The sequence below is a fragment of the Brenneria sp. L4-2C genome (assembly GCF_040240335.1).
GTDB lineage: Bacteria > Pseudomonadota > Gammaproteobacteria > Enterobacterales > Enterobacteriaceae > Brenneria.
Window position 1 is genome coordinate 173,015 of sequence record NZ_JBEIAC010000006.1, and the last position, 55,916, is coordinate 228,930.

At 51.6% G+C, this 55,916-nt stretch carries 56 protein-coding genes and 9 pseudogenes (2 of these 65 running past the window's edge); 46 read left to right on the forward strand and 19 right to left on the reverse strand.

Features of this window, described 5'->3' with window-relative positions:
* From ABRZ26_RS11660 to ABRZ26_RS11680, 5 genes are all read left to right on the forward strand, one after another.
* Window positions 1-608 carry the 3' portion of a DUF3275 family protein gene (locus ABRZ26_RS11660; protein WP_150437319.1) on the forward strand. The gene continues 34 nt to the left of window position 1, outside the view, so only the last 608 of its 642 coding nucleotides appear in the window; its start codon lies off the left edge, out of view; its stop codon occupies window positions 606-608.
* A gap of 78 nt (window positions 609-686) precedes the next feature.
* Window positions 687-1,310, forward strand: coding sequence for a hypothetical protein (locus ABRZ26_RS11665; protein ID WP_150437318.1), 624 nt, complete (start codon window positions 687-689; stop codon window positions 1,308-1,310).
* A 73-nt stretch (window positions 1,311-1,383) separates the two neighbouring features.
* Window positions 1,384-2,487 carry a DUF6094 domain-containing protein gene (locus tag ABRZ26_RS11670; RefSeq protein WP_319604375.1) on the forward strand — a complete coding sequence of 368 codons (1,104 nt, stop codon included), beginning with the start codon at window positions 1,384-1,386 and terminating at the stop codon, window positions 2,485-2,487.
* Between the two features lie 34 nt (window positions 2,488-2,521).
* On the forward strand, window positions 2,522-2,824 hold the full coding sequence (locus ABRZ26_RS11675) for a hypothetical protein (protein ID WP_172290875.1): 303 nt from the start codon (window positions 2,522-2,524) through the stop codon (window positions 2,822-2,824).
* 155 nt (window positions 2,825-2,979) lie between these two features.
* Window positions 2,980-5,211: a DEAD/DEAH box helicase family protein gene (locus tag ABRZ26_RS11680; RefSeq protein ID WP_442878849.1), complete on the forward strand. Its 2,232-nt coding sequence runs from the start codon at window positions 2,980-2,982 to the stop codon at window positions 5,209-5,211.
* A gap of 70 nt (window positions 5,212-5,281) precedes the next feature.
* Here ABRZ26_RS11680 and ABRZ26_RS11685 read toward each other — a convergent pair whose 3' ends face one another.
* Complete coding sequence (locus tag ABRZ26_RS11685; RefSeq protein WP_370541769.1) at window positions 5,282-5,536, reverse strand: DNA polymerase III subunit theta; 255 nt, start codon at window positions 5,534-5,536, stop codon at window positions 5,282-5,284.
* A 543-nt stretch (window positions 5,537-6,079) separates the two neighbouring features.
* Between ABRZ26_RS11685 and ABRZ26_RS11690 the strand changes: the two genes are divergently transcribed.
* Window positions 6,080-6,205 (forward strand): toprim domain-containing protein, encoded by a 126-nt coding sequence (locus ABRZ26_RS11690; protein ID WP_223881673.1) that lies wholly within the window; start codon window positions 6,080-6,082, stop codon window positions 6,203-6,205.
* Window positions 6,206-6,242: 37 nt separating this feature from the next.
* Here the strand turns inward: ABRZ26_RS11690 and ABRZ26_RS11695 are convergent.
* A pseudogene (locus ABRZ26_RS11695) lies at window positions 6,243-6,670 on the reverse strand (IS3 family transposase); the annotation flags it as partial.
* Between the two features lie 284 nt (window positions 6,671-6,954).
* Between ABRZ26_RS11695 and ABRZ26_RS11700 the strand changes: the two are divergent.
* Window positions 6,955-7,769: pseudogene (locus ABRZ26_RS11700) on the forward strand (IS110 family RNA-guided transposase).
* 185 nt (window positions 7,770-7,954) lie between these two features.
* Here ABRZ26_RS11700 and ABRZ26_RS11705 read toward each other — a convergent pair.
* Window positions 7,955-8,107 carry a transposase gene (locus tag ABRZ26_RS11705; protein WP_172290873.1) on the reverse strand — a complete coding sequence of 51 codons (153 nt, stop codon included), beginning with the start codon at window positions 8,105-8,107 and terminating at the stop codon, window positions 7,955-7,957.
* Window positions 8,108-8,459: 352 nt separating this feature from the next.
* Here ABRZ26_RS11705 and ABRZ26_RS11710 point away from each other — a divergent pair, with 352 nt between their 5' ends.
* From ABRZ26_RS11710 to ABRZ26_RS11760, 11 genes and pseudogenes are all read left to right on the forward strand, one after another.
* Complete coding sequence (locus tag ABRZ26_RS11710; protein ID WP_150437313.1) at window positions 8,460-8,963, forward strand: nuclear transport factor 2 family protein; 504 nt, start codon at window positions 8,460-8,462, stop codon at window positions 8,961-8,963.
* Between the two features lie 865 nt (window positions 8,964-9,828).
* Entirely contained in the window at window positions 9,829-10,290 is a 462-nt protein-coding gene (locus ABRZ26_RS11715) for a hypothetical protein (RefSeq protein ID WP_172290872.1), read from the forward strand.
* Window positions 10,287-10,493, forward strand: coding sequence for a helix-turn-helix domain-containing protein (locus tag ABRZ26_RS11720; protein ID WP_094107104.1), 207 nt, complete (start codon window positions 10,287-10,289; stop codon window positions 10,491-10,493). Before ABRZ26_RS11715 ends, ABRZ26_RS11720 begins: the two co-directional genes overlap by 4 nt.
* Before the next feature lie 449 nt (window positions 10,494-10,942).
* A complete protein-coding gene (locus tag ABRZ26_RS11725; RefSeq protein WP_150437311.1) occupies window positions 10,943-11,296 on the forward strand; it encodes a type II toxin-antitoxin system RelE/ParE family toxin in 354 nt (117 codons plus the stop codon).
* 4 nt (window positions 11,297-11,300) lie between these two features.
* Entirely contained in the window at window positions 11,301-11,603 is a 303-nt protein-coding gene (proR, locus tag ABRZ26_RS11730) for a transcriptional regulator ProR (protein WP_150437310.1), read from the forward strand.
* Window positions 11,604-12,096: 493 nt separating this feature from the next.
* Window positions 12,097-12,966: an integrase domain-containing protein gene (locus tag ABRZ26_RS11735; protein ID WP_150437309.1), complete on the forward strand. Its 870-nt coding sequence runs from the start codon at window positions 12,097-12,099 to the stop codon at window positions 12,964-12,966.
* Window positions 12,956-13,210: a hypothetical protein gene (locus tag ABRZ26_RS11740; RefSeq protein ID WP_150437308.1), complete on the forward strand. Its 255-nt coding sequence runs from the start codon at window positions 12,956-12,958 to the stop codon at window positions 13,208-13,210. The genes ABRZ26_RS11735 and ABRZ26_RS11740 overlap by 11 nt, the downstream gene beginning before the upstream one ends.
* A 388-nt stretch (window positions 13,211-13,598) precedes the next feature.
* Complete coding sequence (locus ABRZ26_RS11745) at window positions 13,599-13,736, forward strand: zinc finger domain-containing protein (protein ID WP_150437307.1); 138 nt, start codon at window positions 13,599-13,601, stop codon at window positions 13,734-13,736.
* An 18-nt stretch (window positions 13,737-13,754) separates the two neighbouring features.
* Window positions 13,755-14,993: pseudogene (locus tag ABRZ26_RS11750) on the forward strand (DNA cytosine methyltransferase); the annotation flags it as partial.
* Between the two features lie 221 nt (window positions 14,994-15,214).
* Window positions 15,215-15,499 (forward strand): hypothetical protein, encoded by a 285-nt coding sequence (locus ABRZ26_RS11755; RefSeq protein WP_150437305.1) that lies wholly within the window; start codon window positions 15,215-15,217, stop codon window positions 15,497-15,499.
* Window positions 15,500-15,544: 45 nt separating this feature from the next.
* Window positions 15,545-15,733 carry a hypothetical protein gene (locus ABRZ26_RS11760; protein WP_150437304.1) on the forward strand — a complete coding sequence of 63 codons (189 nt, stop codon included), beginning with the start codon at window positions 15,545-15,547 and terminating at the stop codon, window positions 15,731-15,733.
* A 153-nt stretch (window positions 15,734-15,886) separates the two neighbouring features.
* Here ABRZ26_RS11760 and ABRZ26_RS11765 read toward each other — a convergent pair whose 3' ends face one another.
* Together ABRZ26_RS11765 and ABRZ26_RS11770 are read right to left on the reverse strand one after the other, a co-directional pair.
* Complete coding sequence (locus ABRZ26_RS11765) at window positions 15,887-16,135, reverse strand: type II toxin-antitoxin system VapC family toxin (protein WP_223881679.1); 249 nt, start codon at window positions 16,133-16,135, stop codon at window positions 15,887-15,889.
* 126 nt (window positions 16,136-16,261) lie between these two features.
* Entirely contained in the window at window positions 16,262-16,507 is a 246-nt protein-coding gene (locus ABRZ26_RS11770) for a type II toxin-antitoxin system Phd/YefM family antitoxin (protein WP_150437303.1), read from the reverse strand.
* A 145-nt stretch (window positions 16,508-16,652) separates the two neighbouring features.
* Here ABRZ26_RS11770 and pilL2 point away from each other — a divergent pair, with 145 nt between their 5' ends.
* The 6 genes from pilL2 to ABRZ26_RS11800 are packed head-to-tail and all read left to right on the forward strand — an operon-like array spanning window position 16,653 to window position 21,675.
* Window positions 16,653-17,144, forward strand: a complete 492-nt coding sequence (gene pilL2, locus ABRZ26_RS11775) for a PFGI-1 class ICE element type IV pilus protein PilL2 (RefSeq protein ID WP_150437302.1) — start codon at window positions 16,653-16,655, stop codon at window positions 17,142-17,144.
* An 11-nt stretch (window positions 17,145-17,155) separates the two neighbouring features.
* Window positions 17,156-17,842 carry a TIGR03759 family integrating conjugative element protein gene (locus ABRZ26_RS11780; RefSeq protein ID WP_150437301.1) on the forward strand — a complete coding sequence of 229 codons (687 nt, stop codon included), beginning with the start codon at window positions 17,156-17,158 and terminating at the stop codon, window positions 17,840-17,842.
* Complete coding sequence (locus tag ABRZ26_RS11785; RefSeq protein ID WP_150437300.1) at window positions 17,818-18,333, forward strand: lysozyme family protein; 516 nt, start codon at window positions 17,818-17,820, stop codon at window positions 18,331-18,333. The genes ABRZ26_RS11780 and ABRZ26_RS11785 overlap by 25 nt, the downstream gene beginning before the upstream one ends.
* Window positions 18,334-18,378: 45 nt before the next feature.
* The gene (locus ABRZ26_RS11790) at window positions 18,379-18,876 is read left to right on the forward strand and encodes an integrating conjugative element protein (protein ID WP_150437299.1); all 498 of its coding nucleotides are present in this window, start codon (window positions 18,379-18,381) and stop codon (window positions 18,874-18,876) included.
* Complete coding sequence (traD, locus tag ABRZ26_RS11795; protein WP_150437298.1) at window positions 18,873-20,984, forward strand: type IV conjugative transfer system coupling protein TraD; 2,112 nt, start codon at window positions 18,873-18,875, stop codon at window positions 20,982-20,984. Before ABRZ26_RS11790 ends, traD begins: the two co-directional genes overlap by 4 nt.
* Window positions 20,977-21,675 (forward strand): TIGR03747 family integrating conjugative element membrane protein, encoded by a 699-nt coding sequence (locus ABRZ26_RS11800; RefSeq protein WP_150437297.1) that lies wholly within the window; start codon window positions 20,977-20,979, stop codon window positions 21,673-21,675. The genes traD and ABRZ26_RS11800 overlap by 8 nt, the downstream gene beginning before the upstream one ends.
* Before the next feature lie 2,029 nt (window positions 21,676-23,704).
* Here the strand turns inward: ABRZ26_RS11800 and ABRZ26_RS11805 are convergent.
* A pseudogene (locus ABRZ26_RS11805) lies at window positions 23,705-24,647 on the reverse strand (IS5 family transposase).
* A gap of 653 nt (window positions 24,648-25,300) precedes the next feature.
* Between ABRZ26_RS11805 and ABRZ26_RS11810 the strand changes: the two are divergent.
* The 4 genes from ABRZ26_RS11810 to licT all read left to right on the forward strand — a co-directional run bounded on the left by ABRZ26_RS11810 (window position 25,301) and on the right by licT (window position 29,781).
* On the forward strand, window positions 25,301-26,692 hold the full coding sequence (locus ABRZ26_RS11810) for a PTS transporter subunit EIIC (RefSeq protein ID WP_150437296.1): 1,392 nt from the start codon (window positions 25,301-25,303) through the stop codon (window positions 26,690-26,692).
* A gap of 43 nt (window positions 26,693-26,735) precedes the next feature.
* Window positions 26,736-27,701 carry a Gfo/Idh/MocA family protein gene (locus ABRZ26_RS11815; protein ID WP_150437295.1) on the forward strand — a complete coding sequence of 322 codons (966 nt, stop codon included), beginning with the start codon at window positions 26,736-26,738 and terminating at the stop codon, window positions 27,699-27,701.
* A gap of 2 nt (window positions 27,702-27,703) precedes the next feature.
* Complete coding sequence (locus tag ABRZ26_RS11820) at window positions 27,704-28,738, forward strand: Gfo/Idh/MocA family oxidoreductase (protein WP_223881672.1); 1,035 nt, start codon at window positions 27,704-27,706, stop codon at window positions 28,736-28,738.
* A gap of 206 nt (window positions 28,739-28,944) precedes the next feature.
* Window positions 28,945-29,781 (forward strand): BglG family transcription antiterminator LicT, encoded by an 837-nt coding sequence (gene licT, locus ABRZ26_RS11825; RefSeq protein WP_319604390.1) that lies wholly within the window; start codon window positions 28,945-28,947, stop codon window positions 29,779-29,781.
* 111 nt (window positions 29,782-29,892) lie between these two features.
* Here licT and ABRZ26_RS11830 read toward each other — a convergent pair.
* The 5 genes and pseudogenes from ABRZ26_RS11830 to ABRZ26_RS11850 form a co-directional block, all read right to left on the reverse strand.
* Window positions 29,893-31,042 (reverse strand): annotated as a pseudogene (locus ABRZ26_RS11830) (IS3 family transposase).
* Between the two features lie 236 nt (window positions 31,043-31,278).
* Complete coding sequence (locus ABRZ26_RS11835) at window positions 31,279-31,446, reverse strand: hypothetical protein (RefSeq protein WP_172290870.1); 168 nt, start codon at window positions 31,444-31,446, stop codon at window positions 31,279-31,281.
* A 351-nt stretch (window positions 31,447-31,797) separates the two neighbouring features.
* Complete coding sequence (locus tag ABRZ26_RS11840) at window positions 31,798-32,820, reverse strand: IS110 family RNA-guided transposase (protein WP_150435047.1); 1,023 nt, start codon at window positions 32,818-32,820, stop codon at window positions 31,798-31,800.
* A gap of 95 nt (window positions 32,821-32,915) precedes the next feature.
* Window positions 32,916-33,946: pseudogene (locus ABRZ26_RS11845) on the reverse strand (IS630 family transposase).
* Between the two features lie 82 nt (window positions 33,947-34,028).
* A pseudogene (locus ABRZ26_RS11850) lies at window positions 34,029-34,300 on the reverse strand (helix-turn-helix domain-containing protein).
* A gap of 101 nt (window positions 34,301-34,401) precedes the next feature.
* Here ABRZ26_RS11850 and ABRZ26_RS11855 point away from each other — a divergent pair.
* The gene (locus ABRZ26_RS11855) at window positions 34,402-34,662 is read left to right on the forward strand and encodes a helix-turn-helix domain-containing protein (protein WP_172290869.1); all 261 of its coding nucleotides are present in this window, start codon (window positions 34,402-34,404) and stop codon (window positions 34,660-34,662) included.
* Window positions 34,663-34,672: 10 nt separating this feature from the next.
* Here ABRZ26_RS11855 and ABRZ26_RS11860 read toward each other — a convergent pair whose 3' ends face one another.
* Window positions 34,673-34,999, reverse strand: coding sequence for a helix-turn-helix domain-containing protein (locus ABRZ26_RS11860; protein WP_172290868.1), 327 nt, complete (start codon window positions 34,997-34,999; stop codon window positions 34,673-34,675).
* A gap of 126 nt (window positions 35,000-35,125) precedes the next feature.
* A complete protein-coding gene (locus ABRZ26_RS11865) occupies window positions 35,126-35,527 on the reverse strand; it encodes an H-NS family histone-like protein (protein WP_172290867.1) in 402 nt (133 codons plus the stop codon).
* A gap of 204 nt (window positions 35,528-35,731) precedes the next feature.
* Between ABRZ26_RS11865 and ABRZ26_RS11870 the strand changes: the two genes are divergently transcribed.
* From ABRZ26_RS11870 to ABRZ26_RS11910, 9 genes are read left to right on the forward strand one after another with little or no spacing between them, the layout of a single operon-like run.
* The gene (locus ABRZ26_RS11870) at window positions 35,732-36,046 is read left to right on the forward strand and encodes an integrative conjugative element protein, RAQPRD family (protein WP_172290866.1); all 315 of its coding nucleotides are present in this window, start codon (window positions 35,732-35,734) and stop codon (window positions 36,044-36,046) included.
* Window positions 36,043-36,276 (forward strand): TIGR03758 family integrating conjugative element protein, encoded by a 234-nt coding sequence (locus tag ABRZ26_RS11875; protein ID WP_172290865.1) that lies wholly within the window; start codon window positions 36,043-36,045, stop codon window positions 36,274-36,276. The genes ABRZ26_RS11870 and ABRZ26_RS11875 overlap by 4 nt, the downstream gene beginning before the upstream one ends.
* 39 nt (window positions 36,277-36,315) lie before the next feature.
* The gene (locus ABRZ26_RS11880) at window positions 36,316-36,660 is read left to right on the forward strand and encodes a TIGR03745 family integrating conjugative element membrane protein (RefSeq protein WP_150437848.1); all 345 of its coding nucleotides are present in this window, start codon (window positions 36,316-36,318) and stop codon (window positions 36,658-36,660) included.
* Window positions 36,660-37,019: a TIGR03750 family conjugal transfer protein gene (locus tag ABRZ26_RS11885; RefSeq protein WP_150437847.1), complete on the forward strand. Its 360-nt coding sequence runs from the start codon at window positions 36,660-36,662 to the stop codon at window positions 37,017-37,019. Before ABRZ26_RS11880 ends, ABRZ26_RS11885 begins: the two co-directional genes overlap by 1 nt.
* Entirely contained in the window at window positions 37,016-37,654 is a 639-nt protein-coding gene (locus tag ABRZ26_RS11890) for a PFL_4703 family integrating conjugative element protein (protein ID WP_112092717.1), read from the forward strand. The genes ABRZ26_RS11885 and ABRZ26_RS11890 overlap by 4 nt, the downstream gene beginning before the upstream one ends.
* Window positions 37,651-38,478: a TIGR03749 family integrating conjugative element protein gene (locus ABRZ26_RS11895; RefSeq protein ID WP_319604376.1), complete on the forward strand. Its 828-nt coding sequence runs from the start codon at window positions 37,651-37,653 to the stop codon at window positions 38,476-38,478. Before ABRZ26_RS11890 ends, ABRZ26_RS11895 begins: the two co-directional genes overlap by 4 nt.
* Window positions 38,475-39,884, forward strand: coding sequence for a TIGR03752 family integrating conjugative element protein (locus tag ABRZ26_RS11900; RefSeq protein ID WP_112092719.1), 1,410 nt, complete (start codon window positions 38,475-38,477; stop codon window positions 39,882-39,884). The genes ABRZ26_RS11895 and ABRZ26_RS11900 overlap by 4 nt, the downstream gene beginning before the upstream one ends.
* Window positions 39,884-40,279: a TIGR03751 family conjugal transfer lipoprotein gene (locus ABRZ26_RS11905; protein ID WP_112092720.1), complete on the forward strand. Its 396-nt coding sequence runs from the start codon at window positions 39,884-39,886 to the stop codon at window positions 40,277-40,279. The genes ABRZ26_RS11900 and ABRZ26_RS11905 overlap by 1 nt, the downstream gene beginning before the upstream one ends.
* A 2-nt stretch (window positions 40,280-40,281) precedes the next feature.
* A complete protein-coding gene (locus ABRZ26_RS11910) occupies window positions 40,282-42,975 on the forward strand; it encodes a conjugative transfer ATPase (RefSeq protein ID WP_112092721.1) in 2,694 nt (897 codons plus the stop codon).
* Window positions 42,976-43,131: 156 nt separating this feature from the next.
* On the opposite strand, the gene ABRZ26_RS11915 is transcribed toward ABRZ26_RS11910, so the two are convergent.
* A complete protein-coding gene (locus tag ABRZ26_RS11915; RefSeq protein WP_172290863.1) occupies window positions 43,132-44,061 on the reverse strand; it encodes an AraC family transcriptional regulator in 930 nt (309 codons plus the stop codon).
* A gap of 120 nt (window positions 44,062-44,181) precedes the next feature.
* On the opposite strand from ABRZ26_RS11915, the gene ABRZ26_RS11920 reads away from it, so the two are divergent.
* A complete protein-coding gene (locus ABRZ26_RS11920) occupies window positions 44,182-45,069 on the forward strand; it encodes an SDR family oxidoreductase (RefSeq protein ID WP_112092723.1) in 888 nt (295 codons plus the stop codon).
* Between the two features lie 194 nt (window positions 45,070-45,263).
* Window positions 45,264-45,580 (forward strand): annotated as a pseudogene (locus ABRZ26_RS25100) (transposase).
* A gap of 193 nt (window positions 45,581-45,773) precedes the next feature.
* Here the strand turns inward: ABRZ26_RS25100 and ABRZ26_RS11930 are convergent.
* The gene (locus tag ABRZ26_RS11930) at window positions 45,774-46,682 is read right to left on the reverse strand and encodes an MlaA family lipoprotein (protein WP_112103634.1); all 909 of its coding nucleotides are present in this window, start codon (window positions 46,680-46,682) and stop codon (window positions 45,774-45,776) included.
* A 630-nt stretch (window positions 46,683-47,312) separates the two neighbouring features.
* Here ABRZ26_RS11930 and ABRZ26_RS11935 point away from each other — a divergent pair.
* The 3 genes from ABRZ26_RS11935 to ABRZ26_RS11945 all read left to right on the forward strand — a co-directional run bounded on the left by ABRZ26_RS11935 (window position 47,313) and on the right by ABRZ26_RS11945 (window position 49,783).
* On the forward strand, window positions 47,313-47,963 hold the full coding sequence (locus ABRZ26_RS11935) for a TetR/AcrR family transcriptional regulator (protein WP_112092783.1): 651 nt from the start codon (window positions 47,313-47,315) through the stop codon (window positions 47,961-47,963).
* Window positions 47,964-48,386: 423 nt separating this feature from the next.
* Window positions 48,387-48,851, forward strand: coding sequence for a hypothetical protein (locus ABRZ26_RS11940; protein WP_112092784.1), 465 nt, complete (start codon window positions 48,387-48,389; stop codon window positions 48,849-48,851).
* Window positions 48,852-49,003: 152 nt separating this feature from the next.
* A complete protein-coding gene (locus ABRZ26_RS11945) occupies window positions 49,004-49,783 on the forward strand; it encodes a DUF2145 domain-containing protein (protein ID WP_220087931.1) in 780 nt (259 codons plus the stop codon).
* A gap of 374 nt (window positions 49,784-50,157) precedes the next feature.
* On the opposite strand, the gene ABRZ26_RS11950 is transcribed toward ABRZ26_RS11945, so the two are convergent.
* The 3 genes from ABRZ26_RS11950 to ABRZ26_RS11960 form a co-directional block, all read right to left on the reverse strand.
* Window positions 50,158-50,442, reverse strand: a complete 285-nt coding sequence (locus tag ABRZ26_RS11950; RefSeq protein ID WP_223881710.1) for a transposase — start codon at window positions 50,440-50,442, stop codon at window positions 50,158-50,160.
* A gap of 174 nt (window positions 50,443-50,616) precedes the next feature.
* On the reverse strand, window positions 50,617-50,799 hold the full coding sequence (locus ABRZ26_RS11955) for a hypothetical protein (protein ID WP_223881709.1): 183 nt from the start codon (window positions 50,797-50,799) through the stop codon (window positions 50,617-50,619).
* 27 nt (window positions 50,800-50,826) lie between these two features.
* Window positions 50,827-51,072: a hypothetical protein gene (locus tag ABRZ26_RS11960; RefSeq protein WP_223881708.1), complete on the reverse strand. Its 246-nt coding sequence runs from the start codon at window positions 51,070-51,072 to the stop codon at window positions 50,827-50,829.
* A gap of 283 nt (window positions 51,073-51,355) precedes the next feature.
* Here ABRZ26_RS11960 and ABRZ26_RS11965 point away from each other — a divergent pair.
* A pseudogene (locus ABRZ26_RS11965) lies at window positions 51,356-52,449 on the forward strand (IS3 family transposase).
* Between the two features lie 115 nt (window positions 52,450-52,564).
* Here the strand turns inward: ABRZ26_RS11965 and ABRZ26_RS11970 are convergent.
* Entirely contained in the window at window positions 52,565-54,259 is a 1,695-nt protein-coding gene (locus ABRZ26_RS11970) for a thiamine pyrophosphate-binding protein (protein ID WP_319604377.1), read from the reverse strand.
* 520 nt (window positions 54,260-54,779) lie between these two features.
* On the opposite strand from ABRZ26_RS11970, the gene ABRZ26_RS11975 reads away from it, so the two are divergent.
* A complete protein-coding gene (locus ABRZ26_RS11975) occupies window positions 54,780-55,187 on the forward strand; it encodes a TIGR03757 family integrating conjugative element protein (RefSeq protein ID WP_112092787.1) in 408 nt (135 codons plus the stop codon).
* Window positions 55,184-55,916: the 5' portion of a TIGR03756 family integrating conjugative element protein gene (locus ABRZ26_RS11980; protein ID WP_150437843.1), read on the forward strand. It continues 251 nt past the right edge of the window; only the first 733 of its 984 coding nucleotides appear in the window; its start codon is at window positions 55,184-55,186; the stop codon falls past the right edge of the window. Before ABRZ26_RS11975 ends, ABRZ26_RS11980 begins: the two co-directional genes overlap by 4 nt.

Below are 55,916 nucleotides of genomic sequence, written 5' to 3' on the forward strand. Positions count from 1 at the left end.
CCGGGAAACTGGTGGTCAGAACCATTCACGGGCGAAACGGCGATTTTAACGTTGGCCTGCTGGAAACCGCCATCGGCAGCTTTTCCGTTAAAAACCGCGAACTGGAGCAATATACCGCCGGTATTTATGAAGGCCAGTTTGTGATCGGCAAAATTTACCTGCATTCATGGAGCTACGGCGCAAACTCCGGTTTTGAAATGCGCGTTCGCCTTGATGCCATGAATATTGCCACCGATGAGGCGCTGACGCCCGGCGACGAACAGAAACTCACTCCGCCAGTTAACGATCCGCTGGATGAAGAAGAGCCTGCGCAGTCGCCGCAACCGGAAACGCCCGCGGGAAAAGCAATCGAACCGACGCCAGCAGAAAACACCGCCGCCAGACGCCCGCAATTCGTGGTGCCGACGTCGGCGGAGCAGGAAGACGATGACCAGAAACTGTTTGGCCCGCTCTGGCCGCTGGGCGACATCGTTAAACTCGATGCCACCGCCCCCCGGCAGGTGCTGCGCCAGCAGAAGGCTCGGCTGTCCCGGCTCGGCTACGATTTCAGGGCTCAGGAGCAGCATTTTATTAAAACGGCTGTTCCCGCAGAAGAAACCACGTCGTAATTTCCGCATTATCTCACCCACTGTCGGGTTTTCCCGACTGGGGAAAACCCTGTTAACAACCGAAAGGAGGGTTTTCCCATGGCATCTCTGCTACGACTTAACGAATGTCCCCACATCATGGCTGACGCTTACGTCTGCGACGAACGGCGTTCACTGGCGTTCCTGTCCGTCTGGGGACGCGATACCGCGATTCAGGAACTGCTGGCGCGGATGACGCTCAAAAATGAAGAGGCGTTGACGCAGTTGACGCTGACCGATGTCGCCCTTCATGAACATACGCTGTTTCCCGGCAATACCGATAATCTGGACAAGCGGACGTCACGACACGGCCAGACACGCTTCGGCACGCTGGTGCATCTCTGGTTATTCGATAAACGCTGCCGGATCCCCGACAGAGCTAACCATCAGGCCATTTTATTGACCGCCAAAGACGATCCTCTGTGGCGCCAGCGCGCCTGGGCGCTGCTTCGGGAAACCTGCTCAGTGCCGCTCCTGGACCACTGGCAGACTATCGTGCTGGACATCCTGCAAACCTCACAGATGCTCGCCCCGCTGCCCGGCGGCTATGGCGGCCTGTCCGGCTGGCGGTTGTCCGTCGATATCCCCCTGTTGACTGAACTGATGAGTCAGGCCATTTCACGAGGGGAACTGCGGACTTCATCCGACTCGCCTTTATCATCCGCCCCGCCTCTCGCGGCCTGATGACGCCACGAGCGTACCTTCCCTGCCGGGTACGCTCCTTATCAACATGTCACTTATCACAAGGAAACCCTCTATGGCGCTTATGTTCCCCCGCCTGGCGCGCAATTTTGTGCGCAACGGCTACTTCCCCACCGACGAGGCCACGCTGGAGCGTATTCTCACCGCGCTGACGCCGGATAGTCCCACCGGTACGCTCCGGTTGCTGGATCCCTGCGCCGGCGAAGGCGTCGCCATTACGGAGATCGCCTGCCATCTGGACGAAGAGCGTGTCCAGGCCTGTACCGTGGAATACGATGCAGAGCGTGCCGCGCACTGCGCCACCCTGGCCGATCTGTCACTGCACGGCGATCTGATGGACACGGTTATCTCTCAACAGGCCCTTTCGCTGTTGTTTCTTAACCCACCCTACGGCGATCTGGTCAATGGGAAACAGGAAACCGACCACAAAGGCCGCGCCCGGCTGGAAAAGCTGTTTTATCAGCGCACCCTGGGCAATCTGCAATATGGCGGCATTCTGGTGCTGATAATCCCGTACTACACGCTCGATCGCGAATTCGCGGGCTGGCTGGCAAACAGCTTTACGGATGTGCGGCTATTTTCCGCCGCCACGGATCAGTTTAAGCAGGTGGTGATTTTTGGCCGCCGGATCCGCCAGCATCAGCAACATACCAATGCCGTAAAGCAACTCCAGCGACGTCTGCTGCGTGTCGGGCAAGGTGAGGAGACCGCACCGGCGCTGCCCGATGCCTGGTCAGTACCCTACCGCGTCCCCACCGTCCGACAGACACTGAAACATTTTTACCGCGTCACGCTCGAACCCGTTCAACTCGAAGAGGAAATGAGCCAACTGAAAGGGCTATGGCCTGCGTTCTCCACCGAGCTTTGCCTCCAGCCACAGCCACTACGACCACCGGCAAAACAACTTTCCCGCTGGCATCTCGCACTGGCGCTGGCCGCGGGCGCGATCACCGGCGTGATCACCTCGCCATCGGGCCGCACCCTGGTTGTTCGCGGCGACACCTACAAAGTGAAAGACCGTAAAACCGAATTCACTGAAAACGACGAGGGTGAGATTACCGAGACCATCACGATGACGGATCGTTTCATTCCGGCTATTTCCGCCTGGGATATGACGCCGGGATCAGAAACGTTCGGACAACTGATCGCCATTCGTTAACCCGCCACCATTAATACGTTTAAGGAACTTCATCATGACACATCGATTACTGAGCCTTCCGGCTTTCACGCACAAAACCGTCTTTCCCTGCGGCAACGCTCTGCTCAATGACGATAAAAACGCACTGAGTACGGAAAACCTGCAAAGGCTGCTTCGCCGTCATACGTCAGGCGACTGGGGCGACGTTCCCCGAAAATTACGCCTGACCAATCACTATGCGCTGGAATATGACAACAGCCTGCTGTCCTGTTATTTCCACCCGTTTAATGGCATCCGCATGGTGGTCATCAATACCTGCGCCGATCGCAGCGAGACCGTGATTTCCGTTCACCCCTGAGTTTTATCACTTCACTCACTCTGACGGGACAGCGTTCCCGACGGGGAATGGTCTGTCCCGTTTTTTATGGCCTACCTCCCTGTAGGCCACCCTGCGGGCCGCCGCAAGCGGCGTTAAAAACATTCCCGATGTTTTTTATTTCAAGGAACATGACCATGACCGAGACCTCTCCCTCAACGACTTCGCCCGTTGTTTTTCCACTGAACCAGTTTATCGACGAATTCGGCGACAGCCTGCTGGCATCGCTGAACCAGTCCCTTCCCCCCGTTTATGACGGCACGCCCGATCTGAAAAGGCAGGCCGTCATGGACGCGCTGAAACGCCGCCCGTTCCCGGCACAGGCCGATACCGTACAGGCGGTGGTAAAACTGCTGGTCGATCGCAACGAACATGCCGCCATCATCAATGGCGAAATGGGTTGCGGGAAGACGCTGCTAGCCATAGCCACGGCGGCGGTGCTGTACCGCGAAGGCTACCGCCGCACGCTGGTGCTCTCGCCGCCGCATCTGGTTTACAAGTGGCGGCGGGAAATACTGGAGACCATTGAAAATGCCCGTATCTGGGTGCTCAACGGCCCGGATACGCTCATCAAGCTGATGTTGCTGCGCGAACAGCTTCACGTTCCCGCTACCGGCCCGGAGTTTTTTATATTGGGCCGGGTACGGATGCGCATGGGCTACCACTGGAAACCCGCCTGCGCGGTACGGCGCCGGCAGGGCATCCCCTTAGGCGTTTGCCCCGACTGCGGTCAGCGCATTACCGATACGGACGGCAACTGGCTTGCAGTAAACCACCTGCAACAGGAAGAAAAACCCCGCAAATGCTCGCACTGCCAGACGCCGCTGTGGACGCTGATGCGCCCGAATGCCCTGCCTGATGATTTACAGTCTCAGATGGTGAATAAGGCGTTGAAACGCATCCCGACCATTGGCGATGCGACGGCCAGAAAACTGAAAAATGCCTTTGGCGACGCGTTTCTGGCGTCCATGCTCGGCGATAACCTCTACGAGTTCATCAACCTGATGGACAACAGCGGCGAACTGGTGTTTTCCGACCGGCAGGCTCAGCGTATGGAGCGTGCGATGGCCAATGTTGAATTCGGCTTCGGCGAAGGAAATTACCAGGCCAGTGAATACATCAAGCGCCATTTACCGAAAAACACGTTCGACCTGATGGTGGTGGACGAAGGGCATGAGTACAAGGGCGCAAGTTCGGCACAGGGACAGGCGATGGGCGTTCTGGCCAGTCACGTCAGAAAAATCCTGCTGCTGACCGGCACGCTGATGGGGGGATATGCGGACGACATTTTTTATCTGTTGTTTCGCATATTGACCCGGAGGATGCTGGAAGAAGGCTATCGCCCCGGCCGCAACGGCAGCCTGACCGCCGCCGGCATGCGGTTTATGCACGATCACGGCGTGTTAAAGGAGGTTCTCTCCGAAAACAACCGTGAGGCGCATAAAACCGCCAGAGGGAAAAAAACCGCTGTCCGGGTATCCAAGGCGCCGGGATTCGGCCCAAAAGGCGTGCTGCGTTGCCTGCTGCCCTATACCGTTTTTCTGAAACTGAGTGATTTGGGCCGCGACGTGCTGCCGCCTTATCATGAAGAATTCCGGGAAGTGGCGATGACGGAGACGCAAAGCGATGCTTACACGAAACTGTCCGTCTCGCTGACGACGATGCTGCGTCAGGCGCTGGCAAAGCGGGATACCACCCTGCTGGGCGTGGTGCTCAATGTGCTGCTGGCCTGGCCGGAGTGTTGCTTCCGCCCGGAAGTAGTGAAACATCCGCGTACCCGCGACACGCTGGCATTCGTACCCGCGCTGTTCGATGCCACGGAGGCGACGCCCAAAGAGCAGGCACTGATTGCTCTTTGTCTGGCGGAGAAAGCCGCAGGCCGTAAGGTACTGGCGTACTCCACCTACAGCGGCACCCGCGATACCACCTCGCGGCTGAAAGCCCTGCTGACGCAAGCCGGGCTAAAAGTCGCCGTGTTGCGCGCCACCGTCAGCCCGGAGCAACGGGAGGACTGGGTCGCTGAACAGGTAGACAAGGGCATCGACGTGCTGGTATCGAACCCGGAGCTGGTAAAAACCGGGCTCGACCTGTTGGAGTTTCCCACCATCGTGTTTATGCAGACCGGATTTAACGTCTATACCCTGCTTCAGGCGGCGCGCCGCTCATGGCGCATCGGGCAGAAACGGGCGGTAAAAGTGATTTATCTCGGCTATGCCGCGACGTCGCAAATCGCCTGTCTCGACCTGATGGCACGAAAAATCGCCGTAGCGCAAAGCACCGCGGGCGATGTGCCGGAGTCCGGCCTGGATATTCTCAACGCTGACGGTGATTCGGTTGAAATTGCTTTAGCTAAACAACTGGTTGCCTGATACTCACACTAACCCTGCCATTCCGGCAGGGTTCTTTTTTTCTCTTTTATACATGCGTCGAAATCAGTGATTACGTTTTATTGTTGGTCTCCGCCATTTTCTGATAGGCGAGATCTGTACCTTTAGGCAACGTTTTGCTGATCTCCCTGTAGTGCAGTAATCGCTCGCGCAAATTGGCTCTGTATTGCTCGGGTTGTTCCGCTTCGACCAGTGCCGGGATGACAGGCAAATTCAACCGCTCTTTGTATGCGACGCCGCTCGCAGCAAGATCGACATTAATTTTGTCGCGCGCCTCAGCAGATAAATCCCCCGAGATTGAAATTATTGCTCATAGGGTGTCCCCCTTTGCTGGAAGTTTGCTGAGCTTATTATGACCTTCTGCTGTCGAGAAATCTCTCCAACATGATTGATAACACCCTATCTATTTGTCTGCCAGAGCCGGGAACCATTGCCTGTTGATGACGCTAAACTCGCGCAGACCGTTCCCGGCATTTTTCATCTCTATCCCAAACTGAGTTTCCCCTGTAGCGCACATCCTGTCGTTATTACTCTGACACGACTTTCCTTCCCGTAATACATGGGTTCCCCGCCCGTTCGGGCATCATCCCCTGATGCCCGCTTTTTTTCAGGAGCGACGATGAAATTGTTTTTATGTGAAAAACCGTCCCAGGGCCGTGATATCGCCCGTATCCTCGGCGCGACGCAAAAAGGTAATGGCTGCCTCACCGGCAAAAATATTGCCGTCACCTGAGGATTTGGTCATCTGCTGGAGATGGAGCCACCCGAACGTTATGATGCAAATATAAAAAACGGGCGCTTGAAGATTTACCAGTCATTCCGGCTCAGTGGAAACTGGCGGTGAAAGCAGATGCAAAAAAAACAGTTTACCGTCATCCAGAAACTCCTGAAGAAATCCTCATCCATGGTTATCGCCACCGACGCCGACCGAGAAGGGGAAATGATCGCCCGCGAGATACTGGATGCAAGTCAGTGATCTTGCCCAGTAACGGTGGACATCGCCTTAAGCGAGGTTTCTTTTCAAATTGCACCGGGCTTAGCACGCCGTTGGCGGCTATATCGCCGATGCCGGTTGTCATCAATCTTAATATAGTCGAATACCGTCGATTTCATCTTCTCCCGCGTGTTGAACTGTTCCCCCGTGGATAGCGTCCACTTTCAGACTATGGAAAAAACTTTCCGCACAGGCGTTGTCATAGCCGCCCCCCTTAGCACTCATGCTGCATGTCAGACCATTATCATTCATAACTTCCTGATAGTCATGGGAACAGTACTGGGTACACTATCACTCCGCGCAGCATCTCCCACAGCCACAGCGCCATTTTCAGCACATAACACACCAGTTCCGCTTTCATCAGTTCCGACATCGCTCCCCAATCACCCGCTGTGAATACAGGTCGATAACCACCGCCAGATACAGCCAGCCTTCCGCCGTCCACAGGTTGCGGCATGGAAAGCTGGTAACTGAGCGACCATAGCGTATCTCAGCAGCTTTCCCGCGCCAGGAACACCGCCACTTTTTTCAGGATAGGTTTATCCTCTTCCAGTTCGGAAATTTTGGCTTATAAGACGGCGAATTCCTCGTTTCTGTTCGGATAGGTGGGGCGAATTAGAAAAAGCAACATCCTTCTGATCCTGATAACGTTTTTTTCCAGTCAATGGGATGGACTACCTCCTCCCCCATTGCGGTTAACTGTACGAAATACGTTCAGCAGGAGAGTTACCATGAATATCATATTTCCGGGTATTGATCTGGCTAAAAATGTCTTTCAGCTCTACGGGTTAAACCAGGTCGGTAAGCCGGTTTATTCAAACCGTATCGGCCGAAAAGAATTACTCCAGACGGTGGCTAATATTCCGGTCTGTTTGATTGCCATTGAAGCATCCACAGGGGCATTTTACTGGCAGCGAGAGTTTGAAAAACTGGGGCATAAAGTAAAGGTCATCAACCCTTCATATGTAAAACCCTTTATCCGTGGGCAAAAAATGACGGTAATGAAACACGGGCCATAGCAGTGTCTCTGATGCATCCAACGATGCAGAAAATGGACTCAGTACAAGAATACGCAGAACAATTGCAGAACTCTATGATCTCTTTAACTATATTGGGCGTCATATAAACTTTTTTAATAAAGAAATCGATGCTGTATTCAGGCAATCAGATGCCTGTCAGCGCATTGCCAAAGTTAAAGGTATTGGTCCTAAAACGGCCAAGGCTGTTGTTGCCGCGATTGGCAAAGGAACTGAATTTAAAAATGGTCGTCACTTTGCCGCATGGCTTTGTCTGGTTCCTCGACAGCACTCAAGTGGCGACAGGCAAGTGCTAATGAATATGACTAAAAAAGACGACAAGCATTTACGGACACTTTTTATTCATGGCGCCATGGGTTGCCAAGAATAACAATGATGGCTATCAGCATCAGTGGGTAAAGGAACGGCGAGGGTTTAATAAAACGACAGTGGCACTAGCTAACAAGAACGCGAGAATAATCTGGTCGATGCTGAGAAATGATACCGAATATCAAGCAGCCGGAAGTTAATACCCAGCCAGAAAAGTTGCTGCGTACTGATAAATGGTGACAGGTTGCACCTGCACAATCGGAACCTGATTTTTACACTGGCCTTAGAGGCCGTCCAGTTGTTGAGGAGATTGTGTGCGGATTACCCATTTGGGCACAGGCTTTCCTTATGCCGGATAGATGTAAGCAACAACCCAAAACTAGATTCAGTACTTGCAAAACGGAGATAGTCCATAGATGTAGAATGTGTTCTCTTTGATATCGAACTCCTGTACCATGCGCGCAACGGATTTACCGCTTTCGAACAGTAATGCCACGACGCTGCACTTGAAATCCGGGGTATATTGTTGTCTTGCCATAGTGACCTCGCTTTCGTTAATTGATTTGAAAACAAGATGGGTGCTAAATCAAGGATAGATCACACCGAGGTGTGCGCCGCAACGCCGCCATCGATGAATTGATGAGTCCCGCCCAGCCTCCCGGTTATGCGCCCCCACGGCGTATCTATACCGAAGTAGGCCTCGGACACCTGGTCATGGCGAATTTCGCACCATGAAGAAAACGTACATTCCCCCGTCAACCATCTGACCAGGCTTGGCTTTCTATCCTGACAGGAAGACGCCGCCAAATATATACGACGGAATTGGCCACGATGCTGGTATGATTCCGGTAGGAAAGCCGATATTTTTGTCGAACTGGAGAGCGAACAAGATGAAACCACGATTTATTGTTATTGCTTGCGTGTTCTGCCTGACGATGTCGCTGTCTGCCTGTACCCAGAGGCAAGCCCAGTCACCTGCCCCGACGGAGTTAACGCAAAGCAGTCAAAGAAACCTGGCTCAGGAAGAACAAAACCGGGCGCTGGTGATTGAGTTTTATACCGCCGTTTTAATCAACCACAATGTGGATCTGGCGTATCAATATCTGAGCGAAGATTACATCCAGCATAATCCGTTCATCGCGACAGGCCGGGAAGCGCTTATAACCACGCTCCGGGACTATTTTGCAAGTTATCCGAATGCTGAAAGCCACATCATTCGCACCTCGACCGACGGCGATCTGGTCTATCTGCATGTTTTCGCTAAAAACGATCCGCAAGATACTGGAAATGCTGTTGTCGATATCCTGCGCGTTGACAACGGGAAGATTGTAGAACATTGGGACGTAGTGCAGCCCGTGCCGCAAACCAGTGCCAACCAGAACGGCATGTTTTAATGTACGGACAAGCGTTATTGTCTCCTCGGAAATAGCGCTGGATAATCATTTTAAATAATCGCGCAGTATATTATTCAACGCTGGAAATTGCGGAAAACCATCGCACACAATTAAGTGTGCCGCATAAGATAAAGCTGTATAGCTCTGTATTGAGATGAAATCGTTCAGTTCGGGATATGTTTCAATCTGTTCCGCAAATCCGGACACCATAATCTTAATCATTTGCTCTTGCAGAACTAATATTTCATATTTTTATTATAATCATAAGTATCTTTTTATTTGAATGAATGATAATGTCACCAATCTGTCTTTCTGGCTACACAGAGATCCTCAAAAAAACTCAAAATGTCACTATTAATTTCTTGTAAGGAATATTTGCATATAGAGCCATCGACATTTATGAACATGAGCAGCAATCAAAAAAAACATAGTAACAAGAAAACACAGAGAACCTGACGTCAGGTATTATGAGCGTTTTTTTATATTTTTGATAGGCTACATCGTCACTCAAACCGTTATTTATTAGCTGGTTATAGACTCATCAATAACGTTTTTATTTTCTGCGATCTATCTCTAAAAACCCCGCTTGCTACTGCTAACAGAAAGCAGTATCTTTTAAGCGCATCTGCAAAATCAGGTGCCGGGATTGGTCTCCCGAATTGTTACAGGCGGTATATGACGCGCCTTGCGTCTTTTTTTATACCGTAAATCCAGCACAACTATTGAATTATGGTGGGCTGGGCGGGGGCATCGAAAGATGCGCCGGTTCCTGTAACGCCGGTAAGACCAACTCCGTCCAGTCCACCACCCACAAGATTGGTCTCTTCGGTGGTGGGTTTATTACCCGTTACAGGAGGCTGCCAATATGGCTACAATCCTCACCCAGACTCACCCGTTACTTACCGTTCCTTTCAGCGCCGCCACGGATTTCACCGTACTGGCAGACCGCTGCGAAAAGCTCGCAGAGACTCAGGCAGAAAGCTACGATCCGGCGCTAAAAATGGCACTGTGCGGAAGGCTCGCCGCCGCGCTTGCGCTGTTAAAACCGGGCCTGCGCGATCCTATTCCGCCTCACCTGATAGACTGTCTGACCGTTGATACCTTGCCCACAAACTCTCCTCGTTTTGCCCCTGATGCGGATACGCTTTGCGATTACTGTTTTACCCTGACTCAGCTTCTGCTTTGCCGGATGTTTCCGCCACAAGCGGAAGAACAATTGTGTTGGCTCCTGGCAGAACTGGTTGATTACTTTGCCGCTGAATTGAAAGCTCCGCGCTGGATACGCACTGCTGACGGCGTGAAATGCATTGATGAGGTGACCGCATGAACCAACAGGACTGGCATCCCGCCGATATTATTGCGGCGCTGAAAAAGCGCGGAACGTCGATGGCAGCGGTTTCGCGTAACGCAGGGTTGGCCTCTTCCACGCTGGCGAATGCGTTGACAAAACACTGGCCCAAAGGGGAAAGGCTGATTGCTGAAGCGCTGGGCGTCGCGCCTGAGCAAATCTGGCCTTCTCGCTACCATTGATGTTCCACCGGCGCAGATCCGATACGGGTTCTGCGCCGTTTCCTGTTTATCAGATTGCCAAAAATCGACCAATAATCCTTTAAAAGGGAAAAACAGTTTTCTCTTATCTGCACCTTGTGCTGAGCAGTAATATCCCACCGGCACAAAATGCTTCATGACCTGAGAGAAGCGCCTGATGTATCAGGATGGTCGCCTTTTTACCGGCATCAACCTTTGAAAATGCCGGACCGCATTGCGGTTAAGGTCATTCTCTACTCTGCTTCACCTTCCCGCTGTTTTTGAGGCCTGCGCCGCAAAGCGAAGACGCATTTACACAACATGTAATGATGACTGGAATACGCCTTTAGTTTCCCGGTAAAGAGGAATGCATTTCGCCTTGGGCGACTTCAGTCTCTTCATTATCGCTTTGTACCTATATAGGCTTTACGCTATATTAATAAGGAGGTCCTGTGTGGACGATTAAAACAACGGACATATTTGACGGCTGGTTCAGTTCACTCAGTACCATCGATCGAACCAACGTGCTGGCGTCGCTTATCGTTCTGCGGCAAAAAGGGCCGGGTTTGCCCAGACCTTATGCCGATACGATTAAAGGCTCTCGCTACAGCAACATGAAAGAACTACGCGTTCAGAGCCGGGGCGATCCGATACGGGTGTTTTTCGCCTTCGATCCTTACCTAACCGGCATTCTGCTTTGCGGCGGTAACAAGGTCGGCAATGAAAAACGTTTTTATGACCAGATGATCCCGGTTGCTGACCGGGAATTCACGAATTATCTGAAGACATTAGATGATAAGGAGTAACGCGATGGGCAGAACGCTCGAACAGCTTCTTGCGGATGAAAAACCGGAAGTCGTGGCCGACGCTCAGGCGATGTCGGCGGACATCCTGCTCAACATCCACCTTGCCGAACTGCGTGAGATAGTGCAAAAAACACAGGTTGAAATGGCGCAGGCTCTGGGCATCAGGCAGCCTACCGTTGCCGGTATGGAAAAACCGGGCCGCGACCTGAAACTGTCCACGCTTAAACGTTACGTTGAGGCGACCGGCGGCAAACTGCGCCTTGATGTTGAACTGCCGGATGGTTCTCACTACGGATTTGTACTGTAAATACTGACGCTCCCTGAACCGGAGCGTCAGCTCCCTTATAACGGGCTGCGGCCTGCATTGACGTAGGCTTTGCTGTCGCGTGACCGCAATCCTGCACCAAAATTTCAATTTTCACTCACTGCGCCAGTCCAGTGCGTCACTTTAACCGCGCCGAGCGGGAAAGTGACGCACCAGCGCCATGTTACTGCACCAGACAATTCAACTGCGCCAACGCACGGCGGGATTCTGACACCGTGATTCAACCCACTTTCACTCACAGGAGAACTTGAACCGATACCGGAGGGGGATCAGGACGATCCGGGGGATAACCAGCTAACGCTGGCGGCTGCTCAGAGAGCACAACCGAAGCCCCGCAACACCTCAACGGCTGCCGCCCCGGCGCTCAGGTATCGTTCGCAGCCCCGACGAATATCAGGGGCTATCGGCCTACGCGCCGGGGAAAAGTTGTATCAGATTTTGGAGTTGCGGCAATCATGAAAAGGGGAAAGAGAAAATGGGCATTCTGGAGCAGGAAATGAAAACGCTGGCGCGGCAGGCGGGCGGCAGTCATAAAACCGTCCACGATCGCATGGCGCTGGCGCAGCGATTTTGTGAGCGCTTGCTGGAACAGAATGTACAGATCCGCCGGGTGGAGCAACTGAAAGCCCGACATATTGAGAATTACGTTCGGGAACGACTGGAGCAGGGCATAAAGAAACGCAGCCTGCAAAACGAAATGGCGGCGCTCCGCTGTCTGCTGAAGCAAGCCGGGCGTGATCGATTAGCCACCAGTGAACGGCTGTCCAATAAATCTCTCGGCTTATCCGGCGCATCCCGTAACGGCACCCGGCAGGCCATTACTGCGGAGCATTACCGGCAGGCGCTGGAAACCGCTCGTGAAAAAAACACCGGGATGGCAGCGGCGCTGGAGCTTTCAAGGTTGATGGGATTGCGCTCTCAGGAAGCAGTGCAGTGTGCGCAATCGCTCAGGACGTGGAAACAGGCGCTGGAGCGCGGCGAAACCCGGCTTACCGTGGTGTTCGGCACTAAAGGCGGACGGCCTCGCGAAACGGTAATTCTGGATGCTGGCGCAGTCAGAAAAGCGCTGGAAAATGCGCTGGCTGTGGCAGAGAGCCGCAACGGCAAGCTGATTGACAGGCCCGACCTGAAAACTGCGATGAAATACTGGCACGGTCAGGCGTCGCGTATCGGCTTGACCGGCGCATATTCCCCGCATTCATTGCGCTACGCCTGGGCGCAGGATGCCATTCGTCATTATCTGGCGCAGGGATTCAGTGAAAAAGAGGCGCTGGCGCTGACGGCGATGGATTTGGGCCACGGCGACGGGCGCGGGCGTTATGTGGCGCAGGTTTATGGGTGTTGAAACGATGGATGATTCTTGTCTCTGGTGCAACCTTGCGTTTTCCCGACGGATGGCAACTGGTGCAGTTAGCCGGAATATCGGGTTCTGGCGCAGTGTCGTGTCGGCAGAAAACCATCCTATGGTGCAGATTTTTTATCGTCGCTATGACGATAAGTTTTCCTTTAAAAAACTTCCCGTATTGATAGGTAACGACCTAAAAATATTCTGCCGGAATAATTTTAGACGTTTCCCGATTAATCGTTGAAAATACGAAGGTAAAACCTTTCAGAAAGCAAAGAAGCAGATCCCGTTCGTCAGGATCTGCTCCTGTCAGAGAATTAACCGCCAGGCTGTACCCGCGGCCTTATGCTGTCGCGCAAAAATATACGGCGCGACATATCCTTCGCGGCTGATGTCCAGATAATCCGACCACCACAGCATCATTTCCATGTGAGCTTCCTCATATGCGGATCGGTATGATTGGTAAGATCATATCCGGGAATTTATTACACTTATATTTCCAGGCAAACACCTGTCAGCGCCCTTAACGGGCGCTTTCCATATTTATCGCGCCGGCAGTCTGAATTTCTAGTACCTCTTTTCTCTGCATGGTCTCATCATGCAACTTCATATCCTTATCGAAGAGAGGAGTCATGACGGAAAAGAAAACTGAACACCCCCTGCGGTGTGGGCAATGTCAGCGCCTGCTGGCCTTTGCAGGTCCATTCTCCAGCCTTCATATCAAGTGTCCGCGTTGTAAAACCATCAATCACTTCACCCACAGCCACTGAGCTGCCTAACCGAATGCCATGAGCATCCCAGCCATACGGAGGGGAACAGTGACATTAAACAATACATTAACGTACGGATCTGTCTGTAGTGGCATTGAAGCTGTCAGTGTTGCATGGCAGAACCTGCACTTCAGACCACTCTGGTTTAGTGAAATAGCGCCTTTTCCTTCTGCAGTATTAGCTTATCGCTGGCCCGGCATCCTTAATCACGGCGACATGACGCTGCTCGCCGACAGGATCGCGAGTGGTGATATTCCCGCCCCGGATATTCTGGTTGGAGGCACACCCTGCCAGTCTTTCAGCGTGGCCGGCATGAGACGGGGTCTGGCCGATCCGCGTGGACAACTTACTCTGGCGTATATCCGGCTGGCTGACGCCATTGATGTTAAACGAGAGGAGAACAATAAACATGCCGCACTCATCCTGTGGGAAAATGTTCCCGGAGTCCTCAGTGACGCCACCAACGCCTTTGGGCATTTCCTTGCCGGACTGGCTGGCACGGATATACCATTCAGACCCGGTCTCCCACCCACGCCGCAAAAATCTTCGGCATTCTGGCGCTGGTCGAAAAAATACCGTCGGCATATTCCCAAATGGCCCCGCGCAGGTTGTGTGTATGGCGCCCACAGGGCCATTGCATGGCGAGTGCTCGATGCCCAACATTTCGGACTCGCCCAGCGCCGCAAGCGTTTGTTTGTTATCGCAAGTGCTGGAGAACACGTCGATCCCGCCGAAATATTGTTTGAGTTACCGAGCGTGCGCAGGGATCCTGCGCCGGGCAGATGCGTCCGGACGACGATTACCCCAACCTCTGCGGCAGGTACTGACGAGAAATGCATGTCCGCGATCGTCTATAACAAACAGCGATTAGGTGAATACAAAGCCAGCCCTATCAGCAGCACCTGTAATGCCTGCGATTATAAAGATGCGCATGATCTGGTTGTCTTTCCGGCGACCTGTATTGCCAGCAATATTATTCATCGTACCCCAAAAAATAGCGGGCATCATACGGGCCTCTCGGCTGAATTGTGCTACCCCCTGTATAATACGTCGCATACCCTGCATGCCGTCATCAGTGAATATGCGGTTCGCCGCCTGATGCCTGTGGAGTATGAACGTTTGCAGGGCTTTCCCGATCAGTACACGCGTATTCCCTGGAGGGGGAAAACGACGCAGGACTGTCCAGATTCTCCGCGTTATAAAGCGCTGGGCAATTCAATGCCGGTTCCGGTTATAAAATGGCTGGGAGCACGGATCAGTAATTATCTGTCAGCATCTCTTTAATAATAAGCCGCCTGCCGAAAGCAGGCAGTTTTCTTATTTAACCGAATGTGAGTTTTTTATTCAGCGTTGTTCCCGGAATAGATTCACTACGCCGGCAGTCTGCTGTCGCTGACAGCGTCCCTATCTCTGCTATTTCCTCCAAGCAGAGAGCGCAAACCGGAAATCCTCTTTTCATTATCCCTGCGGGAGCCCCCATGACCGACACCAACATCCAGAACCTGACCCAGTGCCTGTACAATATTGAAATGCAGGCGGTACAGACCATGCTGGTCACCGCGCTGCAACATGGCTTCCAGCTTGATGATCTCATTCGTTTGGCCCAAAAATACCAGACCAACGCAGCCGTAATGGAGTGCCATAACAATGGCTGCAGGGTAAATTACGCCACGCCCGAAGGTTATTTCACACAACATTTCGGTGCAGATCTCCAGCAGGCGGCAAATTTCGCCGAACAATTTGATACATGGTGGTATAAGTGAAATAGCCGTCATGACTTCGACAACATAAACACCTGAGGAGCAACGATGGAAAAATCATGTGGCAGCGATACCACGATCAACATCAATAGCATAGAGGAAGTTGCTGTACGTCATGCTCAACTGCGCAGCTGCGCCGGCATAGTGATTATTGAAAGCTGGATGCCTGACGATATTATTGGAAAGCTAATTCCCCGTTCTCTTAAAACAGCAACCGGCGCATCCATTATGCGTTGAATACTTCGCTGCGCAAAATCAATCCTGAATTCGTATATCCCGTAATGTAACCCCATTACGTCTTAACGGACGTCATTCTTATGATGCGTCATGACATGAAAAAATAATGATTCAGTAAAGGTTTCCATAGCCATTACAGGTGAAAGACGTCGCCTAAATTTGCTGTATTGGGCCGGGATACCGTGCAACCAGCGCATCGGTGGTCAACAGCGTAATGCCCTCCATTGTCGCCTGCGCCACCAACAGACGATCAAAAGGATCTTTGTAAACGGCAGGCAGACTCTCGACCGAAACAACATGTTCGCTGGCGATAGGTAATTCGCTGTAACCATTATCCAGCAGCCCCCTGCGCAGCAATCGCACATCGACCTGAAAATCGTCACGTCCCAGCCCGCGCTTAATGACGACTTCCCAAAGACTGACTACGCTGAAAAAAGCTCATTTTCCGGCGAACCCAGCAACTTCGCTGTTGATGAAGACAGTTTTTCCGGCATGCCCACAGCAACACATGGGTGTCGAGTAAAAATTTCATTTGTCACCGCCGAAAAGCTGCTCAATCTCCCCTTCGCCCATCCGGTCAAAGTCATCGGGCACGTTGATGTTGCCCGCCATAAACCCTAACCGCCTTTCCTGCTGAGGCTCCGGCGCGCTCAATGCCGTTACTTTGACCAACGGCTTACCGGCTTTGGCTATGATAAAGGACTCCCCCTTCGCGGCCATATCAACCAGCCGGGACAAATGGGTTTTCGCCTCATGAATGTTCACTGTTTGCATAATACCTCCAGACGAACTAACGGACTAAGTCATATTAGTTTAGTTCAAAGGATAAAATGTCCAACGTCAGGATTTTAGTTTCTTGCCGCTTTTCCCCGCGTTTTTTTTCATTCTGTCCCGGCCTTTCCCACTACCGGAGCATATCATGAAGAAATCCCGTTTATGGCCCATCACCGTAATCCTTATCCTGTCAGCCTGTACAGCAAAGACGGCCACCGTTACGCCCTCCGAAACCCACACCCAGAGCATCTCCGCCACTCCCGCGCCCATTGAAGTCGTGCATACCGCACGATACACGCTGGTCAGTCTGACGCCGGATGAAACACTGACATTTCCACTGCGTCAGGTGACAAGCCATGCCCTTCCCGCGCCAAAGAAAAACCGGCCGACCGCCACCCGAGGCGATGCGCTGCGCGCCTGGCTTTCCGGCACCGGCTACGGACTGTGTCTGCCCGTGACCCGTGACACGCGGCAGCTATTTGCCAGCCCCCTGCCCGATATCCAGCGTTCAATGGGACCAATGCGAATAGACGATGCGCTCCGGGTGATTGCCGGAGAGGCATGGGTTATGAACACGGATGAAGTGACCCGCACCGTCTGTTTTCAACGCGCGCCCACCGACCGGTTGATGAGCTGACGGGAGGCGACATGAAAATCCTGCCCTTGTTGTTCGCCTGCGCCATACCACTGGCGCAGGCCGCCACCGAAACCGCCACGGACACCACCCGCAGCGCTGAAAAACCGTTGTCCACGCTCTCAGGCGCACAACGCTGGGGACTGACGCCGGAAGAATGGACGCGCTACGAACAACTCAAACGCGGCGAACGCGGCATCTGGTCGCCGGATCTCGATCCGCTCACCACACTCGGCGTGGAGGCCGCCACCGATGCCGAGCGCCGTAAATACGCCGACCTGCTGGTCGAAAAAGAGTTTCAGCGGGTGGAAAAAGAGCTGGCGTTTCAACGCGCCTACGACGCTGCGTGGAAACGCCGCTTCCCGGATGTGCTGCCGGTAGCCGCAGCCTCGCTCCCGACTGCGCATGAAGACAGCCGTCTGGCGGTTTTTGTGTCGGAAAACTGTCCGGCCTGCGATACCCGGCTCAGCGTCCTGCTTCAATCCGACCATCCGCTCGACCTCTATCTGGTCGACAGCAACAACGATGATGCCCGCCTGCGGCGCTGGGCCATCAGCAAACGTATTGATATTACGCGGGTGAAGCGCAGGGAAATTACCCTCAACCATGACGGCGGGCGCTGGATGCAAAATGGCCAGGGGAAAATGCCTGCGGTACTCGAACGCCGGGGGGACGCATGGCTGCCCGTTACCACACCCTGATATCCCTGTTTTTGCTGCCGTTCGCGCTGTCCGTCCATGCGGCGCCGGATATTCCCTATGGCTACCGGCAGGTCGCCTGGCTGAACAAGGTTCCGGCTGATCTTCTCTACGCCGTCGCGCTGACGGAAAGCGGCGCCCGCCTGGCGCAGGACGTCAGACCATGGCCATGGACGCTCAACGTAGCTGGAAAAGGTTACCGCTATGCCACCCGACAGCAAGCCTGCGCCGCCCTGCACCGGTTCCTGCGCACCACCAGCCCAAAGCGCATTGATGCCGGACTGGGACAAATCAATCTCGGCTGGAACGGCCACCATTTTTCCCATCCCTGTGAGGCGCTTGCGCCGTATCCCAATCTGCACCTCACCGCTACGTTGCTGCGCCGCCACTACGACAAATGGCAGAGCTGGCCCGAAGCCGTCGGACGCTACCACCGCCCGGCAGGCGGAAAACCGGCGCAACGCTATCGCCAGCAGGTTTTCCGTCACCTGTAATCTCCGCCATGAACTCATGAAATCAGAAAATAAGGAATTCATGCCATGCTGAAAGCCTTTTCCCCAACCATCGTTCTGCTTGCTACCACATTTCAGGCTGGCGCGTCACCGATCGTCATCGCCGATCTTGGCGGCGAATCCACCGCCCCGCTATTCAGCGCCATTGCGCCTGAACCGGACGCACCCGCCTCTTCTTCCGCACTTCCTGTTCCTTTACCGGAAGCCGTTTTCCCCGTTCTTTCCTCACGTCTGCATCCCGGCCCCGTCACACCGCGCCGATTGTCGCTGCCGGGCATGACACCGCTGTTTTTAATCGGCGACGACCCCCTTTCTGTGCAATGGCTGGGTAAAAACAAAACGAAGCTGACATCACTGAACGCCACCGGGCTGGTCGTCAGCGTGGCGTCCGCAGAACGTTTACGCGCACTGCGTGAAAAAGCGGGCGATCTTACGCTGCTCCCCGTCAACGGCGACGATTTGGCGCAGCGTCTGCAACTGGCTGCGTATCCGGTGCTCATCACGGCGTCCGGGCTGTCGCAATGAGCGACCGTCACGTCATCGAAACCCTGTTGCGTCCGGCAGTGGAACTCTACAGCGCCGCAGCGGGTCTGGCGGCAGGCGCCATCTGTCTGGTCGCGCCGTGGTCACTGATGCTCTCGCCTTCCGTCAGCTATCCGCTGGCCGGGGGCTTTCTGCTGTTTGCCGGATTCAGAGGACGGCAAGGGCTGACCATTTTGCGCTATCGACGCAATATTCGCCGGCTGCCGTGTTATGTAATGTCCAGCGATCGGGTGCCGGTCAGCCGCCACCTGCTGTTTATCGGACGCGGATTTCGCTGGGAGCAAAAACACACCCAGCGCCTGCATACCTGCCGACGACCGGAAGTCTCCAAATACGTGCATCCTCACTGGTTGTATCAACAGGCCCGGAAACTGGAAAAAGTCTGCGATGCGCCATTTCCTATTGTCCGACGCTGTCTCTCCCACAACCACTGGCTGAACCCGGTACGCCCGCTGCCCCCGGTTGGCGGCAGCCCCCTGCTGCACGGCATCGAACTGCATGAAACCGACGTCACCCTGCCGCTGGGCGAGCGTGTCGGTCATACTCTGGTCATGGGCACCACCCGCGTGGGCAAAACCCGGCTGGCAGAACTGTTTATTACGCAAGATATCCGCCGTGGCGAGGTCGTGATCATTTTTGATCCGAAAGGTGACGCGGATTTACTGCGCCGGACTTACGCTGAAGCGAAACGCGCCGGTCGCGAAGATGAATTTTACGTCTTCCATCTCGGCTGGCCGGATATCAGCGCGCGCTATAACGCCATCGGGCGATTTGGCCGTATCTCTGAAGTGGCCGGGCGTATCGCTGGACAGCTTTCCAGCGAGGGGGATAGCGCCGCATTTAAAGAGTTTGCGTGGCGATTTGTAAATATTATCGCTCGCGCCCTGATTGAACTGGGTCATCGACCGGACTACCTGCAAATCTCCCGGCACGTTATCAATATCGACGATCTGTTTATCCGCTATGCGCAGTATTACCTGCCAAAACATGAACCCAAAGCCTGGGATGTTATTGCGCAGATAGCCGGGAAAGTGACCGACAAAAATACGCCGCGTAATCTACAGGGTCGGGATAACTATGTCGTGGCGCTGGAGCAGTATCTGGCCGCAACACGGCTCTATGATCCCATTCTGGACGGTCTGCGCTCAGCGGTGCGTTATGATAAGACGTATTTTGATAAAATCGTGGCCTCATTACTGCCGTTATTAGAAAAGTTGACTACCGGGAAAACGGCGCAATTACTGGCCCCTTCGTACAGCGATCTGGACGATCCCCGCCCGATATTCGACTGGCAGCAGATCATCCGTAAGCGCGGTATTGTGTACGTGGGGCTGGACGCATTATCCGATACCGACGTAGCCGCCGCCGTGGGTAACAGTATGTTCGCCGATCTGGTCAGCGTTGCCGGATATATTTATAAATTCGGCGTCAATGATGGCCTGCCTGAGGATGAAAGCCAGACAAAAGTCCCGATTAATCTCCATTGCGACGAATTCAGCGAACTGATGGGCGATGAATTTATTCCGTTGATTAACAAAGGCGGCGGCGCAAATATCCAGGTCACCGCTTACACCCAAACGCTGAGTGATATTGAAGCTCGTCTCGGCAATGCGGCAAAAGCCCGGCAGGTTATCGGCAACTTCAACAATCTGATCATGCTGCGCGTGCGCGAAACCGCCACTGCAGAGCTGATGACCGCGCAGTTACACAATGTGGACGTGCTGACCAATACGGTCATCTCGGGCGTCACTGATTCCTCCAATCCCGATCATGAATCGGATTTTATCAGCAATACTCAGGATCGCGTCAGTGCCGTCAGCGTGCCGCTTATCGACCCGGCTGCATTGATCCAGCTTCCGAAAGGACAAGCTTTCGCTCTGTTGGAAGGCGGGCAATTATGGAAAATCAGGATGCCGCTACCCGCAGCAATTGACGACACCTTTATGCCAGACAGTGTCCTGCAACTGACGGAATATATGAAAGCTAGTTATCGTACCGGGGAGCAATGGTGGAATAGCGCAACACTCCCCGATACCGTCCCCCATCATGCAGATTTGCTGTCCACACTACAGGAAGGAATGGATGAGTGAGACCCCGAACCAGCCTGTTGCCCACCCAAAAGGAGTACTTTCCACGCTGTTGTCGAGTCTGGGAAAGATCTGCGCAGCGCTTATCGGTTCGTTGTTTTTCAGCCTGATTGTTGAATGGCTGGGGATCGCTTTTCTTTGGTCCGAACAAGGCGCGGAACACAGCCGTATAATGATGGAGACGGAATTAAACTGGTTTGCGGAAAATGTCACCCGGAGTTTGCTAATGTCGGATCCGGTGAACCAACTGGATATTATTCTGGGTAAAACATGGCAGTGGGTATTTATGGATACCGGATTCGTTCCCTGGCTGGAACAGCTACGCCATAAACAAGACAGCGACTGGTTTTACTGGTTAGACAGTTATGTCAAAGCAACGATTTATATCACGCTGACCTTTGTACTGAGAGTATTTATTCTGCTATTAACCTCTCTACTCTTTATCCTCGCGGCGCTGACTGGGATCGTTGACGGACTGGTGCGTCGTGATATTCGCCGTTTCGGCTGTGGATACGAGTCCGGCTTTATCTATCATCACGCCAAAAGAACCATTATCCCGACGTTTTTTCTGGCGTGGATGATTTATCTTTCATTGCCGTCCTCCATCAATCCCTGCGTGATTTTATTGCCGGCGGCATTTCTGCTGGGGGTGACGGTTTCAATTACAGTGGGGGCGTTTAAGAAATACATGTGAACATCTAAATAAAATAACTTTCACCTTGATGCTTCACGTCTAATCGTGCGAGACCTGTTATGATCTACATGTGTAGCGCTATTATGCGAAGCTATTTAATATAATGCGAGCACCAAACATGAGAAACATCTAACTTACAATCTATTTCTATTAAAATGCCACACACCAACAGAAATCCGCTCCAGGCAACAATTTCCCGAAACAAATAAACATAGCCTACAGATGAAACTGGAAAGATGATAACATTTGAATTGGTTATTAACCGGATTAGGCGATGAGCCATTATTTTCTGGCGAAAAAAAAATCCAACACACCTTATATATAGAAGTGGATATTTCATATAAAAACACTGACAATACCAGTTATAACAAAATATTCAACATCAGAGAACATGATTATAAGAAATAATCACCACCAATAGATTGAATTATATAATAATGAGTATCCTACTATTCATAACAACCAGATTTTTATAAAAAGACTATTCCGCCATACTATAGCAAATGCTAAAATCAACAAACATATGGGGGAGGATACTAATATGTATAGAGAAGAGTATACAAGATCGATTGTAAGAGACCCCGGGAAATAGAATCAACGTGTAACTGTGAAGATATATTACCGAATATGGAACGAGTGAGAATGATTCTTCACCATTAATTCACCAGATTTAATCACTATTTTCTGAGCATATAAATCGAGAATAAACCCACTTATCTCCTAGCTTTGAGGGGGTAGGTAGAATCAGTAATATTGGTTCATCGGCAACGGATCTAAATATAAAATAGCTCATATTACCTATTGGCAGCATGGGGGCCTGGCAAACCAGTAGAAATATTTAGGCGAAATGTTTTTTTCTATCCCCAATGATATATCAGAACAACAAGCAGCTATCGGTCATATTAATTCCATGACAGCATTATTAATCACGTCAGAAAGATTACCACTTAGAGATAACGTAAATCTTATAATTAATGCGGCTAATTCATCGATTGGAAGAATGCTTATTCGCATCGCCAACTGCATGAAAAAAAACCAAATAACCATCATAAGACATAGGCCTGAAAAAGGTTTTATTAATAATTACACAGTCTACAGCATCATAATACTTGGCAATAGGAACTACTATAATGAACTTAATTAAATAAAAAATCAGATGGTGTTGACGCCGTACTTGATTGTGTGGGTGGATATGATGCTATGTGCACATCTTATGCACTAAAACGTGGAGGGCAATTCATTCATTATGGTTTTTTATCTGACTAGAGTGTTCCACCTTCGTTTTGGAAAGAGAGGCCTGATATTGATTTTCCTCATTTTCACCTTAAGCATTGAATTCACGTAACTGAGAACAACTCAATACAAGATAAAATTAATGAGGTAATGAAACTCATAAAGGACAATGTTATATACAAAAATACATCGAATACATTTGACATTAAAGATGTCTCCATATATCATCAATTTAATAACAACAAGAAAAACCAAAGGAAAATTATTATTCAGGTATTGTTCTCCTTGTAATACACCTTTTTTATTTGGCGACAACGAATGACTACATCATGAAAACACAAGTTCCTTTCTGGACTTTTCTCTTCAACTAACCTACTCATAACGTTGCTCCCCCCAAAAAAACGTATTGTTATTTTATAAAATGCATAAATTGGAAGATCTTCATTAGGCACCAAATAGGGGAAAACAGGCCGGTCCCCAGAGATCCATCGCGACATGAGGGCAAAATTGGCCTAAACTAATGGCAAGTAAGTTCAGTAGCAGAGTGATAAGAGATTCTCGCTGGAAATGTGAAAGTAGTTATCATCGCAGAACATTCGATCTACGTTTTCCGACCGCAGATATTATCCTATGGTTGGATACATCACATATTCATGAAACGTATTGCAATTATGTCTCTGCGTAACAAACAACGCTCTGATTTACCTGATGGCTGTTCCGAGAAAATTGATGCAATATCTGGCTTTGTTGAATAATTCAGAGCCAGCCAACAGCAGGGTTCCCACCGATGCACTCGTTATGCGATCCTGACGCTGTCCTGCATCCCCAACAACGTCATCCGGTTAAGCGCTTTAACCATTGCCATCGCTTCGCCTGCCTGCGCGTCATAATCCCGCAGGCTCAGATGACCGCCCAGAGGGTTTTGATTCGGAATCATCGTCGTTTCTGCCACTGAATGCCGGTGATAACCAGCTTTATTTTTCCAGGTATCATTACTGCCGCTCAGATACTGATTCGCCACGGCGCGGTTACACTCTTGGTACTTGTCTGCCGGTAGTGCGCACCGCTTCGTGGCGGAATAAGTGGCCTGATTTTTTTCCTCAGCAACCCATCATGACAGTAACGGGTGTCATAAGCACCGTCAGCTAATGCTTCCCTGATTTTCCGGTAGGTCTGGTTAATCAGTCCCGGCAGTGCCTGCGCATCTGTCGTACCGCTGAGCGATAAATCGGCACAGATAATATCATGCGTTGTACTGTCCGCGGCCAGATGACGCTTGCACTATACTCTGTGCCTGTCAGCCCCATGCTGCCTGACTTTCCATTCGCCTTCGCCGAAGACTTTCAGTCCGGTGGCGTCAATGTCGAGGTGGGAGATTTCGCCACGGGTAGGCATTTTTATACTGATATTGACGCCCTTTGCTCGTTTGCTCGTTTGCTCGTTTGCTCGTTTGCTCGTTTGCTCGTTTGCTCGTTTGCTGACCAGAGAGTAATCCGGGCAACATAATACAGGTCATTAATTTAAAAATAGAGTCAATGAAGCCCTGTAATGCGCGGAGCGAAAGGTTAAACACATCAGAACCGTTGTGATGGCCATATCGGTGTAGTGAAACGGTCGGCCACGACCTTCAGGGTGAGCACAATCAGTCCATGCACGAGCCACCCAGTCAGGGAGGCACGCTGCCTGAGCGCATTGTTGTAGGCAGACCAGTTGGAAATTTTAAACTTTTGCTTTGCCATGGCAGCCCACTGTTGAAACGACTTTCGTGATAAGATCCGCCAATTGCCTAAAAGTTCGATTTATTCAACTAAGCCGCAATATTTATGTCGTTCCTTCGATATGAATGGCACTCCAATCGTTATGAACGACCAGCTATAGAGACTGACCGGCGAGCGAAGGAGGCGAGTATTCCTGTTATCCATCAACACAGTAAATCGAAGTCCACAGATTTGTTTCTGTGATTACGTCATGATCCCCGAAATTCCGATAAGGCTTCATCTGATACAGATTGCAAAAATCAGGATGTGTTCTCTACAGTGACCCAAGATACGCTTCTCCACATTCAACCTAAAATCTTTCATTTTCAATAAAATTCAATTAATTAGCGTCGTCACCACAATATACTAAGTTATTTAATACGCCCTTCACGGAAGCCACATCGATGTAAGTCAGATATCTACATATATTCAGTTAGTGATGAGACCTTGATCACAATATTGTGTTGATTACATTGTCAATACCAGTTTTTTATTAAATTATACATGTGGATTGTGACTGCAAAGCGGATTGTGGCTGCATAGCGGGCAAAACCTGATTTGGCGAAGTTTCTATTTCAATAGGAATTTCTCCAAATCAGGTTTTTTTTTCCTAAAAATAAAGGCGGGTTTTTATTATGAAAACGGTGGACTCAACATCAGCCATACTGCGTGAAATAGGTGGAGTCGAGAACATTGTTTCACTATCCCATTGCATGACACGTTTAAGATTTGTATTAATAAATGACGATACAATTGACGATGTACGCGTTAAAAATATCGCAGGCGTAATGGGGATATCCCGCCGAGGCGGACAATATCAGATAATAGTTGGGACGGATGTATCTCGGTTTTACGCCGATTTAATGAAATTAATATCAGTAAATGATAATGCTGACCAGTTAGTCCTGCCAAAAGAAAACCTATCAGAACGCGGCAAATCGTTGTCAATCAAACAAATTGGCAACGCAATCCTTGATGTTATTACCGGAACCATGAGCTCCCTGCTGCCGGTGCTTATTGGCTGCGGAATGATTAAGATAGTTATCCTGCTTTTGGACTTATTCAATATATCGACAGAATATCCCACGATCAAGATCCTCAGCATTATCAGTGATACGGCATTTTACTTTATGCCTATCATGGTGGCCTATTCGGCTGCGGTGAGGATGAAATGCAGCCCGTTGTTATCAGTCGCCACCGTGAGTATTCTTATTCATCCTGATCTTATTTCGATGTTTACACAAGGGAATTCGTCATTTTTAACCATTCCTGTGGTAGCTTCGCATTATGCTTCGTCAGTTATTCCCGCCTTTCTTATCGTATGGTTTTTATCTATCATAGAACCTATTGCCGATAAGTATATTTCAGGATGGGCTAAAACAATTTTAAAACCCATGTTGATACTGCTAGTTTGCGTCCCTGTTTCATTGATTCTGCTGGCGCCATTGGGAAATATTATTGGCTCGGGGATCGCGTCGGTAATTATTTCGGCCAGCCAGGGAAGTTTCAGTTGGCTGACGTTGGGTATCTTTTCAGCAGTATTGCCGTTTTTTATCGTTACCGGCATGCATTGGGCGATGGTGCCCTATATGATTAGCTCAATGGGAACAAGCGGACACGAGTCCATTGTATTACCGGCCATGTTGGCGGTAAATATCGGATTTTCCGCCGCCAGTGCGGCCGTCGCCTGGAAAACTAAAAATACCAATCTGAAAGCCATTTCGATTTCCGGATTCATCACCGCAGCGATATCCGGCATAACCGAACCCGTTATTTATGGCGTGGCGTTAAAACTTCGCAAGCCCTTCATTGCAACGATGATTGGGTCAGGGATAACGGGTATCTTTATCGGTGTGGTGTCACTTAAAGCATATGCATTCAGCGTGCCCTCTTTGGTAGCGATATTAATGTTTATGAAAAGCAGCGAGTATGCCAATTTAATTTACGCGGTAACTGCGGCGGTAATGTCTTTCATACTATGTTTTACCATGACATTAGTTTTGGGATGGAATGACCCTGAAGATTAATGAAAATCCATTTAGATTTTTAAATAAAGAGCAGAGATAATCTATGAAAATTGGAATTATCGGCACCGGAATGATCGTTAATGATTTACTGACCACGGTCAACGAGTTGGATATCAAATTAGTCGCTATTTTGGCAACAGAAGCCACGATTGAAGAAGGTCGTAAATTAAGCGATGCCTATGGAATTGAGCATGTTTTTATTGACTATAACAGCTTGCTACAGAGCGATGTCGACACTATCTATATCGCTCTCCCGAATCATTTACATTTCGTCTTTGCAAAACAAGCGCTGGAAAAAGGAAAACACGTCATTATTGAAAAGCCGATTGTTCCTTATAAATCCGAGCTTATTGAAATGCAACAGATCGCTCAGGCTAACAACCTGATAATTCTTGAGGCAATGAATATTCATTACCTTCCTGCATTTACGTTACTGAAAGAAAAAATCAAGATATTGGGTGAAATAAAAATCGCTCAATTTAATTACAGCCAGTACTCATCAAGATACGCAGATTTCAAGAAAGGTATAATTCATCCAGCATTCGATGCGCAAAAGCATGGCGGCGCATTAATGGATTTGAACATTTATAACATACATTCCATTATTGGATTATTCGGTTCGCCAAAAGCATCGCAATACTTTTCAAATGTAGAGAAAGGCGTCGACACCAGCGGGATTCTCTATTTAGACTATGGTAAATTCAAAGTGTCCAGCATTGGCGCAAAAGATTGTAAAGCGCCGATTATGATATCGATTCAAGGAACTGAAGGTAATATTACTATAGAAAGCTCTATGAACGTTCTTAAATCATTCACTCTGAATAAAAACACGGGTGAATCGGAGTTAATTGATAGTAACGATAACAAACACCGACTATATTATGAGTTTGAAACATTTTCTCATATCATAGATAATTTGGATTATGAGCGCGCTCATGCTATGTTGGACGTCAGTTTACAAGCCTTGGATATTATTGATTCCGCACGAATCAATAAAGGGGGATATTAAGAATGAAAAGCAATAAGATGCTTACCGTCGGTTATATCGGAAATGGTAAAAGTACCAATAGATACCATTTACCCTTTGTATTACAGAGAAAAGACAAATTTCATGTAAAAACGATTTACTCCCCCAATAAAGGGAAAAAAGACTGGGTGGAGATCCCCGATGTCACATACACAAACGAAATCAATGTTCTGTTAAATGATGCCGATATTGATCTGATTGTGATCTGTACGCCCGCCGTCACCCATTACGAACTGGCAAAACAAGTTCTTAATGCCAATAAGCATTGTCTGGTGGAAAAACCCTTCACTCACACCACCAGCCAGGCAAAAGAATTATTCGAATTGGCGAAAAACAAAAATCGAGTAATTCAATGTTATCAAAACAGAAGATTGGACAGTGATTTTCTTACTACCCAGAAAGTCATTGAATCAGGAAAATTAGGCGATCTGCTGGAAGTAGAAATGCACTATGACTATTATCGTCCCTACTTCCCGGAACAATGTAAAAATTATGCACAGATCGATAGCTACCTATACGGTCATGGATGTCATACATTAGATCAAGTATTATCTTATTTTGGTAATCCCGATCGTATTCATTATGATGTTCGCCAGTTGCTTGGCGAGGGCAGAATGAATGATTACTTTGATCTGGACTTATATTACGGCATTGTTAAAGTATCGGTAAAATCCAGTTTCTTCAGAGTAAAAGAACGCCCCAGTTTTGTCGTATATGGCAAACACGGAATGTTCATCAAAGAGAAAAAAGATCGGCAGGAAGAACATTTAAAACTTTTTTACTTACCCGATCACGACGACTTTGGCGTAGATAATCCCAGCGACTATGGAACCATCATTTATTATGATGATGAAGGTACTTATCATGAAGAGAAAGTCACTTCCGAAGTAGGCGATTATGGACGTATTTATGATATGCTTTATGAGTCCATCGTGAGTGGTAAAGAAAAATTTGTTTCTGATGAACAAACGATATTGCAAATATCCGTCCTGGAGGAAGGAACGGCTCACCTAAAATAATCGTTATCTTGGGAATGAAGTTATTTTCAACACTTCATTTCCTATTTTTCCGTTATGCGACTATTCTAACCTCCCGGCTTAGTTGAATGAAAATACTGGATGTTGCTTCATATTGAATTAAAAAAATAAAGTGCTATTTTAGCATGCATATCTGTTACTTTATTGGCAGGTAAACCTGAATCTTTCAGATTTTTTCTGAGGTTATGATGAAAATTGCCAAAGTCATTAACCACAACATCGTTGTGGTCTTGGACGAAAACCATCGAGAGCAGGTCGTTATGGGGCTCGGCATAGGATTTAAAAAAAAAACCAACGATATGCTTGATGACAGAAAAGTTGAAAAAATATTTGCTTTAAAAAATGATGAAATCACGTTCAGATTAAGCGAGCTACTCGGCCAGATTCCTATTGAAGTGATGACGACATGCGATCGTATTATCAACGTATCAAAGCAAAAACTGGGGGAATTGCAGGAAAATATTTATATCTCACTTACCGATCACTGCTACTCCGCGCTTGAACGCCATAAGAAAGGCATCAATATCCGCAACGTATTGTTATGGGAAATAAAACGTCTTTATCCTAAAGAATATCAACTGGGTCTTGAAGCGATTGATATCATTGACAATCGTCTTGGCGTCAGAATGACTGAGGATGAAGCGGGCTTCATTGCATTACATCTGGTCACTGCTCAACTCGGTCATGAAATGCCAGAAGTAATCCACATTACTCAAATAGTAAATGAAGTTCTGGATATCACGAAATATCAGCTCAATTTGGAGTATAAAGAGGATAACTTAAGTTACCATCGCTTTGTTACTCATCTAAAGTTCTTTGCGCAACGGATGCTGAACCGCTCTACGGTTCAGGATGACGATACCAATTTACACTCTGCGATCAAAATCAATTATAGTCAAGCGTGGGAATGTGCGGAAAAGATTAAAGCGCATCTGCTGAATCACTATCAGTATGAATTAACAATAGAAGAAGTGATGTTTCTTGCCATTCATATCGAACAGATTCGTAAAGATAACCGGTGCTAAGTCGAACATGATAACAACTGCAAGGAATTAAGGTTATACGTAATCTGGTTTGTCGTCTTTAAGCGTATCGTTACTCCTGACTGATCTTGCCCAGCAACGGTGGACACAGCCTTAAGCGAGGTTTCTTTCCTCAAATTGCACCGGGCTTAGCCCGCCGTTGGCACTATGCCGTCGGTGCCAATTGTAGTCTATCTCGATATACTCGAATACCGCCGATTTCATCTCCTCCCGCGTGTTGAACCTCTCTCCGTGGATTAGCTCCACTTTCAGGCTGTGGAAGAAGCTTTCCGCACAGGCGTTATCAAAACAACAGTCCTTTGCGCTCATACTGCATATCAGTCCATTGTCTTTTATAACACCCTGATAATCATGGGAACAATACTGGCTACCTCTGTCAGAATGAACTATCACGCCTCGCGGCATCTTTCGCCGCCACAGCGCCATTTTCAGCGTATTGCACGCCAGTTCCGCCGTCATTCGTTCCGACATTGACCAACACACCACCCGACGCGAATACAGGTCGATAACCACCGCCAGGTACAGCCAGCCTTCCTCTGTCCACAGATAGGTGATATCCCCAACGTACTTCTGGTCCGGCCCCGTTGCACTGAAGTCCTGTTGCAACAGGTTCGGCGCCACCGGCAGGTTATGCCGGCTGTTTGTCGTGGCTTTGAACTTACGCGCCGCTCTGGCCCGTAATCCCTGACGTCACAGACTGGCTGCCACCGTTTTACGGTTCCAGCCATGGCCGGCTTCACGCAACGCCTGCGTCAAACGGGGCGCGCCATAGCGCTGTTTTGCCTGTATAAAAGCTTGCGCCACCCGCTCATCACACTGCTGGCGGCGCATCTGCCGCAGCGAGGAGGATTGCCGGCGCTTCAGCCACTGCGCGAGACACGCAACACCCGGGCCAGGCTTTTCACTGAGAACGCCGCCTGATGTTGGTGTATAAAAGCGTACTTCACTTCAGGCGTCTGGCGAAGTAGGTGGCCGCCTTTTGGAGGATGGCCAGTTCCTCATCCCGCTCGGCCAGTTGGCGCTTGAGGCGGGCGATTTCTGTTGCCTGTTGCTGCTCACGCTCAGAGGTGGAGCCCTGCTGACGTTGTTTACTGCGCCAGACGTAGAGTTGAGAGTCGTGCAGGCCGAGCTCCCGGGCAGCTTTGGCCACACCGATGCGCTCAGCCAGCGCCAGCGCCTGCTGGCGAAATTCCGGGGTATATTGATTACGGGATGTCTTCTTCACAGATTTTGCTTGCGTCATGGTTCACCTTGTTAACGATTTTACTCGCTTAACAGCGTGTCCACTATTCGTGGGTAGGATCAGACAGCTCAAAGTCCGACGTACTGGTCAGTGGGAAAAACAGTGTTGTGCTCCGATTGATTAACCGATACGGAGAAATTTATGAGAATGTTTTGGTTCGTCATTACCTGCGCCATCTATCAACCAAACACGCAAAATCAAGTGCTCGTCGCTCCATAACTCTCAGCTGTTTATAGTTAGGCAAAATTCTCTTCAACAAGACTGACACTGACGCCCCTAGCTGGCAGAACAAGCGACTGGTTTTTCATCACAAAATTGCCACTCAACAATGCTTTTCTATCTTCCCACGAATAGATCACTTCTATCGCCTTCGCTGAGGTAGTAAAACTGAAAAATACCGCCATACCCTGTACCATTGATACAGCACTGGGCAATCGGCAGGATGCTAAATTACTGATAGTTCACCACCCATTCGACTTTTTACTAGCGCCAAAATTTCCGTTTCGTCCTCCGGCGATAGAACCTGAAATGCTAAATAGCTTATATGGACACCTCCCCGATACAAGTACGGGCAGATCTTTTTCTGACAAAGTAGCCACACACATATATCCGGCTTCGTGAGCCCTGATGAACATCCGCACTCTCTGCCCTCATTAGTGCCATGGCTTGTTACAGCCCGGCTATTTGCCAGGTTTACAAAGAGTCGGTTCTACCTGTCAGCACATCAACTCTTGGGACTTATTAAAATCAGTTAGTTACTTGATCATGTACGCTGTCTTCTGGTTTATAAGCGCCCAGGCTATTCGGGCATTTTTGTTGGCAAGCGCCACTACAGCCTTATTCACGCCACTTCGGGCAATAACACCCTTCAGCCATCGCTGAAAACCACCACACCGTTCTTCCGGGAGGTTAATAATCCGGTAAACCACTGAGCGAGCGCCGTGGATAAGTAACCCACGCAGATAACCATCTCCACGTTTTGTTATCCCGGGTAGTCTGACCTTACCACCACTACTGTACTCTTTCGGAACCAGACCCAGATAGCTGGCAAAGTGCCGGCCATTCTGAAAATCTGTGCTGTCACCCAGCGCCACCGTCAGGGCTGAAGCGCCCAGTGGCCCGATACCGGGTATGCTTTCCAGCCGGAGAGTATCCTCATTTTGCTGACTGATACGCGCAAGACGCAGGTCCGGTTCTTTAATTCGCTGCTGACTGCCCTGAAGTTCCTGCAACATTTCGTGGAACAGTTGACGGCTGAGCGTGGTGAGCTCATTTCCCGCATCCTCCAGGTAATCTGGCAGGCACGCCATGATTTTATGGGCCCCTTCCGGTATGGCGATACCGTATTCCAGGCCCAGACCCCGTATCTGGTTAATCAGCGCGGTTTTGTTTTTCATCAGCCGCTGGCGAACCCTGTGCAGACACTGAATATCCTGCTGTTCAAGAGATTTCTCCGGCACATAGCGCATACTCGGGCGACTGTCAGCTTCTACAATTGCCGCTGCATCATTTTTATCGTTTTTACTGCCCATCCTGAAGGGAGCGACATACTGTGGACTGATTTGCCTGACGTCATGTCCGTATTGCCTGAACTGGCGAGACCAGTAATTCGCACTGCCGCACGCTTCCATTACAATACGGGACGGAGGCTGCTGAGCAATGAACGCCATCAGTTTTTCACGGTTGATCATTTTGTTCGCTTTCTTCCTGCTCTGCGCAGACACGATGTTCACCTGAAAAACTCGCGTTGCCAGATCAATTCCGATAATTTGTTCCATGGGACACCTCTTCATGTTGCTGTTGGTTTGCACTTACAGCATGGCTCACTGAGGCCTTTGTGGGGAGGTGTCCATTTCATTAGCGCCTAATATCGCTACATTTTTGCCAGCCCATGCCTGCCTCCCGGGAATGGGCTGACGGTTTCCATAAAATAACGAACTTTATTCAACAGTTGCCACATTGAACGGCACTGATGGTTGCGGGTGATTGTGTCGTGCAGTGCCTGCCACAGACGCTCAACATGGTTAACCCACGGCGAGTAAACCGGCTGGGAAATCACCCTGAACTTCGGATTCTGTTTCAGCCAGCGCTGCGTTTCCCGGCTTTTATGGATAATATAATTGTCCACAATGAGGGTGATCGTTTTTGCCCGCCGGTACGTTGTCTTCAAATGCTTTAACAGGCTGATAAATAAGACTGAACTTTTGCTGCTGCCTCCAGCATAGCTGACTTTACCTGTGCTGCTGTGTAACGCCCTGCCAGATAGTACTTTTCATTCTGACCGGGCGTCACTATGCGTTTCTGCTGGCCGCGTACCTGCCAGTCCGCGCCGATTTTGGGGTTGAGATGGATATCCACCTCATCTTCGTAAAACACCGGGTTTTCTGTGCTGCATTTCTCCAGCGCCTGATGAATTTCCGCCATTCTTTCTTTTTTGTGCGGGTCGCGGATGCACAGTGTGGGAGCAGCTTTTCGCCACACCAGTCCGATAGCGGGTAACCAGCGGCGGAGTGTCCCGGCATGCACCTGAAAACCCGGTTATCTCATTGATTTTTATTGCCATCAGTTCTGTGCTCCAGCGGGAACGCTGATAACCAAAATCGCCTGGCGTGTGTTTTACCAGTCGACGCAGCAACGCACAAATATGCTCATACGGCCACTGACGCCCGCGCCCCGCAGGTAAAGAGACGAGACCTTCAATACCCGACAGCGTAAACCAGTTAATCCAGCGTCCCACTGATGAGCGGGCACAGCAGAGCGTTCTGGCGACGTCGCTGACACGTTCGCCCCAATGTAACATCAACATGGCGGTCAGTCTGCGGGCATGGTTTTATCACGTGTTTTATGGATAGTTTTCTGCATCAGGCGCCGTTCGGTACGGGGTATTGGTGCAATGTTCGGCATCGCTCAGTCCGGTTGGTGATTTGTGATGTTTGGTGATTGATCAGATCGCATAATCCGGACGGAGTTCCCACAAATTGATCTACTATTCCGCGCAGCTATTTAGGCTCAGGCCAGCCAGTTCATCATCAGCGGTATAAAAATAGGCTAACGACACGTCCAGCACATCCGCTTGCCGTTGAATCGTCTCGGAGTCGGCCTCATGCACGCCCTTTTCATAGCGATTGATACGGGGACTGGCGACAAACTCATCGATCCCGGCCTCAATGCCGAGTTGTTTTTGCGATAGCCCTTCCCCTGGCGCGCCTGCTTAAGCCGCTGATAGAAAATAGCGTGGTAATTGGGTTTGCTCTTCATGGCTACGATAATCGTAGTTTTTTTGCTTGAACGTCATACTACGAATAATGTAGCATCAGGTGGTACATGTTCCTTTTACGACGAAAAGTTAGGGGATTTACATGAAAAACGACTGGCATCAGGCGGATATCATCGCCGCCTTACGCAAACAGAGTACGACCATGGCCGCGCTTTCTCGTTCTGCCGGATTGAGTTCATCGACGCTGGCAAATGTTCTGACACGTCCCTGGCCGAAAGGAGAATGGTTAATCGCCGAGAAGTTGGGCATTTACCCTGCCGAGATCTGGCCAAGTCGTTACTATGATTCTGAGGGAAGATTAATCGACCGTAAGATAAAAATCAGAGGGAAGCGGGCTAAGTAACACGAACGCATTACCTGATCCATTTATTTTCCAGCGAGGCAAGCAGCGCATTTTGTTGAGCTGCCGATAGTTCGGCAAATTTCAGGATCATCTTAGCCAGATTATCGTCGTCTGCATAGAAGTACGCCAGCGGGACTTGTAAAGCCAGCGCCAGATGGCCGGCTGTCACGATATTGGCTTCGTGTACGCCTTTTTCATACCGGTTGATACGCGTACTGGCAACGAACTCGTCAATCCCGGCGGCGATACCCAGCCCTTTCTGGGACAGCCCACGAAGCTGACGGGCATCCTTTAAACGTTTACTGAAAATATCACTGTGCGATCGATGAGCATTCATAACTACGATAATCGTAGTTATGAAGAATTACCGATACTACGATTATCGTAGCCGGGTGAATGATTTGACAATGTATTTGGCGCAGTAATCGATGTCACTCATGCCCGGGAACATCTGAGCCAGACTTCAGATGGCAAAATCTTCCAGTGTCTTGCCGTCCTTTTCAATGGCTTCACGGATGACGGCAGGGGTTCGGCCTTGCCCAGTCCATGTCCGCTCGTTGCCGTTTTCATCCGTGTATTGATATCTGGCGGGACGAGGCGTGCGTTTGGCTTTGGCTGGCCGGTTTTTTACATCGCCAAGCAATTCAGCAGGATCAATACCGTCTTCCAGCAATCTGGCGCGTAAAGCCTCTATTTTAGCCTGCCGTTCAGTCTGTTCCTGCTGATTTCGGGAGTCTTCCTCGCGGCGATCTTCAACAATGGCCGTCAGTTTCTCCAGCATCTCTTCCAGCGTTGCCAAATCGGTTTCGCGTGCCAAAGCGCGCAGGGAGCGTATGTTATTTAATACCTTAAGAGTTTCACTCATTTATCGTCATCCTGATGGTTATCAATCAGCGTTATCTTACAGGAGAGACAGGATTCTGAACTACTCGTTCAGCACAATAGAGTCTGATGCTCCAAACGCCTTCCCCAAGAATTTTCTTTTTTTCCGCTAATCAGTTGATTGCGGAAACCGTTTAACCGCTCTGGCACGCTGCAAGCCTCCCCTCAATTGTCTCTGGAGGCCAGAATGACTTTTCTTTCGCGACTGTGTTTATCCGCCATGCTGCTGGCCGGTCCGGTTTATGCCGCACCGACGACGGAACAGGCCAGTCTTGCCCTGATGCTAACGCAACTCAATCATATCGAGTCCACCCTGCAATGTGCGCAGACACAAGCCGCCCAGGCCCCGGCTGAACGCTTCTTTTTCGATTACACGCAGGCCTACGCGGATATCGGAACTATCCGTACCGGTATTGAGCACTATCTGATGCCGGCCCGGGCGCAGCCTCGCCACATCATCCCACTTTCAGGCCGTTACCGGCTTGAGGATGCCGCGCAATGACGTCTGAACAAATCACCGCGTTTCAGGCGGGAAGTTCCGCACAGCCCGCCGAGGTCAACGTGGTGGTGCTGGGATTATTGTGCGCCGCGCTCTTCGTGTGGGCCGCCTGGGTGCTGCTGCGCTCTTGGCAGGCTTATTCCGGCAACGCGCTGACGCTACGCCAGTTCGGCGGGATCGCCGCCCGCACCACGCTATTGCTTCTGGTCTGCTTCTGGCTGGTTCTCAGCTAATACCCCGTCTTCTTTAATGCCGTTCATCCGGAGAGTGCCATGTCTACAAAACACCTGATCCGTCGTTTTTATTTCGCCGTCTTGCTGTCCGCCTGTTCATTTTCCACCTATGCCGATTTACCCACGATGGAAGATCCCTCTCGCGGCAAGGGCAGCGGCATCATGGATACGCTTAAAAATTACGGCTACGACATCGTGATCCTGCTGTCGCTGGGCGTCTGCGCCGTAGGTTTTCTGGTCGTCGCCAACAGTTGCATCGCCACCTATTCGGAGATCCAAAACGGTAAAAAACAGTGGAAGGATCTGGGCGCCATGGCGGGCGTCGGCGCCATCCTGCTGGTCGTGACCATCTGGCTGCTGACGCAGGCCAGCGAGGTGCTGTGATGACATTGACGATCGATTTTCTGCCGGACCGCCTCAATCGCGAACCGGTCGTGTTTCGCGGGATGACGGCTTCCGAGCTTTTTATCTCGCTGGCTGCCGGCTTCCTGTCGGGACTAACCGGCGGAATACCACCCGCGCTGTTACTCGGCGTCTGGGCGCTGATCCCCACCGGCGGACTGGCAGGCGCCGCGCTCGCCATTCTGGTCGGCGGACGCTATCTGGCGCGCCTGAAACGGGGGCGACCGGATACCTGGCTATACCGCTCGGCGGACGCCTGGCTGGCCCGTCAGGGTTTCGGCGATCCCCGTCTGGTGCAAAGCAATGCGGTCTGGTCTACCCGCAGGAGCGTGAAATCATGAGCCAGTTCAAACACGCGCTGGCCGCCCGCGATGCGCATATTATCACCCTGCGTCTGGCGCTGGGCCTGCTGCTGGTGATTATCGCCGCACTCTGGTACGGCTGGCAAAGCGCGCCACGACACCTGACCATTCATAATCCGCCCGATCTGCGCGCCGGCAGCACCCGTCCGTGGTGGGAGGTACCGCCGGGCAATGTCTACGCCTTCGCATTTTACATCTTTCAGCAAATTAACCGCTGGCCCGTTGATGGCGATCGGGATTATCCGCGCAATCTTTCCGCACTGAGCGCCTATCTGACGCCCGCCTGCCGGGCGCAACTGGAGCAAGACTACCGTCAGCGCCGGGACGCCGGAGAATTGCGCGACCGGGTGCGCGGCGTTTATGAAATCCCCGGACGCGGCTTTAACCACAAACGCGTGGAGGTGCTGGATCGCGATCGCTGGACGGTCACGCTCGATCTTACCGTGGATGAATATTATCGCGCGGAGCCCGTCAAGCGTGCGCTGGCACGCTACCCGTTAAGCGTCGTGCGCTATGACGTGGACGCTGAAAAAAATCCCTGGGGACTCGCACTCGACTGTTTTGCCCGCCCCCCGCAAAAACTGGAAGCGACGAGCGCAACGGAGGAAAAATGAAAAAGGTCATCCTGCCTCTCCTGCTTTTGTTCTGCCCTTTCTTCGCTACCGCAACAGAGCTGGTGCAATGGCAACGCATCCCTCTGCCGGTTGAACTGCATGTCGGCCATGAACGCGTGCTGCTTATCAACAAAAACGTCCGCGTCGGCTACCCCGCCGAGCTCGGCGACAAACTACGGATCCAGAGCAGCGGCGGAACGGTCTACCTGCGGGCCAGTAAACCGTTTACCGATACCCGTCTTCAGCTCCATGACGTGGAGAGCGGCGAGCTGATTTTACTGGATGTGCGCGCCGCTGACGGCGATGCGCTGGAGCCGCTGGAACTGCGTTACGACGAAGCGGTTTACCGTAACGATATCCCCGACAGGCCGGATACCGAGGCCCCGGCCGATAGCGTCGCGGAAACGCCTTTCCCCGTGCCGGTCGCGCTCACCCGTTATGCGGCGCAAATGCTCTATGCGCCGTTGCGCACCGTCGAGCCGGTAGTAGGAATTCGCCAGGCTCCCGCGCGTCTGCCCGCTACCGTCACCACGTTGCTGCCGACTGAGCCGGTAACCGCCACGCCCCTGGCGGCCTGGCAACTCGACGGCTACGCGGTCACGGCCATCAGGCTGCAAAACCGCAGTCCGGGCCGTATTCACCTCGATCCACGCGCGTTACAGGGCGCCTTTGTCGCCGCCACGTTTCAGCACGACTGGATCGGCGCACAGGGTACGCCGCAAGACACCACCGTGGCGTACCTGGTCACAGACGGCGGCGCGGATCACGCCATACTGCCGGAGCCGCCCGCTGTCGAAAAAGGGAACAAGGGGGCAAAACGATGAAATTACAGGCCAACAACCTGTTGAAACTGCTTCTCCCCTGCCTGCTGCTGGGCGCAGGATTTATCGGACTGAAATCCTGCCAGCCCGCCGGCAGCGAAAAAAGCGAGCAGGACGAACATGCCGCGGCCGATTTAAGCGGCGACGAGCTCACCGCGCTGGGCATCGACGGCGATACGCCCCGGGATACCGTCGCCACGCTGGTCGGCCAGATGAAACAGTACCGTCAGGAAATGGCGGAAATGCGTGAGAACAGCGCCGCGCTGGTTCAGGAGAACCGGCGGCTACGTGAACGCGACCAGAATGTGGAAAGCCGCATCAATAACGCCATCAGCCGGGAGCGCGAGACGTTCAGTTCAGCGCTACAAAAGCAGCAGAGTACCCTGCTGGACAGCGTTCAGGAGAAACTCAGCCAGCTGACGCAGAAGCCCGCCGCCGCGGACGATATTCCTCTCGGACTGGGGCTGGAAAATCAGGGGGTTCCCGCTGGCGCCCTGCGCTGGATAGAGCCTGCCGATGCCATGCCCGTGGACAAACGCGGTCAACCCGCCGTTTCCGGCGTGCAGTTCCCGATGCCGTTCGGCTTAGCCGGAGATAGCGCGAACGGTCGGCAGAAGGAGGCTCAGGGTGAGGACACGTCAGGCAAACGTGCAGCTAAAGAGGTTGTGCCGATTTACACGCTGCCAGAAAACAGCACCCTGACGGGTTCGGTCGCCATGACCGCGCTGCTGGGGCGGATCCCGATTAACGGCACGGTCAGCGATCCGTATCCCTTCAAGGTATTGATCGGCCGCGATAACCTGACCGCCAACGGCATCGAACTGCCCGACGTCGAAGGCGCTATCGTTTCCGGTACGGCATCCGGCGACTGGACGCTCTCCTGTGTGCGCGGTACGCTTCACAGCATCACCTTCGTCTTTCGCGACGGCACCGTGCGTACCGTTCCGCAGGCCGCCGGTCAATCAGGCCGTGGCGGCAACAGTTCACAAAACAGCGGCAGCGGGATCGGCTGGCTGTCCGATCCACACGGCCTGCCCTGTATTCCCGGTGAGCGTAAATCCAACGCCGCAGAGTATCTGTCGTCGCAATTTTTACTGTCGGGATCGTCCGCAGCCGCCAGCGCGTTCGCCAACGGACAGACCACCTCCACCGTGGAAGACGGTTCGATCACCTCCGCCGTCACCGGCAACAGCGGACAGTATGTCCTGGGGCAGGCGCTGGGCGGCGGCCTGAAAGAATCCGCCGACTGGTTCAAACAGCGCTACGGTCAGATGTTCGATGCCGTTTACGTCCAACCCGGCCACCCGGTCGCCTTACATATCACGCAACAACTCGCCATTGATTACGAAAAACAGGGCCGCAAAGTGAAATACGCGCCGGCCACCGGCAATAAAGGAGGACTGGACTGATGAAACGCCACTTTCTTTCTCTTCTGCTGCTGACGCTGGCAGCTACAGGATGCAGCACCTCGCAGGAAACCCTGCTGCCGGTGGATGAAAACACCACCATGCTGAGCCTGTGGGGACGTCAAACCGGCGACAACCGCACGCTGTATGACCAGCGCAGCCTGCTGCGCCGCCCGCTGGAACAGCCCCTGACGCAAGAGCAGCAGTCCTATACCCGCACCGCCGGAAACGAAATCCGGGCGCAGTTCCGACGCCTGCCCAACCCCGATATGTTGATGTATGTCTACCCACACCTGACGGACGGCGAACCCACGCCGGTGCCGGGCTATTCCACCGTATTTCCTTTCTACACGCGGGTGCAGTACGCCATGCCCGGCGAACGCACGGAGGCGCTGTAATTATGCAGACCGCACAGCCTCGTACCGGGAAACTCACGCAACAGGCGGCGAACGCCGCGTATCAGAAAGGCCCCTCCTTTGTCGATTTGCTGCCGTGGGTAGAATACCAGCACGACAGCCAGACGTTACTGCTTGACGACGGCCGCTCGGTGGGCGCTGTTTACAATATCACCCCTGTCGGCACCGAAGGCCGCTCGCAGCAGCATTTATCCGAGATCCGGGATATCGTCAAAGACGCGCTTCAGGATACCTTTGAGGAGTTGGATAGCTGTCCGTGGGTAGTGCAGTTTTTCTGTCAGAACGAGGACGATTTCAGCGGCTATCTGCAACAGCTACGCGACTATGTGACGCCGGCAGCGCAAGGGTCGGCATTCAGCGAAGCCTGGCTGAGCGAAATGGAAAAGCACCTGAACGGCATCACTCGCACCGGCGGTCTGTTTTTTGACGATGTGGTGACTCGCACGCCGTGGCGGGGGCAAATTCGCCGCACCCGGCTGGTGATTTACCGCTATTCGCCGGCCAGAACGCAGCCCAGCGACCTGTCGCCGGAGCTGGCGCTGAATAATGCTGGCGACAGGCTGGTATCCGCGCTGGCGGGCGCCGGACTTCACGCACGACGTCAGACCGGCGCCGACGTTCAGCGCTGGCTGACGCGCTGGTTTAATCCTGCCCCGCCGTGCGACGACCGCCAGGCATTTTACGGCATGGCCCCGGAACAAGATCCCCTCGACGAAGCAACGCCGCCGGTCATGACTGATTTTGCCGAGTCACTGCTGTTCAGCGAACCTGTTTCCGACGCGCGTCAAGGGATTTGGTGCTTTGACCGGCTGCCTCACAAGATTGTGACGGTTGATCGTTTACGCAAACCACCGCGTATCGGCCATCTGACCGGGGAAAACCGCAAGGGCGACGGCATCAATGCCCTGTTCGACCTGTTGCCAGAATCCGCCATCATGGCGCTGACGATGGTGGTTTATCCGCAGGACCGGCTGGAAGCGCACCTGAACCGCCTGGCAGACCGCGCCATCGGTGAAAATGTCGATTCGGAATACACAAAGAAAGACTGCCGGGACGTCAGACAATGGCTGAAAGCAGGCCATAAAATGTATCGCAGTACGCTGGCATTCTATCTGTCGGGCCCGGACGTTGCGGCACTGAACCGGCAAAGCCGGGAACTGAACAGCGTATTGCTCAACGCCGGACTGGTGCCGGTACAGGACGGTGATGAAGTGGCGCCGTTAAGCAGCTACCTGCGCTGGCTGCCGATGTGTTTCGATCCGGGCCGCGACAAGCGTCATCTGCATACCCGGTTTAATTTCGTGCAGCATATCGCCAATCTGCTGCCGGTCTTCGGACGCGAAACCGGCACCGGGCATCCCGGCATCAGCTATTTCAACCGGGGCGGCGCGCCGTTCGACTTTGATCCCCTGAATCCGGCCGATCGAGCCAAAAACGCGCATCTGTTGCTGCTGGGGCCGACCGGGGCGGGGAAATCGGCCACCCTGAATGGCAAAATCGCCCAGTTGATGGCGCTGCACCGCCCCCGCCTGTTTATCGTCGAGGCGGGAAACAGTTTTGGGTTGATCGCTGACTATGCGAAACGGCACGGACTGACGGTCAACAAAATTAGCCTCAGACCCGGCAGCGGGCTCACCCTGCCGGTCTTCGCCGACGCATGGCGGCTGGCGGAGCAGGATATCAGCGCCGACCTGCCGGATAGCGACGAGGAGGAAAAACAGGACGATGACGACCAGCGCGATATCCTGGGTGAGATGGAGATCACCGCCAGACTGATGATTACCGGTGGCGAAGCGCGGGAAGACGCGCGTCTCACTCGCCCTGACCGCGCCATGATCCGCCAGGCGATCATCAATGCCGCCACGACGTGCCACCGGGTCGGGCGTCAGACGCTGACGCAGGATGTGCGCGATGCGCTGTTCGACCTCTCCCGCGACGCCACGCTGCCGGAACCCCGCCGCAACCGGGCCTATGAAATGGCGGAATCCATGAACATGTTCTGCTCCGGCTTCGAGGGTGAGTTGTTTAACCGGGAAGGACAGCCCTGGCCCGATGCCGATATCACTCTGGTCGATCTGGCCACGTTCGCCCGCGAAGGCTACGAGGCCCAGCTTGCCATCGCCTATATTTCATTGATTAATCACATCAACAATATCGGTGAACGCGATCAGCACCTGTCCCGCGCTATCGTCAATATTACCGATGAAAGCCATATCATCACCGTCAACCCGCTGCTGGCGCGCTTTCTAACCAAAGGCTCAAAAATGTGGCGTAAACTCGGTATCTGGCTGTGGCTGGCGACGCAAAACCTGGCTGACTTTCCGGATGACGCGAAAAAGCTGCTGAACATGATTGAATGGTGGGAACTGCTGGTTATGCCGCCCGAGGAAGTAGAACAACTTGAGCGCTTCAAAATCCTGACCGAAGAACAGCGCCTGTTGCTGTTGTCCGCGCAGAAAGCCCCCGGTAAATACACCGAAGGCGTAGTGTTAGCCAGCAAAGTGGAAGCGCTGTTTCGGGTGGTCCCGCCCAGCCTGTTTCTGGCATTGGGGATGACGGAAAAACACGAAAAAGCGCAACGGGCTCAACTGATGCGGGAGCAAGGGATCAGCGAACTGGACGCCGCTATTCTGGTGGCCCAAATACTGGATGAAAAGCGGGGGCTGATGACAATATAATGAGCGGGATTAGAAGTTTGCTGAGTTACTTCCCTGTACGCGGTACACCTCTTTTCCCCCTAAAGGAGGCATATTCCATGGCATTAACCAATGCCGTCGTCCGGCAGGCCAGCACCACCGGCAAAATCTAGACCCTGAACGGATACCGACGGTCTGTCATTGTTCGTGGCTGGTAAAGGCGCGAAGAAGTTGTTGGCGATGCTCACGCGGAGAACATCCCCACTCTTTTTTAAACGCCCGACCAAACGCGCTATCGCTATTGTACCCGGCGGACTGCGAGATCTGAGTGATTGAATCGCGGGAATTTCTGAGGCGCTCTCCTGCAAGCAACATTCGCCATTGGGAGAGATATTTCATCGGCGTGATGCCGACCTTGCGCTTAAAATGTTCGGTAAAAACGGTCCGGGACATACCAACCCGCTTTGCCAATTCCTGCAAAGTCCAGGGGAAAGCTGGCTCTTGGTGCATATAAGTAATCGCGGCTTTGAGCTGCGGATCGGAAAGGGCAAACATCCAGCCAACGTGTTCATTCCCTTTCTGCTGAAGGAATACCCTTAGCGCCTGAACCAGCATGATTTGTACCAGTTGCTGCGCGATCAAATCACCACCCGGTTGGGGCACGCGCATCTCTTCTCGCAGACATTCCATGGCATTACGCATAACCTTTTGCCCGATACCTTCGGTGACCGGTATCAGTGGGGGCAGGGAATGCAGCAGGATATCGGCATGGGCGCTGCTGAAGGTAAAACGTCCACCAAGAATAAACGCCCCATCCCGGGGCGCTTGCATTGTTAGCGCTGAGCCCGTCTCCTTGTCCGGCGGGATAAAAGGCTGCGGTAGACTGTCGGGAGCGGTCGCCAGACAAAAGGGGGCGCCGGAAGGCAGAAACACACAGTCGCCCGATTTTAGAAAGATTGCCTCCTGGCTCCCGGTGACAGCGACCCAGCAGTTTCCGTCGATAACAACGTAGCATTTGATGCCCTGGTGTCGCCTGAATTCAAGCCCGGTTCCCGCAGTTAGGGGAAAACCGCCGGAGATATAAGCCTCCAGTTTGAGCAATGACAGAACTTCTGAAAGAGGATCCATAAAATACCGTACGATCTGCATAGAATAACGAATTTATAGCAGAGACCGTACCGATCATCCTCTTTTACACTGACACTTAAGGGTGAAATAGTTAATCTGAACTGCTTACCGGGGGAAATTATGAATATATTTTTAACGGGAGCCACCGGTTTTATTGGACTCGCGATCACCACAGAACTTATTCGGGCTGGCCATCGGGTAACGGGCCTGGCTCGTTCGGATAAAGGCGAACAACTTCTTGCTCGTGTCGGAGCAGAAACTCATCGGGGAGCGCTGGAAAATATTCAAAGTCTGGTTGACGGGGCACAAAAGGCCGATGCGGTGATTCATTGTGCTTATGACAACACTTTTAGCCATCCGGAAGAGATGGTGAAAAAAGAAACCCAGGCCATCAAAGCGCTGGGAAGAGGGCTACAGGGCTCTACACGCCCCTTGATCATTACTTCTGTTGCAGCCATGGGCTGTGCCGCGCCGGGTCAACTGGCTACCGAAGATTTTTATGATCCCGCGACGCGGAATCCGCGTAAGTCAACCGAACTGGCCGGGGCCCGCGTAGCAGACAATGGAGTCAACGTTTCGATTGTCCGGCTCCCGCAGGTCCATAATGAGTGTAAACAAGGGTTCGTCACTTCACTTATCTCGCTTGCCAGAGAGAAAGGGGTATCCGCTTATGTGGGTGAGGGTACCAATCAGTGGGCCGCCGCTCATCTTCTTGATGTGGCTACGCTTTACAGGCTTGTGGTGGAACAACCGCAATCCGGGCTGCGTTACCATGCGGTAGCAGAAGAAGGCATTCCTCTTCGTGATATCGCGGAAGCGATTAGCGTGGGCCTGGATGTCCCGCTGGCCAGCCTCTCCTCGGAAGCCGCTAACGCCCATTTTGGCTGGCTGGCGATGTTTGCACAGATGGATATGCGGGCATCAAGTGCGCTGACCCGGAAACGCCTAGACTGGCACCCAGCCCATCCGGAATTGCTTCAGGATATCGAGCGATACTTTTCGCTTTAACCTGCCAAATCGCCTACTGTAGCAAAAAGGCCGCTAAAGGAAACTTAAGCGGATTTTCTGTGCAGCTAATCTGACTATCCACTTAGCTTGGCATTTTTGCACTGATAATCATACTTGTGTCGCTGCCAGGCTGTGTCCCATAACTATTTTTTGTACAAAACGGAGCATGGTTCAACCACAAAAAGTCCTTTAATTTGGCTCGTTACGATTTTCCTGATGATGCATGGTTTCTAATTTCCCCCATGCTGCCTCCTGAGAGAGGCTCTTCCAGAGGTGGGCGACCTTACCTTGCACACAGACATGTTATGAATGGCATATTTTGGGTTCTGTGTTCTGGCGCAGAAAACTCAATATCCGGTTGTACGAAAAACGCAATGTAGTGGAACGCTGCTTTGCAACATTAAAAGAAAATCGTCGGATCGCTATACGTTCAGAAAAAACAGCAAGAAACTATCTGAGCATGCTCAAACTGGGGACGATCCAGTTATTTTTGAGGAGGCTGTTGAGCTAAGGGATACAGCCTAACTCATATCCTATCCGCGCAACAGGAGAAAAGTCGGGGGGAGCCATAACCCCAGGCTCCCTCTCAATATTTTGGAATAAGGCCTAACAGTTAAATGTGGTGCGAGTTATGTTCGTAACTAATTAATCTGGCGAAAGATGCCGATCGCCGTGGCTGTTTTTACCCCTCCCTCTGGCGTTCATCACGGATCCTGAGCTATCTGACTATCGCGTCGCTGTATCCAGGCATCACGCACCAGCACATATTCGTCCTCCGCCTGCTTGCGGGCTTCGTCCATGGGGAACGCGCGCGCGCGCCCATCCACCAGTTTCATGACTTGCAGCGTGTATACCACTCCGCTGTTTTCCACGTAGCCGATGGGAGACAGAGGTTGGTCGCCGACCATGCTCACGGTGTCGCGGACGGTACGAGGGCCGAGTAAAGGCATCACGAGATAACGGGAATCGCGCCAGCCCCATGTGGCAAGCGTTTGCCCAAAGTCCTCACTGGATTGCCTGGATAAGCCGATGTGGGACGCCGGATCGAACAGGCCGCCGATCCCGATGGTCGAGTTGACAACAAAGCGCCCCAATGATTGGGCGCCCTGGCCCGGCCTGCCTTGCAAGGTGTGATTGACCGCCGTTGTCGGTTCGCTCAGGTTCTTGAAGAACCGCGTCACACTTGATTGCACCGACTCTGGCGTGATCTTCTCATAGGTGATCGCTAGGGGACGGGTCACGTATCTGTCGATGCCATTGTTGACACTGTGCATCCGACGGTTGAATCCCTCCCACGGATCCCGCGTGGAGCCTTTCGGGCCGGGCGGAATAGTGTCGTTAGCCGACATAAGGGGGGGCATCGTCCGGGCGACTGGCGCATCTCCCGCAGACCGAGATGCGGCTGGTGCCGCAGCCGTCTCAGTTCTAGCGGAACCCGCTATCCCCATTGCGCGGGTGGCTTTCAAGTCGGGGGTTGAAGACTCATCGGCCCGACCAACGACAATCGGCGTAGGGGAACTTGAAGCGACGGCTTTCTGCTGCACGTTATCGCCGGCGCAAGCGCTGGTAACCAGCACAACCAGGGTAAGCAGGATGAAGCGGCATGCATTCATAAGTGTATTCCTTTCCTGTTGTGAAGAAGGCGTTGGTCAAGCCGGAATTATCATCAAGCAGTCTGGCCGCCTGACGCGCCCCCATTCAGCAACGTGGCCCGGCTATGCAGCAGGGAGCGGGAAAACACATCTGCTTGCCATGTTCTTCCCGCAACAGGCGGTGCTGTAGGGGGTGAGAAACCTTATACCATAATGAACGATCGGTCAGTAGAACTTTTTCAGCAAGTTTCATCAACTTCAGTTGCTGATTTTTTGTGATGAGAGGAAACATAGGTTGCCCCGGGCTGGGGAGCTATTCATTGATGGTTTAAAACGCCCGGTATGCGAGAGCGGTCAATAAAAGAGAGCGTTGGACGCCCCCGTGCTTTACACTCTGACGAACCAGGGCTGCGCCCATAGCTTGTTGGCCACGAGGCGGCTAGCCAATACCCGTTTAGTCGCATTTCTCGCCGTCAGTGATGCAGTGGTCTGCGATAAATGGCGCGCGACGTTGCATTCGTTTCAATGTTGACAGCCTTGAACGACGCCAAAGCGAGGGAAATGCTTTCCTCCTGGCCCCGTTAATTTCGTCGGATATGTTTAGGTGCTTCGCACAGATCTTGCGATCCGGCGCTTACATGACACGGCAGCATGAAGAAAAAAAATCCATCAGCCTCCTTGGCCGAGGTTGCTCCCAAAAAGAAAAGAACACGTTTGCCCCTTGAGGTTCGGCGCCAGCAGATCCTCGAAGCGGCGCTGATTGAGTTCAGTGCATTGGGCTTTACCGCCGCCAGCATTGCCAGGATCGCTCGCCGGGCTGGCATATCCAAAGCCAACGTCTATGTTCATTTCGCCAACAAGGACGATATATTCGAGACGCTCCTTGAGCAATTGATGAGCCGCTCGGAAAGCAACTGGAGCTTGTTGCGGGATGTGGAGAACGCTGACGAGCTGGTCGAGCGCCTTGTCGATTTTGCCTACGGCGGGTTAACCGACGACACAATTGCGATTGCCCGACTTCTCATCACCGAAGGGCATCGAGTGCCGCACCTGCTCGCAAAATGGGATGCGGGGAATATGCAGGGGCGCAGGGAGCGTCAAGCGCTTATTGATGGGTTCGTGGCGGCCGGAGTCGTAAAGTCCAGTCCATTGACCGAGAATTTCAACCTTGTGATGGCCCCCGTTGTCTATTCGGCCGTGGCTCAGATGGTAATGGGTAAGGAGAAGGCACAGAGCGAACTGCAAGCAATCAAAGAAACGCATCGCAAACTGTTGACTTTATTATTACGCCCTGGCGAATAGTTACTCTCCGCGTTGTCTCCTTCCCCGGTTTGTGCAGCTCGCTAGGGGCGGGCTGCCTGCTCCTTTCGCACTCGGAGTGGCCATACGATCTCTTTGTCTCTGGCCCCGAGTCTGTCGCCAATAGATGTGTTGATATTGTCGCTTCGGGTATTTACTGTCCGATCATTCGGTAGTAGATTAGATTGATAATGAACGATCGGTCATTAGTAATCTATCGTTATACAGTCAATATCGTCCTCGAGCATCAGACTCTGGGGCTGACCGTATCGACCACAAACCCATGGCGCACGACACAAATCTTAAGCCGGAATAGTCGTTGCTGCGGGGTTGTCATAAAGCATAAAGAAAGGTGTCGGCATTGAACCGCCACTTTTTCTTAGCAAGAGCAACGTAGTCAATGTTTGCTTTACTTAAGGAGCCACTATGGCGTCTCTAACGATTTTTCGTCTTGTCTGTATCATGGCAATCACCGCTGCTTCATTCCACGCGCAGGCTGAAATCTTCGCTTCATCCGCATCCTCCGCCTCAAGTGCCGGCTCGGCATCCAGTGGGAGCGTATCGGATTCGTTAAGTGGATCGAGCGACAGCTCAAAGGATGATGAAAAGACGGCGGGCGGCAACTACCGCATCATTGATGTCGCTGACGCGCCTGACCGCACCGGATTTCGCCGTGTCACCATGCAAGGCAATAATGCTCAGCGGCATCTCGTGCTAGATCTGCCCCAGGCGGTTCTCGACACGCAAGACCTGGAGGCCGGCGACATCGTACTTGCGCAGCAGAGGGTCTATGGTCTCGAATTCGCTCGTGGCGATACGCAGGAAGCTTTTTACCTGGTACTTGCTGACAACTGGCATGACGATCTCGCCGCGCGCGCCGTTACCCAGTGATGAGGAAGCGCTGCCAGGTAGCTTGGATTCTAACCGTGCTCATGCTCGCCACCGGGTGCGCGAAACGTCCTGTCACATCGTCTCCCCAGACTTCAGTGGGGTCAGACTTTTGTGATCGCACACAGCAGTTTTCCGCGGTTCAGCAGGATCGCTTGCTGCGATTCGCTGCGGTCGTGAACGAAGAACTCGCCGCAACCGACGGGGATACGGTATTGATTAGTCGCTCCGGTCTTGACCTGTCACGCTTTAATATCCGCTATTCACATGCTGCTGTGGCGCTGCGTGGCGAGGATGGTCGCTGGACCGCTCGCCAGCTCTATTACGCCTGCGATGAAGGACGCCCACGAATCTATGATCAAGGGCTGGCTGGGTTCGTTATGGGAACCGAAAATGCATCTCTCGGTTATATCTCGATCATCAAGATCCCTCCGGTAGCCGCACGGAAGTTGCGTTCAGCGGCACTCGACAAGCGGCTGGCCTTACGGTTGCTGGCTGCGAACTACAGCGCCAACGCCTATGCCTTTGGCCTAGACTATCAGAATTGTAACCAATGGGTCATGGAGTTGCTTGCTGTGGCGTGGGGAAACCTTGCCGATGGTGCGGACTTACGCGGGCGAGCGCAAGATTGGCTTCGTAAGGCACCCTATACGCCTGACCCCATTGAGATCCCCTCGCGTTGGATGATGTTGGCATCGACTTTTGTGCCATTGGTACATCTGGACGATCACCCCAAGGAGGATCGTGAGGCCATGCGCCTGAAAATCAGTTTACCGCAAACTGTCGAAACCTTCATTCAGGAGAAAATTCCAGGCAGCGAACGCCTGGAGGTTTGCCTCGATGGCCAGCAAGTCGTCGTGAGCCACGGATGGTCTCCTATTGCGGCAGAATGTCAGCCGGGCGCAGGGGATCGTGTCGTCGCCTTGGTCGATTGACGGAAAACGGCGGACACCACATCAAACGGATAAACGTTATTGCTGGACTCAGTCGCGGTTTCACCATGACGCTTGATATCAATTCGTTTCTCTGGATATACGCTTGCGGTGGATAATATCCGGGAAATGTCGGCATGATATTTAACGCCTAAATAACTCATATGGACACAGACCCAATGCAAGCGTGGGCGTTCCTTTTCTCTGACAATGTAGTCACAAACCTATATTCGGCGTCAACGAGCCCTGATGAACATCCGTATTCTCTGGCCTCATTATCGCAATGGTCTGTTATAACCAGATTATTTGTCAGGTTCACAGAGAGTCGGTTCTACCTGTCATCACATCAGCTCTTTGACTTTACTTAAAAATTTATATCACGTCTGTACATAAATAGTTTGCTGATTGACCACTGCCCAGGCCATTCGGGCATTCTTGTTTGCCTGAGCGACAACGGTTTTGTTCACGCAACTTCGGGCTATTATCCCCCTGAGCCAGTGTTGCAGGCCGTTACAACGTTCATCGGGAAGGTTACCGATTCGGTACACCACTGAGCGAGCGCCATAGATAAGAAGACCACGCAGGTAAGCATCACCCTGTTTTGTTATGCCCAACAATTTAACTTTTCCACCACGGCTGTACTCCTTCGGGACCAGTCCCAAATAGCTGGCAAAATGCCGGCCGTTTTAAAAATCGGAACGGTCCCCCGGTGCAATCGTCAGTGCGAATGCGCTCAAGACACCAATGCCCGGTAAACTTTGTAAGCGGGTTGTATCCTCATTCAGTGACCCGATATGCTCAGGGCGTTTATCGAGTTCTTTTAATCACCGCTGATATTACCTGAGCTCCTGCAACAACTCATGAAATAACTGCCGGCTCATTGCCGTCAGTTCATTTTCTGCGTCTTCCCGATAATCGGGCAGGCATGATGCCACTTTGTGTGGCTCTTCCGGTATGGCGATACCGTATTCCAGCCCTGACCCTCGTATTTGATTGATGAGAGCAGTTCTGTTTTTCATCAGACGCTGGCGACCCCGGAGCAGGCATTACATATCCTGCTGCTCCAGACTTTTTCCCGGTACATAGCGCATCCCTGGACGGCTATCAGCTTCAACGATGGCAATGGCATCATTCTTATCGTTTTTATTCCCCATTCTGAACGAGACAACATACCGGGGGCTGATTTGTTTAACATCATGTCCGTATTTTCTGAACTGACGAGCCCGGTAATTTGCACTACCGCAGGCTTCCATGACTATCCCTGACGGTGGTTGTTGAACAATGAAAGCCATCAGTTTTTCACTGGGTTACCATTTTGTTGGCTTTTATCTGTCCTTGCAAAGTGGCAATGTGTAATTGAAAAACTCGCTTTGCCAGATCAATTCCGATAATTTTTTCCATTGGACACCTCTTCCATTTTGCTGTTGGCACACACTGACAGCATGACTCATTGAAGCCGATTGTGGGGAGGTGTCCATTTCATTATCGCACATTGTGATCTCTTCCCATTAAACAGGACCAGGCTAAACTGGAGTTTTCTGCCCTTCTTTTCCTTAAAAAAGAGGCAATCCGGCCATGAAAAAGATCCGCTGTACTGAAGAGCAAATTGCTTTTGCCCTGAAGCAGGCTGAAACGGGCACTCGTGTGGGTGAAGTGTGCCGAAAAATGGGTATCTCTGAAGCCACTTTTTATAATTGGAAAAAGAAATTTAGCGGAATGGGCGTAACGGAGCTGCGTCGCCTGCGTCAGCTTGAAGATGAAAATCAACGTCTAAAACGGCTGGTTGCCGACCTCAGTCTCGATAAGGAAATGCTGCAAGAGGTGCTGAAAAAAAAAGTTTTAAGGCCTGCTCAAAAGCGCGAAATAGTCGTATTTTTACAAGACGCATATCGAGTAGGCGGTCCTGTCGTCTGGCGATGCTAAGTCGCACGGTTTATAACTATCATTCGTGTCGTGACGATCGCGCGGTAACGATGCGCATCCGAGAAATAGCGGAAACCCGTATCCGTTATGGCTGCCAGCGCATACATATCCAGCTGAGGCGCGAAGGCTGGGTCATTAATCATAAAAAAACGCATCGTATTTATTGCCAGGAAGGACTGAATCTACGGCGTAATCGCCCCCGTCGCCATGTGAGTGCGGCACACCGGGTTGAACGGCCGTTGCTGTCAAATCCGGATCAATGCGGGAGCATGGATTTCGTTGCTGATAATCTGTTTAACGGGCGCCGGTTTCGGGCATTAACTGTGGTCGATAATTTTAGTCGGGAATGCCTGGCGATCCATGCCGGCCAGTCGCTCAAGGGCGAGGATGTGGTGGCGGTGATGGAGTGCCTGAGATTGATGCATAATCGTGTGCCGATAAGGATCCAGGCAGACAATGGCAGCGAATTTATCTCAAAAGCGCTGGATAGATGGGCGTATGAAAATAAGGTCACCATGCACTTCTCACGCCCCGGCACGCCGACGGATAATCCGTTTATCGAATCGTTTAATGGCAGCCTGAGGGATGAATGCCTAAATATCCACTGGTTCCTGTCGATGGAAGATGTGCAGGAAAAGCTCGATCGCTGGCGGGAAGAATATAACCATGACAGGACACATTCTTCATTAAATGATCTGACTCCGGCAGAATTTATCCGAAGTCACCAAAAAAGACAGATCCTCTAATTGATCCTGGGTCAGGATATGGGAGAAGTCAATTGATGCTCCACCTCTAATCGTGCGAGGCCCGTACTGGCGGGATGTTATGTCCTGCAAGTGTAGCGCTATTATGCGAAGCTATTTAGAGTGATTTAATTGTATTGATCCGATCAAGTAACGGCGGTTGCGCGTCTTTATCGATCAACACATCAATCACAGCGGGAACACCTTTCATGATCGCCGCACGCAGCGCGGTTTCCAACTCGTCCGCCTGTGCAACCCTGACGCCATCTGCGCCCAATGCGGTGGCGAACAACGAAAAATCAACTTGAGGAATAACACAGTCCAGCGGCGGGTTGCCTAACAAGCTCAATCCTTGTCGACACATGTTGTATTCACCGTCGTTCATTATCAGCCAAATAGCCGGTAATTGATAACGGACAGCCGTACTGATTTCATTATTCATCAGCATGGAACCATCACCGATAATACCGAGGGTCGTCTTTCCTGACGCACTCAGGCCAACGATCCCGCAAGCATAGTGGCCCATGGCACCCAGCGCGGTACAAATTCGATAGCGGTTCGGTTTTTGAAAATGTAAATATCGGTTTGCCCATACAAACGTATTTCCTGCTTCCGCAGCGATCAAGCAGTCATATTCTTCAATCGCTACCTTTTGAATAATCGCCATTACCTGCTGTGGATGAACGACTCCAACCTTAACCGATATCGGAGCGCATTGCTCAGGTTCCTGTCCTCTGCAGAACATCTGGGGATGATAATAATCGGCATTTTTTTTTACTTTATCGTATACCCCATGCAGGAAATGAGAAATTTCCGCCTCAATAATCACGGCGCTGGCGGGAAGGTTCTTATTAATATCCTCATTTCTCAGTCCAATATAATATATATTAGCATGGGTCATCTGATTTTGAATATATGAGGAACTGAGCTCCCCTAGTTTCGAACCCAATATAATAACTGTCTTCAATGATGAGTCGCTTAGCTTTTCCCTAAGTTTTTCGCCATTGGATCCTAACCCGGTGGTGCCAATGTAAAGCGCGTGATTTTCGGGGAATATGCCCTTCCCTCTTGGGGTCGACATTACTGGCGTATTCGTTACAACAGCAAGACGGGTTAATATTTCTGCGGAATGAAGGCAACCGAATCCATTCCATATAATGGCTCCACCTGTTGTAAGCGCATCCGCTATTTTTTGCTGTTGATTCTCAGCGCCATTGTCCTTTTTGTAAGAAATTAAAGTGTGAAGGATTCGCTTGCTATTTATTTTATTATTTTCTTTTAAAATTTCTTTTTGAATATTCGTCGGAATGAAAATGCCCAGAACATGACCATAAGATGTCGCAACATTATTGATGGCGGCTATTGCTTCCACTAATTTTTCTTGTCTGTCGACAAAGACAATGCTGTCAAAGAAACCACTGATACCATCGCCTGCAAGGTCGTTGATATCTTGGCGGGTTGTTTGCTGCAATCCCCATTGACCATTGTGCTCCTCAATGGTGGTTGCAGAAATGAATATCACTTTAGCGCCATCCAACTTCGCCGCGCGCAATCCTGTCAAAGCATTGGTAATACCTGGTCCGGCCGTGGAAAATACGACAGAGGGAATATTGTTATATAAACTGTACTCAGAGGCGGAAAAAGCGGCTCCGCTTTCATGCCTGCAATGGATAACCTTGATGGATGAGTCCGATAGTGCTTCCCACAAAGGGACGATAAATCCGCCTGAAACGCCAAAAGCGGCGTCAACGCCTGCTTTTTTTACATTATCGACCAGTGTTTGTATGACCGTCAGCGGTTGTCCTTCGTTCATAAATCCCACCTATAAAAATATAAAGGTTTACCATCCTTTTATATGGCAGAGTTAAATGATTGACAATCAGAATACACTATTTTGATAAAATCGCCGCATGGATATAGATACATTGCTGGCTTCCCCCCCCCGATGAACTGCGCTCTCTGGCGTTAAAATTACTAGCAGGCCTTGAGCAAAAGACGCAGCGAAACCAGGAACAGGCAGACTACATTCAGCAGTTGGAAGAGGCACTAAAAAACGCCCGTCAGTGGCTCTTCGGTCGAAAAAGTGAAGCCTTTTAGGGAGAACAGCGCAGCCTGTTCGAAGAAATATCGAGGCTAATATCTCCGATAGGGACTTTTTATCTTAAAATATAACCCAACAATTACTTACAATTCAGTAAAATAATCCACCACACAAATCATTGATACGTTATATCTCTAAAAATCTCTCTCATTTCTATATTTAGTTGTTTACTGCCCCACAATCTGAATCCGATTAAATTTTCCTATCTAATTCATCAGACTGGGGAACAAAAATGCCATTCCGTTGTTTTTTAACGCTATTGATCACGCTTGCTACACAATCTACCGCCGCACAGGCCATCATTTACACTACGGGAAAGTGGCCGGTGATCAGCCCCCAACCCGACACAGTAGTGCAAATACTGGAAGATGTACAAAATCGGGAGCAGACGCTGTTCCCCAATCTGTACACCAGCCCGGAACAGGCTGAACGGCAGGCGCTGCTGCGGATGCAACAGCCAGACTGGCAGGAGAAGGAGGCACGGTTAACTCGCGCCTATCAGGCATTGATGGATGCATGGTCTCTGGGCATCTCCAAAGTTCCGGCAGTGGTGTTTGAAGATAAATACGTTGTCTACGGCACGACGGATATCGGGCTTGCGCGGCAAAAGCTGGAAGCCTGGCGGGAGCGGCAACCATGAAATTGCGCCGTTCCCTCTCATACGCCCTGCTGGCCGTGACGCTGCCCGCCGCCGCCATCACCACGCCGCAGATTGTAGCTTCCTCACTGTCGCCGGACTGCCTGCGATATCGGGTAGTGGGACTTTGCTATTGGCTATTATGCACGCCCTGGGGCTGTAGCGTAAAAGTCTCTATCAAGGTTAAACACAATCTGCCTGAGCTGGTGGTGTCGACGTACACCACACCCGGCGATAACCCGTGGCGGGAGATGGCCTTTATGGGGACTGCGGTCACTGGTGCCGAAGGCGGCGGCGACACCAACCCGCGTCCGGAAAACATCAAAACCAAAATTCGTTTCAAAAACGCCGACGCCATCGGCCACCCCGGCGGCGAGGTATTCAATCGTTTTCTGGGCGCATTCGGTTACAGTTGCAGCAGCGATGTCGTTCCCTTCCAGCCCTACTTTCTCAGTACCCTCGATACGCTGGCCTGGCGCGGCGCCGTGCCGGAAATGCTTTATCCCGAAGCGTTAACTCCCGGTCTGCGTGAAGTGGGACAGACCGGCGATTTATGGGGCAACGTCTACCCCCGCGCCGGCGCGTTGGGACAAACCCACGATCACAAAGCCGCGGCGGTCATGGCGCAACGCGCAGCGGATATCGTCACCCGTACCGGCCAGTTGCACGTCTATCTGCCGCTGACCGCCTCATCCCGTCCCGGTTACTGGCCGCCGTCCCCGGTGCAGGAAA

What these genes read in the sequence shown, in the direction of transcription:
- ABRZ26_RS11960 (WP_223881708.1), bottom strand. Translation starts at nt 51,072, where the DNA reads ATGGCTTTCATTGTTCAACAACCACCGTCAGGGATAGTCATGGAAGCC.
- ABRZ26_RS11710 (WP_150437313.1), top strand. Translation starts at nt 8,460, where the DNA reads ATGAAACCACGATTTATTGTTATTGCTTGCGTGTTCTGCCTGACGATG.
- ABRZ26_RS11885 (WP_150437847.1), top strand. Translation starts at nt 36,660, where the DNA reads ATGACATTGACGATCGATTTTCTGCCGGACCGCCTCAATCGCGAACCG.
- ABRZ26_RS11920 (WP_112092723.1), top strand. Translation starts at nt 44,182, where the DNA reads ATGAATATATTTTTAACGGGAGCCACCGGTTTTATTGGACTCGCGATC.
- ABRZ26_RS11770 (WP_150437303.1), bottom strand. Translation starts at nt 16,507, where the DNA reads ATGCAAACAGTGAACATTCATGAGGCGAAAACCCATTTGTCCCGGCTG.
- ABRZ26_RS11970 (WP_319604377.1), bottom strand. Translation starts at nt 54,259, where the DNA reads ATGAACGAAGGACAACCGCTGACGGTCATACAAACACTGGTCGATAAT.
- ABRZ26_RS11875 (WP_172290865.1), top strand. Translation starts at nt 36,043, where the DNA reads ATGACGTCTGAACAAATCACCGCGTTTCAGGCGGGAAGTTCCGCACAG.
- ABRZ26_RS11955 (WP_223881709.1), bottom strand. Translation starts at nt 50,799, where the DNA reads ATGAAAAACAGAACTGCTCTCATCAATCAAATACGAGGGTCAGGGCTG.
- ABRZ26_RS11975 (WP_112092787.1), top strand. Translation starts at nt 54,780, where the DNA reads ATGCCATTCCGTTGTTTTTTAACGCTATTGATCACGCTTGCTACACAA.
- ABRZ26_RS11680 (WP_442878849.1), top strand. Translation starts at nt 2,980, where the DNA reads ATGACCGAGACCTCTCCCTCAACGACTTCGCCCGTTGTTTTTCCACTG.
- ABRZ26_RS11740 (WP_150437308.1), top strand. Translation starts at nt 12,956, where the DNA reads ATGGGTGTTGAAACGATGGATGATTCTTGTCTCTGGTGCAACCTTGCG.
- ABRZ26_RS11865 (WP_172290867.1), bottom strand. Translation starts at nt 35,527, where the DNA reads ATGAGTGAAACTCTTAAGGTATTAAATAACATACGCTCCCTGCGCGCT.
- ABRZ26_RS11785 (WP_150437300.1), top strand. Translation starts at nt 17,818, where the DNA reads ATGGCTGCCCGTTACCACACCCTGATATCCCTGTTTTTGCTGCCGTTC.
- ABRZ26_RS11670 (WP_319604375.1), top strand. Translation starts at nt 1,384, where the DNA reads ATGGCGCTTATGTTCCCCCGCCTGGCGCGCAATTTTGTGCGCAACGGC.
- ABRZ26_RS11780 (WP_150437301.1), top strand. Translation starts at nt 17,156, where the DNA reads ATGAAAATCCTGCCCTTGTTGTTCGCCTGCGCCATACCACTGGCGCAG.
- ABRZ26_RS11745 (WP_150437307.1), top strand. Translation starts at nt 13,599, where the DNA reads ATGACGGAAAAGAAAACTGAACACCCCCTGCGGTGTGGGCAATGTCAG.
- ABRZ26_RS11760 (WP_150437304.1), top strand. Translation starts at nt 15,545, where the DNA reads ATGGAAAAATCATGTGGCAGCGATACCACGATCAACATCAATAGCATA.
- licT (WP_319604390.1), top strand. Translation starts at nt 28,945, where the DNA reads ATGAAAATTGCCAAAGTCATTAACCACAACATCGTTGTGGTCTTGGAC.
- ABRZ26_RS11675 (WP_172290875.1), top strand. Translation starts at nt 2,522, where the DNA reads ATGACACATCGATTACTGAGCCTTCCGGCTTTCACGCACAAAACCGTC.
- ABRZ26_RS11935 (WP_112092783.1), top strand. Translation starts at nt 47,313, where the DNA reads ATGAAGAAAAAAAATCCATCAGCCTCCTTGGCCGAGGTTGCTCCCAAA.
- pilL2 (WP_150437302.1), top strand. Translation starts at nt 16,653, where the DNA reads ATGAAGAAATCCCGTTTATGGCCCATCACCGTAATCCTTATCCTGTCA.
- ABRZ26_RS11790 (WP_150437299.1), top strand. Translation starts at nt 18,379, where the DNA reads ATGCTGAAAGCCTTTTCCCCAACCATCGTTCTGCTTGCTACCACATTT.
- ABRZ26_RS11665 (WP_150437318.1), top strand. Translation starts at nt 687, where the DNA reads ATGGCATCTCTGCTACGACTTAACGAATGTCCCCACATCATGGCTGAC.
- ABRZ26_RS11870 (WP_172290866.1), top strand. Translation starts at nt 35,732, where the DNA reads ATGACTTTTCTTTCGCGACTGTGTTTATCCGCCATGCTGCTGGCCGGT.
- ABRZ26_RS11755 (WP_150437305.1), top strand. Translation starts at nt 15,215, where the DNA reads ATGACCGACACCAACATCCAGAACCTGACCCAGTGCCTGTACAATATT.
- ABRZ26_RS11800 (WP_150437297.1), top strand. Translation starts at nt 20,977, where the DNA reads ATGAGTGAGACCCCGAACCAGCCTGTTGCCCACCCAAAAGGAGTACTT.
- ABRZ26_RS11880 (WP_150437848.1), top strand. Translation starts at nt 36,316, where the DNA reads ATGTCTACAAAACACCTGATCCGTCGTTTTTATTTCGCCGTCTTGCTG.
- ABRZ26_RS11860 (WP_172290868.1), bottom strand. Translation starts at nt 34,999, where the DNA reads ATGAATGCTCATCGATCGCACAGTGATATTTTCAGTAAACGTTTAAAG.
- ABRZ26_RS11820 (WP_223881672.1), top strand. Translation starts at nt 27,704, where the DNA reads ATGAAAAGCAATAAGATGCTTACCGTCGGTTATATCGGAAATGGTAAA.
- ABRZ26_RS11735 (WP_150437309.1), top strand. Translation starts at nt 12,097, where the DNA reads ATGGGCATTCTGGAGCAGGAAATGAAAACGCTGGCGCGGCAGGCGGGC.
- ABRZ26_RS11720 (WP_094107104.1), top strand. Translation starts at nt 10,287, where the DNA reads ATGAACCAACAGGACTGGCATCCCGCCGATATTATTGCGGCGCTGAAA.
- ABRZ26_RS11905 (WP_112092720.1), top strand. Translation starts at nt 39,884, where the DNA reads ATGAAACGCCACTTTCTTTCTCTTCTGCTGCTGACGCTGGCAGCTACA.
- ABRZ26_RS11890 (WP_112092717.1), top strand. Translation starts at nt 37,016, where the DNA reads ATGAGCCAGTTCAAACACGCGCTGGCCGCCCGCGATGCGCATATTATC.
- ABRZ26_RS11690 (WP_223881673.1), top strand. Translation starts at nt 6,080, where the DNA reads ATGCAAAAAAAACAGTTTACCGTCATCCAGAAACTCCTGAAGAAATCC.
- ABRZ26_RS11895 (WP_319604376.1), top strand. Translation starts at nt 37,651, where the DNA reads ATGAAAAAGGTCATCCTGCCTCTCCTGCTTTTGTTCTGCCCTTTCTTC.
- ABRZ26_RS11715 (WP_172290872.1), top strand. Translation starts at nt 9,829, where the DNA reads ATGGCTACAATCCTCACCCAGACTCACCCGTTACTTACCGTTCCTTTC.
- ABRZ26_RS11840 (WP_150435047.1), bottom strand. Translation starts at nt 32,820, where the DNA reads ATGGAACAAATTATCGGAATTGATCTGGCAACGCGAGTTTTTCAGGTG.
- ABRZ26_RS11815 (WP_150437295.1), top strand. Translation starts at nt 26,736, where the DNA reads ATGAAAATTGGAATTATCGGCACCGGAATGATCGTTAATGATTTACTG.
- ABRZ26_RS11855 (WP_172290869.1), top strand. Translation starts at nt 34,402, where the DNA reads ATGAAAAACGACTGGCATCAGGCGGATATCATCGCCGCCTTACGCAAA.
- ABRZ26_RS11705 (WP_172290873.1), bottom strand. Translation starts at nt 8,107, where the DNA reads ATGGCAAGACAACAATATACCCCGGATTTCAAGTGCAGCGTCGTGGCA.
- ABRZ26_RS11900 (WP_112092719.1), top strand. Translation starts at nt 38,475, where the DNA reads ATGAAATTACAGGCCAACAACCTGTTGAAACTGCTTCTCCCCTGCCTG.
- traD (WP_150437298.1), top strand. Translation starts at nt 18,873, where the DNA reads ATGAGCGACCGTCACGTCATCGAAACCCTGTTGCGTCCGGCAGTGGAA.
- proR (WP_150437310.1), top strand. Translation starts at nt 11,301, where the DNA reads ATGGGCAGAACGCTCGAACAGCTTCTTGCGGATGAAAAACCGGAAGTC.
- ABRZ26_RS11910 (WP_112092721.1), top strand. Translation starts at nt 40,282, where the DNA reads ATGCAGACCGCACAGCCTCGTACCGGGAAACTCACGCAACAGGCGGCG.
- ABRZ26_RS11915 (WP_172290863.1), bottom strand. Translation starts at nt 44,061, where the DNA reads ATGGATCCTCTTTCAGAAGTTCTGTCATTGCTCAAACTGGAGGCTTAT.
- ABRZ26_RS11810 (WP_150437296.1), top strand. Translation starts at nt 25,301, where the DNA reads ATGAAAACGGTGGACTCAACATCAGCCATACTGCGTGAAATAGGTGGA.
- ABRZ26_RS11930 (WP_112103634.1), bottom strand. Translation starts at nt 46,682, where the DNA reads ATGAATGCATGCCGCTTCATCCTGCTTACCCTGGTTGTGCTGGTTACC.
- ABRZ26_RS11835 (WP_172290870.1), bottom strand. Translation starts at nt 31,446, where the DNA reads ATGGCGGTATTTTTCAGTTTTACTACCTCAGCGAAGGCGATAGAAGTG.
- ABRZ26_RS11940 (WP_112092784.1), top strand. Translation starts at nt 48,387, where the DNA reads ATGGCGTCTCTAACGATTTTTCGTCTTGTCTGTATCATGGCAATCACC.